Source organism: Planctomycetota bacterium, from assembly GCA_035384565.1.
Classification (GTDB): domain Bacteria; phylum Planctomycetota; class PUPC01; order DSUN01; family DSUN01; genus DAOOIT01.
The window spans coordinates 57,672-115,342 of record DAOOIT010000010.1 but is presented as its reverse complement, the minus strand read 5'-3'; the positions used below and the strand labels follow the sequence as shown (position 1 = coordinate 115,342).

The following is a 57,671-nucleotide window of genomic DNA, read 5'->3' as shown; positions in this document are numbered from 1 at the left end:
CGCATCTTCGAACCCTTCTTCACCACCAAGCCCGCGGGCCAGGGCACAGGCCTCGGCCTGGCCGTGGCGAAACGGATCGTGGACTTCCACAACGGCCGCATTGACGTGGAGAGCAAGCTAGGACTCGGCACCACTTTCACCGTCCAGTTCCCCGTGGGCTGACCTTCGGCGAGGCGGGCGCCGGCGCCCGCCGCCCCGGTTCGAGCCCACCCTCTGAGGCGAGCTCATGGCCAAACCCAAGCCCAGCATCCTGATCGTCGAGGACGACGAGAGCATGCAGGATTTCCTCACCACGTTCCTCGAGCAGGAGGGGTACGAGGTCCAGTGGGCCCCCCACGGCGGCATCGCCCGCCAGAGGCTCGACGCCCGACCGATTGATGTGGTGCTCACCGACATCCTGATGCCGGAGGTGGATGGGGTGGAGGTGCTCGACTACGTGAGGGCGCGCTACCCCGACACCGCCGTGATCGTCATGACCGGCCACTCCTCGGTGCGGCAGGCGGTGGACCTCATCCGGCGCGGCGCCGACGACTACTTCAAGAAGCCCTTCGACGTGGACGAGATGCTCCACGTCATCCGGCGCTCGATCGAGCACCGCCGGATGCAACGCGAGGCCCGTACCGCCGCGCCCCCGGCCGCGCCGGGCGGCGCCTCCCCGCGCGAACTGTTCCCCAACATCATCGGGCAGTCGAGCTCCATGCTGCCCATCTTCGACCTCATCCTCAAGGTCGCCGATACCCATTCCACCGTGCTCATCCAGGGCAGCAGCGGCACGGGCAAGGAACTGGTGGCCACGGCCATCCACGAGAAGAGCTCGCGGCGCAGCGGCCCGTTCATCCCCGTGCACTGCGGCGCCATCCCCGAGACCCTGCTCGAGAGCGAGCTCTTCGGCCACGAAAAGGGCTCGTTCACGGGGGCCATCGCCCGCAAGGAGGGCGTCTTCAAGCTCGCCGACCACGGCACGCTCTTCCTGGATGAAGTGAGCGAGATGAGCGTGCCGCTCCAGGTCAAGCTGCTGCGCGTGCTCGAGACAGGCTCTTTCCGCCGCGTGGGCGGCGTGGAGGACCTGCGGGTGGACGTCCGCGTCGTCGCCGCCACCAACCGCAACCTGAAGGACCTGGTGGACAAGAACCTCTTCCGCCACGACCTCTTCTACCGCCTGAACGTCTTCCCGATTTTCCTCCCGCCCTTGCGCGAGCGGGCCGCCGATATTCCCGTGCTGGTGCAGCACTTCCTCCAGAAGCTCGCCCGCTCGGGCAGGCCAAGCTGCACCGCGTCGCGTGAGGCCCTATCGCTCCTGTGCAGCTACGAGTGGCCCGGCAACGTGCGTGAGCTGGAGAACGTCATCGAACGGGCCGTCATCCTCTGCGGCGGAGGCGAAGTGCGGCCCGAGCATCTGCCGCAGGAACTCCTGCCCCGCAAGCCTGGCGCCGTTCCCCCGCCCGAGGCCACCGACCTGCCGTTCCGCGCCGCCAAGACGATCTTCGAGAAGCAGTACGTCCAGACCTTCCTGGCCCGCTACGAGGGCAACGTGGCCGCCGCGGCCAAGGCCGCGGGCATGTCCAGAGCCCACTTCTACGAACTGCTCAAGAAACATCACATTGACTTCGGCCGCCACCAGGATGACTGATCCGGGGTAGCGCCGCACGGGGAGCTCGACCGAGAGCGCAAGGGGCGGGAACTGTCTGAAATACTGGACATCGGTCCTAAATGGTTGAACTTGCATATCTGGTTGTGGCTTCATAACTTGCATATCACAATGGCCTGCCATGTTGATGAACGTGTACATTCCGCCAGGAACTGTTGACAATCATCATCATGCATCGTCCATTCAGGGGCAAGACGTAAGATACTGGGCTGTTGACAGTTATGGACCACCATGCGTAGCACGGCTCCATTTGCGGCAATGGCACTCTGTTTGCAGTGAACCACAACAGCGAGGGAGTTCGTTCCTGGCGCACCACCTTGTGTCTCCGGGACCGGAAGGCTATGCGTGAGATGGCCACCAAGCCGGTTGTCGCGTCCTCAGAGGGCGACGGACTTGCATCGGCCCCTGCCGCACCGGTGGCGGCCGGCTGTTCATCCTGCCAGGAACTGGACCGCCGCGCGTTACTGGCGAAGCTGCGGGTGCTCGAGGCGAGGGCGGGCGACGTCCGAGAGATGGAGGCCCACCTGCGCGAGCTGAGCCAGGAGCTGGATCTGCTGACCCGCGTGAGCGATGCCGCCCGCGTGTTCCACGCCGCCGCGGACCTTCGTGAGTTGCTCGATGCGGGCCTGGCCGAGTGCGTCAAGGGCTTGGAGGCCGAAAAAGGGTCCTTGCTTCTCCACGAACGGCAGGCCGCCGAGTTGGTCGTGGCCGGGGTGTACGGCGCCTGTCCGGCGGGCATCCAGGGGCAGCGGCTGCCGGTGGGCCAGGGGGTGGCCGGGCATGTGGCACTGCGCCGCGAGCCACTGCGGGTGGAGGACATCGCGCGCGACGGGCGATTCATCCCCCGGAAGTCGGCCCGCTACGCCACGGGGTCGTTCCTGTGCGTGCCGGTGCAGGTTGACGGGGCCCTCCTGGGCGTGCTGAGCGTGGCCGACCGCGGCGACCGCCGTCCGTTCTCCGAGCAGCATTTGCGGGTGGCGGTCGCCCTGGCCGATGAGTTGGCTATCGCGCTCCGACGCGTCGAGCAGGTGGAGGTCTGGCGCAGAGTGCAGCAGGAGTTGATCTCGAAGCTGGCTCACGAGCTTCGCAACCCGCTTGACGGGGCGCTGCGTTTCATTAACCTCACGCTGGCGGACCACAGCCCCGAGGAGTGCCGCCAGCGGTACCTGCTGGCCAGCAAACAGGGGCTCGAGCGGCTCAGCGGGATCGTGGATGGCCTGGTCGGCCTCTCGCACGGCGCTCGGGCTTCGGAGGCGCCGGCCCAGGTGAACGACCTCATACGCCAGGCGCTGGCGCTCCTGGAGGGCAAGGCCCACGAGCGCAGCGTTCGGGTGGAGCTCGATCTGGCCGACGGCATGCCGCCGGTGCCCGGGGGCATGGGCCTCTTCCAGGTGTTCACGAATCTGGTGTCGAACGCGCTCGACGCGATGGCCGCCGGCGGCGGCACCCTCTCGGTGACGTCGCGCTGGGTGGACGGCGCCGTGGTGGTCCGCGTGGCGGACACGGGGTGCGGCATGCCGCCGCAGGTGCTGGAGCGTCTGTTCACGCCGTTCTTCACCACCAAGCCGCCCGGCAAGGGGATGGGACTCGGGTTGGCCGTGTGCCGCGAGGTGGTGGACCGCTTGCGCGGCCGCATAGAGGTCGTCAGCAAACCCGGTCGCGGCACCGTGTTCACGGTGGCGGTGCCGTGCGGGACGATGTATCCGGGAGCCGCGAGGTTCTGAGGGCGACCCGCCGTCGGGTCCCGCCCGCTCGGTCAGGGGGTCCGCCGCTCGTAGGCACAGGCGGCGGCCGTGGGAATGGGGCGTGGAAGGGATCATGTCATGGCCGAAGGCAGCGTCCTGGTCGTGGACGATGATTTTCTGATCCGCGAGTCCGTCTCCGAGCTGCTCCGGCTCGAAGGCTACGACGTCCAGACGGCCCACAGCGGACACGACGCGTTGCGCTCGCTGGCGTCGCACACGTTCGACATCATCTTCACCGACATCAACATGCCCGAGATCAGCGGGTTCGACCTTCTGCGCGAGGTCAACCTGAAGTACCCGGAGACGCGCGTGGTGCTGATCACGGGCTTCGGCGAGGTGCAGACGGCGGTCCAGGCCATCAAGCAAGGCGCGTACGACTACGTGCAGAAGCCCGTGGCCGACGACGACATCAAGATGATCGCGCGGCGGGTGATGGAGCAGAAGCGCCTGACCGAGGAGAACCGCTACCTGCGCCAGCGGCTGGGCATGCGGCCGAAGTTCGCCAACTTCGTGGGGCAGGACCCCAAGATTCAGAAGATCTTCGAGATCATCGAGGCCATCGCCGACACGAAGACGACCGTGATGATCACGGGCGAGAGCGGCACGGGCAAGACGCTCATCGCGCGCGCCATCCACTACAACTCCTCGCGCCGCAACGGCCCCTTCGTCGAGGTGAGCTGCGGCGCCCTGCCCGAGACCCTGCTCGAGAGCGAGCTGTTCGGCCACGTGGAGGGCTCGTTCACCGGCGCCATCAGCGACAAGATCGGCAAGTTCGAGCTCGCCCACGGCGGCACCATCTTCCTCGACGAGATCAACACGGCCAGCCCCAGCCTCCAGGTCAAGCTCCTGCGCGCCATCCAGGAGCGCGAGTTCGAACGCGTCGGCGGCACCGAAACCGTGTCGCTCGACGTGCGCTTCATCCTCGCCACCAACTACGACCTGCGGCAGGAGGTCGAGGACGGCAATTTCCGCAAGGACCTCTTCTACCGCGTGAACGTGGTGCCGATTCACATGCCCCCGCTGCGCGAGCGGGTGGGCGACATTCCGCTGCTGGCCGAACACTTCCTGCGCCTCTACGCGCGCCAGAACCGCTGCTCGGTCACCGGCATCTCGCCCGAGGCGATGCTGCGGCTCAAGCAGTACCAGTGGCCGGGCAACGTGCGCGAGCTCGAGAACGCCCTGGAGGCCGCCGTGGTGCTCCGCAAGGAAGGGGAACTCGGCGTGGGCGACCTGCCGGCCACGATCACCGGCAAGGGCAGCCCCGAGCCGCTGCCCCTCAAGGAGGCCCTGTTGCGCGCGGAACGCGACATCATCGAGCACGCGCTGCGAATCCACAACTGGCGGCGGCAGCCCACGGCCGCCATGCTGGCCATTGACCGGACCACGCTGTTCAAGAAGATGCGTCTCCACGGCCTGGTGCGTGAGGACGCGGAGGAAGATAGCAGAACCCCCTAGGCACCCCGGCGCGGAATCCCGGCCCGGCCCGTCGGCCGAAGCCGGATGAAGGCAACGAGAGAGGAGACTGGTTCATGCGGCACAGCGTTTCGCTGTTTCTGGGTCGGCTCGCGGCGCTCTGCGCGGTGGCGGCGGCCGCCTGGGGGCCTCGGCCGGCCCTGGGCGAGGACGAGCGCGAGGACGCCAACCTGCGGCGCGGGCGCATCCTCTACAAGAGCGGCAAGTACAACGAGGCCATCGCCGAACTCAACATCGCCCTCCGCCGCAACCCGCGCAACGGAGAGGCCCACCTGTATCTCGGCAAGTCCCACGCCAGGATCTCCGAGTTCGACAAGGCCGTTGACGCGCTCCAGCAGGCCGTGCAGATCGTGCCCAACAGCGAAGACGCCCTGAGCGAGCTGAGCGGCTCCTACCTCGAGCTCGACCAGCGCGAGCGCGGCCGCGGCAACCTCGAGCAGGCCCGCGAATTCCTCGAGAAGGCCGAGAGCGCCGCCAAGACCCTCGAGCAGCGCCAGCCGAAGGCCAAGGAGAGCTTCGAGCTCCTCGCGCGCCTCGCCAAGCACAAGGCCGACGTCTACCGCGACAGCGGCGAGCCCGACAAAGAACGGGACATGTACGACCAGGTGCTCCTCTACTGCTCCAAGGTGCTGGAGATCGACCCCAACGACGTCTCGACGCGCCTCGACGAGATCCGCACCCTCTTCGGCCTGCGGCGCTTCAAGGACGCCGAGCGGCGCTGCAACGAGCTCCTGAAGATCAACCCCCAGCTCCACGAGCCCAAGCTCATCATCGCCGCCATCCGCCGGGCCGACGGCGACAACGAGGGAGCCGTCAAGGTCCTCACCGAGGTCCTCACCGAGAAGAAGACCCAGATCGAAGCCATGCTGCGCCGCGCCGAGATCTACCTGGACCTTCAGAAGTACGAAGAAGCCCTGGCCGACGCCAACGAGGCCATCCGCCTCACCAACAAGAACCCCTATGCCAACTTCATCCGCGGCTGCGTCTACATGCAGCTCAAGAAGCTCGACGCCGCGATCCAGGAGCTCCAGTTCGCCGCCAGCGGCATGCCCAAGCACCTGCCCTCGCACTTCTGGCTCGCCCGCTGCCTGCTGATGAAGGACCGCCTGCGCGACGCCATCGAGGAACTGAACACCGTGGTGAAGCTCGACGCCCGCTTCACCACCGCGCGCCTCGTGCTCGCCAGCGCCCACCTCCAGAACGGCTACCCCGACGGCGCCATCACCACTCTCGTGGACGCCCTGCACTTCGACTCCCGCAACATCGAGGTCTACCGCCTGCTCGGCATCGCCTACCTGCACAAGGGCGAGAACGAGCGCGCCGAGCAGCAGTTTGCCAAGATGCTCGACATTGACCCCGGCGCCGCCCGCGCCCACCAGGTGCTGGCCGGCATCAAGCTCGCCAAGGGCAAGGTGGACGAGGCCATTGACCACTGCCGCACCGCCCTCGAGGTCGAGCCGAAGAACGTGGACGTGCACTTCCTCCTCGGCCTCGCCTACATGCGCCGCGGCCGCTTCGACGGCGCCAAGGCCCAGTTCGAAAACGTCCTCAGCCTCCGCGAGAAGCACCCCGGCGCCCGCATGAACCTCGCCGCCGTGCACGTGCAGCTCCGCGAGCTCGACCTGGCCCAGGAGCAGCTCCAGCGCTGCATCGAGGAGGACCCCACCCAGACCAAGCCGCGCTACAGCCTGGCCAAGCTCTACCTCGCCCAGCGCAAGTTCGACAAGGCCGAGGCCGAGCTCACCCAGCTCCTCAAGAACGAATCCGAGCGCGCCAACGTGCACCTGGCCATGGCCGAGCTGCACCTGGCCAAGGGCGAGAAGGAGCGGGCCGTCGAGGCCGCCAAGGCGGCCCTCAGCCTCAACGCGAAGGCCCTCGACGCGCGCGTGTTCCTGGCCCGCCTCTACATTGCCGACCAGAACTGGGCGGGCGCCCTGGCCGAGTTCGAGACGGCGCTCAAGGAGGACCCCAAACTGGCCGCGGCCTACGAGGCCGCCATCATCCAGGTGTACCTGGGCCGCTACGAGGAGGCCGTGAAGCTCTTCGAGAAGGCCGTGCAGAACGACATCGCGCCGCCCTCGTCGCTCGCCGGCGCCGCGGCGGCGCTCCAGCTCCGCGGCGACCACCGCGCCGCCCTCGCCAGCATCTCCCAGGCCGACGCCCAGAAGCCCCAGGACCCGCTCATCGCCCTCCAGACCCTCAACATCTACCTCGGCCAGGGCGACGTGACCAACGCGCGCACCCTGCTGCGCCAGGCCACCTACCTGCCCGAGGTCATCCGCGACGCCTACGTGAGCTTCCTCGAGAACTTCGCCGAGGACAAGGCCCGCTCGCGCGCCGTGTCCGACGCGCTCACCCGCATCATCTTCTACGGCGCGCACGGCTGGCACGACCAGGCCGAGGAGAACTGCAACCTCCTCGTCAAGCTCGCCCCCGACAACACCTTCGCCTACACCGTGCTCGCCAACGTCTACCTGGCCACCGGCCGGCCCGAGAAGGAGATCGCCACCCTCCGCAAACTCGTCGACGTCGCGCAGAAGGACTATCGCCACCGCGTGCGCCTCGGCAAGCGTCTCATCGAGATCGGCCAGTTCCAGGAGGCGCGGAAGCAATTCGAGCTGGCGGCCGAGATCGACCCCAAGGCTGTCGAGCCCGTGCTCCAGCTCGGCGCCTATTTCCTGCGCACCACCCAGGTGGACCTCGCCACCCAGCAGGCCCATCGGGCGCTGAAGATCGAGGAGAACAACCCCCGCGCCCTGGCCCTCCTCGCCTCCTGCCAGCTCGCCGAGAAGAAGCTCGAGGAGGCCCGCGCCACCCTCTCCCGCATCGCCGAGAGCAAGGCCGTGCCCAAGGGCGACCTGCCCTACCTCCAGCTCGCCGAGCTCGACCTCCTCGACGGCAAGACCGACCGCGCCATCAGCCGCTACCGCGAGGCCGTGGCCGCCAGCCCCAAGAGCATCCCCGCCCACATGGGCCTCGGCGAGGCCCTCCGCCTCAAGGGCAACCTGCGCGAGGCCATCGAGCACTTCCGCGAGGCCCTCGCCATTGACGCCACCTACTCCCCCGCCCTCCTCGCCCTCTCGCGCGCCTACCGCGACACCAACCGCCTCGACCTCGCACTCGAATACTGCGAGCAGGCCGCCGAAGTCAACCCCTCCGACGTGGACGTGCGGTTCGAGATCGCGGCCATCCGCTTCATCCAGAAAAAGTACGACGAGGCCATCGCCGAATACACCCGCATGCTCAAGGACCGGCCCAACGACTACCGCGCCCGCATCGGCATCGCCCAGTCGCTCTTCGAGGCCGGCCAGCGCCAACCCGCCATTGACCAGCTCACCGACCTGATCAAGCAGTCGCCCGACCTCGCCCCCGCCCGCGCCTCGCTCATCGCCTTCTACAAGCGCCTGGGCGAGATTGACAAGGCCCAGGTCGAGCTCGAGATCCTTGTCCGCGCCGCCGGGCCCACCGCCCCCGGCGCTCTGGACCTCGCCGCCCTCTACGTGCACAAGGACAACCTCGACACCGCCCTCGACATCGCCGACCGCGCCCTCCAGGCCCGCGAGAACGACCTCATGTTCCTGGTCCTGCGCGGCACGGTCCTCCAGCTCAAGGGCCGCCTGATCGACGCCGTCGAAACCTTCCAAACGGCCCTGCGCCTCGCTCCCAAGAACGCGCGCCTCTCCTCGCTCTTCGCCAACGCCTGCCTGGCCGCCGGCAAGCCGGCCGAGGCCCGCAAAGCGCTCGACGAGGCGGAACTCGGCCCCGACGTCCAGGCCGCCTATCGCAAACTGGCCGACACCCTCTCGGCCGGCGGCGACGCCGCGCGCCTCACCGCCAACGCGCTCAACCAGGCCGCCCTCTACGCCGACGCCAACTGGCTCACCCTCGCGCGCGACGCCTACAACAGACTCCTCAAGGACCTGCCCAACAACCTCGCCGTCCTCCACCTCCTCGCCAGCATCTACGAGCGGATGGGCGACAGCCCCAAGTGCATCGAAACCTACCAGCGCATGGTCCAGGCCGCCCCCGACTACGAGCCCGCCCTCCTGCGCCTGGCCAGCCATCACATCCAGGGCAACAACCTCGAAGCCGCCGCCTCCATCTTCCGCACCCTCCTGAACAGAAAGCGCGACGACGTCGGCCTCCAGCTCAGCCTCGCCACCGTCCTCCAGCGCCAGAAGAAGGTCCCCGAAGCCATCGAGCTCTACAAGCGCATCCTCAAGCAGGACGGCAACAACCCCATCGCCCTCAACAACCTCGCCTGGCTCTACGCCGTGGAGACCAAGGACCTCAAGGCCGCCGAGGAGCTGGCCACCAAGGCCGCCAACCTCACCGACCTCGACAGCGCGGCCGGCGCCGCCATCCGCGACACCCTGGGCTGGGTCTTCTACATCACCGAGCGCTACGACAAGGCCCTCGAGCTCGCCCGCCAGGCCGCCGACGGCATGCCCGGCAGCGCCGAGGTGCACTACCACCTGGGCATGATCTACTTCAAGCGCAACCTGCGCGCCAGCGCCGCGCGCCATCTGCTCCTGGCGCTCCGCCTCGACCCCGACCTCCCCGAGAAGGCCGAGGTCGAGAAGATCCTCGAGCGCATCCGCCAGCGCCAGCCATAGGCCCCTGACCTCCGCCAGCCAGCCTCGCGCGGGTGCCAACCCGCGGGAGGTCATGCCCGCGCAAAAAAGTTGAGTGCTGGACTTGACACACTAGAAAAGCTGTGGTATACTAAACTCGTGGTCGGGCGCTGAATCGCTCATCGCCTGGCCAAAGGGTCAGCCGCGGACACGCTGGCCCAACGGCTGTCGGTAGACGGCCGCTGCACCCTCACCCTTCTCCGCAAGTCACGACATATCAGCGGATTACGGGCTGCCGGCACTCGGTAGCTTGGCTCGTAGTGCGGCCTTCAGGCCGTATGCATACGGGCGCAAACCCGCACCACGAGCGGGCGCCTTCACGCCGGCCCCGTCCGAAAGAAAATGCCTTCGGGGCCAAGCCTTGTAGCACCACCCCCTGCCAGCAAAGGAGAAAGAGGCATGCCCGAAACTGAGATCGTGGTGACGGTAAGCAGGCTCTGCCCGTTCAAGAAACGAGAATGCATCCGTGAGAGCTGCCGCCTGTGGAGCGGGCAGTTCGAGACCTGCGGCGTCGCCATCAACCACCTCGCCCTGGTGCAGGTGGCCGAGGCGTTGCGGGAAGTCGCCGGGTTCATGTCCCTCATCAGTAAGGAGTTGGGCTATGTCCGACACGAGGATTCAGGCCGTGATCGCGATGGGGCGGCAGGCGGCCCGGCCGCAGGCGCCGGAGACCCTCCGATTCCGCATCAACACGGGTCCGGAGCGGAGCCGCACGTCGCTGGTTGAGGTCGGCAGCGTCCCCACGGGCGACGTCCGCTGGCTCTGGCCCCACAAGTTCCCCATCGGCAAGCTATCGTTGCTCGTGGGCGACCCGGGCCGCGGCAAGAGCCTGCTCGCGCTCGACCTGGCGGCCCGCCTGTCGCTCGGCGCGCCCTGGCCCGACGGCCAGCCGAACCCGCTCCCCCCCTCCTCCACCCTCCTGCTCAGCGCGGAGGACGACGTGGCCGACACGGTCCGCCCGCGCCTCGAGGCCCTGGGGGCCGACGTGCGCCGCATCCGCTCCCTGCGGGGCCTTTTCGAGGGCGGCCTCCGCAAGGGCTTCCAGCTCCCCGGCGACCTGCCGACCCTCGAGCAGGCCGTCGAGGACACGCCCGACGTGCGCCTCGTCGTCCTTGACCCCCTCATGGCCTTCCTGGCCACGGGCACGGCCAACAGCAACTCCGCCTTGCGGGCGCTCCTGGCCACACTCCAGGAAATGGCCGAGCGCCTGGGCTTCGCCGTCCTGGCCCTCACGCACCTGACGAAGGCGAGCGGGGCGGCTCCGCTCTACCGGGCCATGGGCAGCCTCGCCCTCGTGGCGGCCAGCCGGGCCGTGTGGACCCTGTGGCCCGACCTCGACGAGCCGGATCGGACGTATTTCGTGCCCCTCAAGTGCAACCTCTCGCCCGCCTTGCACGCCCACGCCTACCGCATCGGCCCCAACCCCCTCAATCCCAAGCAGCCCGCCATCATCTGGGAGCCCGAGCCGATTCCCATGGCCCTGCTCGCCGCCAGCACGGCCAGCCCCGTGCCGCGCCAGCGCGACCAGCAGTGCGTCGGCTGGCTGCGGGCCGTGCTCAAGGACGGGCCGGTGCCCTCCGCCGACATCGAGGAAGCGGCGAGCAGGGAAGGCTACGGCCGCAACGTCCTCGCCCGGGCCAAGCGAATCCTGGGTGTCTTCCACGAACCCGCCGGCCTGCGGGGGAAGTGGCTGTGTCGGCTTCCCGACTGAGGGACGTGCCCCGGGGCCGGTTGCGCCTGCCCCCGGCCCCAGGGTACCAATACGCGATGGACAGTATGGACACGGTGGACACTGTGGACAGCGAGCAAGGCGCTCTGGCCCTTGCCCGTCCACCCAGTCCACCGTGTCCACCATATCCACTCTCCGCCTTCTCAGGCGGCCATTCCCGTTGCATGTGGAGGGAATCAACGCCCGGTTGACCACCGAGGAGATCGTCGAGAAGGTCCGCGAAGGCAGGGAACGCGGGCTGAGAACAACCCGACAGGCGCATGGCCGTTACGCAGGAAACAGGCAAGGTATCCTCTGAACCCCGGATCGGTTGAGGCCGAAGCGGGTCTGCATCCTGCGGACGAAGCGCGGGCGACCGACGACGCAGACGGGGGCGAGCGAGGCCGCCGGCCGCGCCGCTTCCTCGGCCACCGCCCGCGGGTCTTCATGCGGTGTCTGGCACGGATGGCGTGAAGATAAGCCCAAGAAGGCAAATAGGGAGTAGCCACGGCCGTCAGCCCGTGGCTACCACCTGCCGCCCGCCGTGCGGCGGGCTGAAATGCCCTTGGCACCTTAACTTCACGCCATTCGTGCCTGGCACCGCAGGCAGGCCCCCACCGCAGGCCCGCAGGCTGACCGTGACATCCTGGTCAGCATTAAGCGGGTATGTCAAGGCGGGGGCTGATCGGCCAGTGGCGCGGACCTCCCCCATGAACCGGGAAGTCTGGGAGACTCTGGGAGACTCTGGGATATTGTGGTGTGGTCCGGCGGCGTGCCCAACCTGTGGCGTATGTTTGCCCTAGCCCGGGTCGGGAGTGGGCGGGGCCGCCCGGCCGCTTCCCCGGACGGCTTGGCCGTGAGCGAGGCTTCTGGTAGAATCCGGGCATGCTGCGGGAAATCGTGGTCCGCGGGGCGCGGACCAATAACCTCCAGGCCATTGACGTGTCGATCCCCCACGGCCGGCTCACGGTGGTGACGGGGGTGTCGGGGTCCGGGAAGTCGTCGCTGGCGTTCGACACGCTGTACGCCGAGGGGCAGCGGCTGTACGTCGAGTCCATGTCGGCCTACGCGCGGCAGTTCCTGGAGCGGATGCCGCGGCCGCCGGTGGATTCGATCCGCGGGGTGCTGCCGAGCATTGCGCTGGAGCAGCGCAATCAGGTGACGAACCCGCGCTCGACGGTGGGCACGGCGACGGAGATCAATGATTTCCTCCGGCTGCTGTTCGCGAACGTCGGGCGCACGGTGTGTCCGGAGTGCGGCGTGGAGGCCGAGAAGCACAGCCCGCAGACGGCGGTGCGGTTCATCGAGGGTCTGGCGGAGGGCACGCGGTTTCTGGTGCTTGCGCCGATCGCGGTGGAGTCGGAGCGGCGGTTCGAGTTCCTGCGCGAGCATCTGGCGTCGGCGGGCTTTCATCGCGTCCTGCTGGATGGCGAGGTGGTGGACCTTGCGGGTTCTGAGATCGCAGGTGGCAAGCCGCAAGTGGGCAATTGCCTGGAGGTGGTGGTGGACCGTCTGGCGAAGAGCGCGGAGCGGATGGGCCGGGCGGCGGATTCAGTGGAGATGGCATTCCGTATCGGCTCGCGGGGCGCGGTGGTGTTGACGCTCGGCCCCGACGGACGGCCGGGGGAACGGCACCACTTCTTCGCGGGCCTGGTGTGCCGGTCGTGCGGGCGCGAGTTCCGCGAGCCGCAGCCCGAGATGTTCTCGTTCAACAGCGGCATCGGCGCGTGCCCGACCTGCGAGGGCTTCGGCAAGGAGGGGACGCTCGACCTCGGCAAGATCATCCCCGACCCCTCGAAGACGCTGGCCGGCTATGCCGTGGCGCTGTGGGCCACGCCCGTGCTCAAGATGATGACCGAGTGGATGCTCGAGTGTGCGGCGGAGGACGGCATCCCCACCGATGTGCCCTACCGCGACCTCACGGCGGAGCAGAAGCGTTGGGTCATCGAGGGGAAGCCGGGCGGCGGCGACGAGGATTTCTGCGGCATCCAGGGCTTCTTCCGCTGGCTGGAGGGCAGGAAGTACAAGATCCAGAACCGCATCCTCATCGCCCGCTACCGCCGCTACACGCCCTGCAAGACGTGCGGCGGGGCGCGGCTCAAGCCCGATGCACAGTGGGTGAAAGTGGGCGGGCGGTCGTTTCCGGAGCTTCTCGCCCTGCCGGTGCCCGAGTTGCATCGGTTCCTCGATGCGCTCGCCCTGACGCCTGCCGACGCCGAGGCGGCGCGCGGCCTGCTGCACGAGGTGCGCGGACGCCTCCAGTACCTGGAGGACGTGGGCCTGTCCTACCTCACGCTCAGCCGCGAGACGCGCACGCTGAGCGGCGGCGAGGCGCAGCGCATCGGCCTCGCCTCGGCCCTGGGCAGCGCCCTCACGAACACGCTCTATGTGCTGGACGAGCCGACCGTGGGCCTCCACGCCGCGGATACGCAGCGCCTGCTCGCCATCCTCCGGGCGCTGACGGGCAAGGGCAACACCGTGGTCTGCGTGGAGCACGAGCCCGAGGTGATCCTGGGCGCCGACCACGTGCTCGACCTCGGCCCCGGCGCCGGCGAGCACGGCGGGCGCGTGGTCTTCGAGGGCGCGCCCCAGGAGCTGCTCCGCCACGGCCGAGGCAACACCGCCGACTGCCTCCGCCAGCGCCGTGCCGCCGAATGGCCCTGCCGCGCGCGGAAGCCCAGGAGCTTCATCACCCTACGCGGCGCCGAGCAGCACAATCTCAAGAAGCTCGATGTCAGGATCCCCCTCGGCGTCCTCGCCTGCGTCACCGGCGTGTCGGGAGCCGGCAAGTCCACCCTCGTCAACGGCACCCTCTACGCCCACTGGCGGGCGGCGCGGGGCGAGACAGGCGTCGAGCCGGGCAAGTGCAGGAGCCTCCGCGGCCTCGAGCAGGTGAAGGACATGGTGCTGGTGGACCAGAGGCCGCTCGGCCGCTCGGCCCGCTCCAACGCCGTCACCTACACCAAGGCCTACGACGACATCCGCCGGGCCTTCGCGGCCACGCGTCGCGCCCGCACGCTCGGCATTACGGCGGCCCAGTTCTCGTTCAACGTGCCCGGCGGCCGCTGCGAGAGCTGCCAGGGCATGGGCACGCAGACGGTGGACATGCACTTCCTGGCCGACGTGACGGTGACCTGCGATGCCTGCGGCGGCAAGCGGTTCCAGAAGCGGGTGCTCGAGGTCACCGACCGCGGCCGCACCATTCTCGACGTCCTCGACATGACCATCGCCGAGGCCCTGGGGTTCTACGCGGACACGCCGCGCCTCGTCGCCAAGTTGCGCCCGCTGGCCGAGGTGGGCCTCGGCTATCTGCGTCTCGGCCAGAGCACGGCCACCCTCAGCGGCGGCGAACTCCAGCGCCTCAAACTCGCCGCTTACATCTCTGGGGCTTTCTCCTCTCACGGATCACGCATCACAAATCACACCCTTCTCATCCTCAACGAGCCAACCGTCGGCCTACACATGTCGGATGTTCAAGTCCTCATGTCCGTTCTTCAGCGCCTCGTGGACGGCGGGCATTCCGTCCTCATCGTCGAGCACAACCTCGACGTCATCGCCCAGGCCGACTGGGTGATTGACCTCGGCCCCGGCGGCGGGGAGGCCGGCGGCGAACTCGTTGCCGAAGGCCCGCCCGCTGCCATCGCGGCCTGCGAGCGCTCGGTGACGGGGCGATTCCTCCGAACGCGACTCCGAGAGCAGGAGCGGCAATGAACGCAATTCGAACCTGGGTAGACGAGCACACGGGCCGCACGGTGCGGCAGCTCACGGCGATGCCCGAGGGCGCCGCCGTGCCCTACTTCCGTATGCCCAAGCACCTGCCCGACGGCTGGATGCTGATCCACGCGCGCCACGAGGGCGGCCATCTCGCCGCGCTGCACCCCGACACGGCCGAACTGCGCCCCATCCGCATCGGCCCGCCCCTCGCCTATCTCAAGCATCTCCCCGCCAGCGGCAGGGCGTGGTTCACGTCGGGCCGCGAGGTATGGACGGCGTTTCTCCCCGATGGCGAGGCCGAGCGCCTCGCCCGCGTGCCCGACGACGCGCCCGGCTCCATCGCCGACATCACGTGCGACGGGCGAACCGTCATCCTCGTCGAGATCGTCGAGGAGGAGAAGCTCGCTCTGCCCATCGCCCAGGACGCCGAGTATTTCTGGCGCTTCTTCGCCCGCAAGCGCCACGGCCGCATCTGGGGGTGGAACGTGGCTTCAGGCGCCCTCACGAAGCTTGTCGAGACGACCGACGTGGGCTTCCAGCACATTGACACCTCGCCGGCCGACCCCACGCTCGTGCGCTATTGCCACGACATGTTCGAAGCCACGGGTCAGCGCATCTGGACCGTCCGCACCGTCCGCCCCGAGCCGCGCGCCATCCGCCCCCAGGCCTACGGCGAGATGATCACCCACGAGTTCTGGTGGGCCGACCCATCCCTCATCGGCTACACCTATCAGGACCGGCGCGACGACCCGACACTGCACGACCTGCCCTGGGCCGAGCTGGCACCCGAGGCCGTCGCCACCCGCCTCGGCATCGCCGACCTGGAGGGCCGCGAGGTCTACCTCTCCGAGCCGCTGAACTGCTACCACACCCACCTCTACGTCTCGCGCGACGGGCGCGCCGTGTGCGGCGAGGGCACGCTGGGCCACTCCTTCGCCTATGCGGCCCCGTTTTCGACCAGCGAGCCCCGCATCGAACTTCAGCCCCTCGCCACCATCCACACCCCTTATCTTCTCTTCCGCGGCCAGCAGGTGAACTGCGACTTCTCGGCCGACAGCCGCTGGCTGCTCTTCAACGACACCGTGGACGGCCGTCTCCAGGTGCTGGCGGCCGAGGTTGGGTGAGGGGAACGCCGGGCGTCAGTTGCAGCGCACGGGGCTGGCTCTGCGGGCGATCTCGAGCAGCCGCTCGCGTCCGGCCGGGCTGAGGCCCAGCTTGCCGATCTCCTCGCGCAGTTGCTCCATCGAGCCGTTGCCGCCCACGTAGCCGTTCACCCGCGCGGCCGCGGTCGAGTTCACGAACTCGGCGGCGCTGCCGAACATGGCGGCGAACTCGCTCAATAGCTCCTTCTGGCCCCGCAGGTAGTACTTCTGGTGGTAACTCTCCGCGAGGGTGAAGCCGGTGGCGGGGAGGATTTCCGTGACGATCCTCGCCTTGCGCCGGGCCTCTTCGCGCTCTTTCGAGGCCAGGGCCAGCCATCGCTGTTCGGCATTGTGCGTGAAGATCAACGACGCGTACTGGCGGCTGTACGCCCGGCGCGTCGGGTCATGGTTGGCCCAGAAGACGGCGAGAAGCTGCTCGTAGGTGATCTGCGCGGGGTCGTAGTCAATCTGGACGCTCTCGGTGTGGTCGCCGAGGTCCTCGTACGTCGGGTGAGCCTTGCGCCCGCCCGCGTAGCCCACGCGAGTGCGGACGACGCCCTTGAGACTCCCAAACTGGGAGTCGGGCCCCCAGAATCAGCCCAGAGCGAAGGTCGCCGTCTCCACCGCTCTGGGTGCGGCGGCATCAATGGGCGGGATGGTGCGCATGAGCGTTGCGGTGGCGGCCATCGTCGTCATCTCCCTGAAGCCGAGCCACGCGAGAGCGAGGCTGGGCGGCAGCATGAGTAACAGCAGGTTGCGGACGTGTCTGGCCATCGGTTGGCCCCTTTTGCGCCGCCCGTCGCCTCAGGTCATGGCCTCCTTTCTTATTGTACCCCGCTGCGCGCGCGAAGGCAATGCCATGGGGGGGTGCGGGTGTGGGCCGGAGTTGTGGGTAGGGTGATTGTCTCTGGAGCCTGAAGGGCTCGCATGGGATAGCCCAGGGCAACGCCCTGGGTTCAGCGGGCTCCACGGGTCCAGCCCTGAAGGGGCGAGATAGAAGCTCTCGATTCCGCCCTGTCAGGGCTGCCGCGGGGCGGTCTTGTTCCCAGGGCGTTGCCCTGGGCTATCCTATTTCGCTCCTTCGGAGCTCCCGCAGCCACCTACAATTCCGGTCCACACCCGAGGGGGCGCGACCCGGAATAGCAGGTGGCCCTGCTCCTGGGCAGCGGGTTCCGTGTGGCACAGCCGTCCTCGGCTGTGCTTGTGGGCGGGACGTCCCCGTCCCGCGGTCCGCGGCGTGGGGACACGCCGCCCACACTGTCCCCCACAGATAAGGGCGCTGGTGCCGTGCGGTCACCCACTTTCCCGGTTCGCGCCGATGGAGGACGGCGATGCGGGCCGGAATCGTAGGCAATTCCTGTTGGAGAAATCCCCGAAATGGGGGAAGGCCGGCCGCGAAGGCAGCCGCAAACGTCCCGCTTGCGGCTGCCTTCATCCGTTCGACAAGCGGGACGCTTGTCGCTACGAGAATCCGCAGCAGAAGCTGCCTACAGAGACAGCCCACACCCGAGGACGGCGAGGGTGAGGCGGGCGGCTACTTGATGTCCTTGAACATCCGCTCCAGGATCATCTTGATCTGCTCGGCCTTGGGGCCGTCGGGCGCGGCCTTGAGGGCGGCCTCGAGCAGTGCCTTGGCCTGGGCCTTGTCGCTCTTGCGGTAGAAGCACAACGACTTGACGAACAGGATGTCCTGCGCAGCCGAGCCGGTGTCGCCGTAGGTCTTGAGCGCGTCGTCGGCGAGCTGGATGGCCCCGTCGAGGTCCTTGCCCCGCGCCGCGGCCTCGATCCTGACGAGGGCCGACATGGCGCCGTACTTGTTCCGCAGCCCGGCCTTGTTGTCGGCATCGAGCTTCACGATCTCGGCCACCACGTCCTCGTAGTTGCCCATGACGAGCGAGGCGTCAATCGGGGCGAGCGCGGCGTCGAGCAGCTTGGCCTTCTCGACGCCCTCGGCGGCCTGGGCCTTGGCCAGGGCCTCATCGCGCTGGACGCGGATCTTGCGGAGCGCCACGAGGTGCTGCATGTACTTCTCGGCGCCGCCCTCCTGGTAGCCCGTGCGGGCATAGGGCCTGCCCGCCGCGTCGGCCAGCACGATGGTCGGGTAGCCGCTGATGCGGAACTTCGCCTGCCATTCGGCGTTCTGCTTCTTCGTCGCCTCGGAGAGCGGCCGCTCCCTGGGGAAGTCGAGTTTGAGGAGCACGAAGCTCTTCGGGGCGGCGGCCGTGAACGCCTCCTGGCTGAAGACCTCCTTGTCCAGCCGCATGCACCAGCCGCACCAGTCGGAGCCGGTGAAGTCGATGAGCAGGTCCTTGCCGTCCTTGGCCGCGGCCGCCATCGCGTCGGCGGCGTTCTCGGTCCAGGCCGCCTCCTCGCCGGCGAAGGCCGGCAGGGCCGTCAGGGCCGCCAGAACGCACGCCAGCGACGCACGTTTCGACATGAGGTCTTCCTCTCAGAGAAGAAAGGCAGGTGCCGCCCAGATCGCTGCTCAGTCCATAGGGTACACGGTCGGGCGCGGCGTGTCAACTCGCGCGAACCCCTTGAAGACATGACCGCCTTGTGGTATAAGAAAGGTTGTCAGGAGCGTTGCCCGCCCAGGAGACCTGCGATGGCCAGCCGCGACTATGAATCGCTCATCCTCGGCCGCCTCCAGGGGCTTCCGCCGAAGAGCCTTGCCGAGATTGCGGACTTCGTGGACTTCGTGCGCGCGCGTTCGCAACGAGGGCGCCGCTTAGGCCGCGCGCTAGGCAAGCTGAACCGCGAGCAGGAAGCCCACCTGGAGGAGGAGTTCGCGGGCTATGACCAGCTCTACCCCCGCGAATGAATTCGTCGCCGACACCATGGCCCTCGTGCTCCGCCTCGAGAGGCGGCGCATGGGCGAACGCGGCAAGGCCGCCTTCGAGGCCCTCGAAGCCGGCTCTGCCACCATCCACGTGCCCGGCATCGTCCTCGCCGAGATTCTCTACCTATCCGAACGGGGCCGTATCAGCGCTACGGTGGAGCAGGTGACCGACTACATGCGCCGCAACGCCAGATGCAGGGAGGCACCGCTGAATCTCGCTGTCATCCAGGCCGCGGGCAGCATCACGGACATCCCCGAGCTTCACGACCGCCTCATCGCCGCCACCGGTCGCCTGCTGGGCCTCGACATCATCACGGTAGACCCGGCCATCGAGAACTCCGAGTTCGTCGGCACCCTCTGGTGAAGCCTGGAGATCTGGTAAGACGGCCCCAGGCTGCCCGCGGGGCGGGCGAGACGTGAGGGATTCGTCGGACCCGTCCGACCGCATGTCCCCCGGGTCCCGCCTCACTTGACTCCGAACCTCTCCGCCAGCGCGTACTTGGCGTCCACCCCGATCGCGTCGTTGAGTTGGGCGAAGGGCATGAGGCTGGCCTCGGCGCCCAGGGTCGTGCCGTCGCTGCGGAGCTTGGCGTAGATGGCCTCGATGGCCTTGGCCGCTGCGAAGAGCGCGGCGAGCGGATAGACGATGAGCTGGAAGCCCAGCGCGGCCAGGCGCTCGCGGGGCAGAATGGGCGTCCTGCCGCCCTCAAGCATGTTCGCCACGTTGGGCGCGGGCGCGCGCCGGCCGATCTCGGCGAGCTGCTCCTCGCTGAGCGGCGCCTCGATGAAGCTGGCGTCGGCCCCCGCCTCGCGGGCCGCGGTCACGCGGGCCACCGCCTCGTCCATCCCGAGCACGGCCAAGGCGTCCGTGCGGGCCACGATGAAGAAGTCGCGGCCCGCCCGCGCATCGGCCGCCGCGCGAATCTTGTGGACGTATTCGTCGCGCTCGATGACCCGCTTGCCGCGCATGTGGCCGCACTTCTTGGGCCACTGCTGGTCCTCGAGGAAGCACCCGGCCGCGCCCGCGGCGATCAGCTCGGTCACCGTGCGGTGCACGTTCAGCGGGTTCCCGTAGCCCGTATCGGCGTCCACGATGATCGGGATGCCGACGCTGCCGCAGATGCGGCGGGCGCGCTCGACGATTTCGGTCTGCGTCAGCAGCCCCAGATCGGGCTCGCCGATGGCCGTCGCCGCCACGCAGTAGCCCGAGATGAACGCCATCGGGAATCCGGCCCGCTCCACCAGCTTCGCGGAAAGCGTGTCGTAGACCCCAGGGAACGCGATCGAGCCGACCTCGTCCAGGACACGATGAATGCGCGTGGTGCCCATAACGGCCTCCTTCCGCCACCGATTCTACGCGCCGGCCGGCGGCGTGCAAGCTTGACGGGGCGGCGGGAAGCGGCTACCATTGCGACGGCCCTCAGGAAAGGAGCATCTCATGCGCGCCACCGGTCTGACTCGTCTGACCCGTCTGACAGGTCTGATAGGCATTCTCTCCGCCCTTCCGGCCCTCGCCGCCGAGCCGCCGGCCTTCGTGTGGCTCGAGGGCGAGGCGCCGACCAAGGTGAGCGGCCTCAAGCCGAACATGGCCGGCTGGGGACGCAAGGAGTTCCTCTCTGAAGAGAAATGGCTCCACATCAGCATGGACCCCGCCGCGGTGGAGAAGGACCTCCCGGCCGAGGGCGGCCTGCTCGAATACGCCTTCGCGGCGCCCAAGGACGCGGCCTACGAGGTCTGGACCCGCATCGGCTTCGAGTTCGTGCGCTCGCCGTTCGAGTGGCGGATTGACGGCGGCGACTGGGCGACCGCGAAGCCGACCGACCTGACGACGGATTGCATGGAGATCGACTTCTGGTGCGAGGTGGCCTGGCTCAAGGTGGGCGAGAAGCAACTGGCCAGGGGCGACCACAAGCTGGAGATTCGTCTGCCAAGGACGAAGGATGACAAGGGGAAGACCGCCCGCATCCTGTTCGCGCTCGACGCCATCTGCCTCACGGCGGGCGAGTTCTCGCCCAATTCGCATTTCAAGCCTGGCGAAGAGAGCAACACCGCACAAGACCAGGAGGCGGCGAAAACCGTCTTCGACCTGCCCGAACCCAAGGCTCCTGACGCCCGCTCGTCCGTGGCGCTCAAGGGCCTCTGGCAGGTCTGCCGCCACGACGAGCAACTGCCCAAGGAGGTGGCCGCGCCCATCGCCGATCTCCCCAAGACACCCCACTGGAAAGCCATCGAGGTGCCGGGCGACAAGAACACGCTCCGCCCCGACTTGCTGTTCGCCCACCGCCTGTGGTATCGCACCCGCATCCGCGTGCCCGATTCGCTCGCGGGGCGCTCGTTTTTCGTCGTCTTCCCCGAGAATAACCTGAACACCACGGTCCTCGTCAACGGCGTGCTGTGCGGGTTCGACAAGAATCCCTTCGCCCGCGTGCAGATTGACGTGACGAAGGGCATGAAGCCGGGCGTCAATGAGCTATGGGTCGGCATCCGCGACGCCTGGTACGGCCGCTCGACCAATCCCAACGACCCGATGAAGCTCCGAAAGACCTTCAACATCCCGCTGAGCTTCTTCCACCAGGGCTTCCAGGACCTGGCCTACCCGATCTGGAACCACGCGCAGTCGGGCATCCTGGTCACGCCCGAGCTCGTCGCGGCCGGACCGGCCTATGCCAGCGACGTCTTCTGCAAGCCGTCGGTCGCGAAGAAAGAGCTGGCCCTCGAAGTGACCGTGAACAACCCGACGGGCAAAGAGCTGACCGGCGAGGTCGTCTGCCAGGCGGTGAACGCAAAGACGGGCGAGGCCGAGAAGAGCTTCGCCCCCAAGCCCTTCACCCTCGCCCCCGGCGCCTCGCAAACGCTCGCTATCGCCGAGCCGTGGGCCAACCCCAAGCTCTGGTGGCCCGACGAACCCAACCTCTATCTGCTCAGGACGTCCGTGTCTGTCCGTGGCAAGTCCGTGGATGTCAGCGACACTCGCTTCGGCTTCCGCGAGTGGGGCTGGCAGGGGCGCGACTTCACCCTCAACGGCATCCCGTGGCACCTGTGGTGCGACTGCTTCACGGCCGGCACGAAGGAGCAGTGGCTGGAGTTCTACCGCAAGACGAACCAGCGGATGATGCGCTTCTGGGGCACCCGCTGGCAGGGCATGCCCCACCGCGAGGCCCTCGACTTCTTCGACGAGAACGGCGTCGTCGTCCGCCGCTCTGGCATCCTCGACGGCGAGGCCATCGGCTACTTCGCCATCGAGCGCGACCCCGACCTCAAGAAGCTCTACAACTCCGAAATCAAGATGCAACTGATGGAGAACTGGCGCGACCAGGTGGTCGCACAGGTCAAGGGCGAACGCAACCACCCCTCCGTGATGATCTGGTCCATCGAGAACGAGTGGCTCTACATCAACTGCATCAACCTCCACGGCGGGCACATGGACGAGTTCGAGCGCGAGGTGAAGCGTGTGGCCGACGCCGTGATGGCCGCCGACCCGACGCGCCCCGTAATGAACGACGGCGGCGGCGCGCACAAGAACAACCAGATGCCCGTCGCCGGCGACCACTACGTCACCGGCCCCTACCACGAGTACCCCGCCCTCGCCTACGACGCCAACACCAAGGGCGGCGGCCGCGGCCGCTGGGAATGGGACCTCAAGCGCCCGCGCTTCATCGGCGAGGATTTTTTCATCACGGGCAACAACCCCGAGTTCGCCTACTTCGGCGGCGAAGAGGCATTCCAGGGCAAGATTGCCACGCGGCCAGCCGCCAGCCTCATGGCCCGCATGCTCATGGAAGGCTACCGCTGGTCCAACCAGTGCGCCTGGCACTTCTGGATGGGCCAGAACGACGCCCCAGGCCAATACGCCTCCTATCCCCCGCGCGCCGTCTTCTGCCGACAGTGGGACTGGACCTTCGGCTCGGGGCAGAAGGTCAAGCGCACCTTCGGCATCTTCAACGACACGCGCTTCGACGACCCCATCTCGTTCACCTGGGCGCTCGCCCTCGACGGCAAGAATATCGCGGGCAAGACCACGGAGCACAAGCTCGCCGCCGGCACCTGCGAGAAGTTCGACGTCGAGATTGACATGCCCGCCGTCACCGCGCGGCAGGAAGGCGAGCTGACGCTGTCGCTCTCGGTGAAGGGCCAGGAGGTATTCAAGGACACCAAGGCGGTCTCCGTGCTCGGCAAGCCCGCGGCCGTGGCCAGGCTCGACGCGAAGAACCTGCTCGTCTTCGACCCGCAGGGCGGCACGGCAGCGTTCCTGAAGGCGAATGGCGTCGCCTTCACGCCGCTCGCCGACCTCAAGGCATTGCCTGAGACAGGCAAGGTGCTGCTGCTCGGCAAGGACGCCCTCGACGCGGCCGAGAGCACCTCCAGCCGCCTCGCCGCCTGGGCGCTCGGCGGCCGGCGCCTCATCGCGCTCGAGCAGAAGAACCCCCTCAAGTTCCAGGCCCTCCCGTGCGAAATGGAGGCCCAGACGAACCGGGGCACCACCGCCTTCGCCGAAGACCTAAACCACCCCGCCCTCCGCGGCCTCGCCCAGAAGGACTTCTTCACCTGGGGCGGCGATGAGCTGGTCTACCGCGACGCCTACGCCAAGCCCACACGGGGCGCCAAGTCGCTCATCCAGTGCCACACGCTCCTTCAGAGCACGGGCCTGGCCGAAGTGCCCGTGGGCGAGGGGCTGATGCTGCTGTGCCAGCTCCTCGTCGGCGAGAAGCTGGCCGACAACGCCGTCGCGCAACTCCTGCTCGTCAACTTACTCGACTACGCGGCGACGTACAAGCTCGAGTTCCGCCAGGTCGTCGCCTGCGCGACCGACCCCACGCTCGCCAAGACCCTCGACGAAATCGGCCTCCAGCACGTCAAGGCCAGCACCCCGCTCGAGGCCCTCGGCGGCGCGGCCAGGGTCGCCATCGTCTCCGCCTCCCCCGCCCACCTGAAGGCCCTCGCCGACAACGCGGCCAAGGTCAAGGCATTTACCGATGCCGGCGGCTGGCTCCTCCTCCACGGCCTCACGCCCGAGGGCCTGGCCGACTACAACAAGCTCGTCGGCTTCGACCACATGATCCGCCCCTTCCGCCGCGAGCGGGTCGGCCTGACCCCCGTCCGCAACCCCCTCATGGCCGGCCTCACCCTCAACGACATCGTGATGTACTCCTCCGAGCGCATCTTCCCCTGGACCCAGGGCAACTACGTCGCCAACGACACCTTCTCCTTCGTCGTGGACTACGAGGACGTGGCCCCCTTCGCCAAGTTCGAAGACCAGTACGACTCCGAGCACCCCGACCGCAATCCCTCGAACCTCGTCAACGGCATGGTCTCAGCCGACGCCTGGAAGTACATCGTCAACCGCCAGGCCCCCGCGGCCGGCCCCCTCGACTTCCCCCTCGCCTTCCCCAAGGAGGTCGAGCTGGTCGAGCTGGAGTGGATCGGCAACACCTTCTACTGGCCGGTGACCAAAGTGCAACTTGTCCCCGACGGCGCGGACGCCAGGGCCGCCACATTCGTCACCCAGCCCACAAACGAGCCTCAAACCTTCCCCATTGACCCGCCGCTCAGGGGCAGGAACATCACCCTCCGCCTCGCCGAATGGCTCAAGCTGCCCGACAAACAGGCCGTCACCGGCCTCGACAACATCCGTCTCAAGGCCAAGCGCCCCCCAGAGTTCTACAAAGCCGTCAAGCCCATGCTCAACATCGGAGCCATGATGGAATACCCGCGCGGCAGCGGCGGCATCGTCCTGTGCAACCTCCTCCTCAAGGACCGCGAGGACGTGCCGGCCAACTACGCTAAGAAGCGCAACATCCTCACCACGCTGCTCCGCAACCTCAAGGCCCCCTTCGCCGGCGGAAAGGCCATCATCGCGGGCGCCAACCTGCACTACACGCCCATTGATCTCTCCAAGCACGCCAACCAGTTCACCGGCGAGCAGGGCTGCTTCGGCGACAAGCGTCTCACCCTCAAAGACCTCCCGACCGGCCGCCAGGTCCTCGCCGGCGTGCCCTACGACATCTTCGAGTTCCGCACCTCGCCCGTCCCCACCATCCTCATGCTCGGCGGCCGCGGCATCCCGGGCAACCTCAAGGAAGAGATTCGCGGCGTGCCCATCGGCCGCAAGGCCGACGCCCTCTTCTTCCTCATGGCCGCCCGACTCGACCAGCGGATGAACCCCAACGACATCAAGCAGAAGAAGCGCTACGAAATGGCCCGCTACGTCGTCACCTACGCCGACGGCAAGACCGAAGAGATTCCCCTCATCGCCGAGATGGACCTCGACGACTACCGCCAGAAAGAGCCGAAAGCCATTCCCGGCGCCCAAATTGCCTGGGTGAAGCCGTACGACGGCACCGACCTCTCCGCCGTCCTCTACAGCAAGCAGTGGAACAACCCGCGTCCGGACGTCGAGATCAAGAGCCTCGACCTCCTCTACGGCCCCGACCGCCGCGGCGTGCCTGCTCTCATCGCCCTCACCGCGGCGACGGGGAGGTGAATCTCCGACACGAAGGTGCTGTTCCAGAGAGGCGGTTGGGATGTGAACTTCCCCCTTCGCCAGGGGTACGGATTGCGCCTCGAACCGACCCGCGAGTCCCCCCTCCCGAACGTTCCAATGCGTTCGGGAGGGTATTCCCGGCGCTCGCCCTTCCCGTTACCCTTCCGAAGGCATTGGAACCTTCGGGAGGGAGAACTCTGGAGCACACGCAGGCCGGAAGGAGGCATGGCGACGACTCCGCACAGCCTTCTGTCGGGGGCTGGGAATCGCTCCAGAGTTGGGCGCGAGAGCGTCCGGACCCCCGCCCCCACGCGGAGCGTAGGGGCGAGCATGATTTCCGACTTCTTTCCTCGTGCCTACGCTCTGCGTGGGGACGGGTTTCTTGGCCGCTCCGCGGCCTCTTCGTCTTCGGCCGGTGGGGTCAGATCTGCATTCTACACTTTGGCGGGACCGGCAGTGGGCATGCGCCGTAAGAGTCTACAATGTGGATCTGGCTCCATCCTTGAGTCGGCCATCGGCCTGCGGGGCGCGGGCGGGGGCCCCGCGCCCCGGGCCGGTGTCACTGGCCGTAGGCGGTAACTTTGAACTTGCCGAAAATGCCGAGCACAAGGGTGACGTGGTAGTCGGCGTACTCGACGGTGGTCAGGCCCCCGTTGGCGGCGGCCTCGCGAATGCCCGCCTCGCCCCACGAGAAGGACAGCCCCGTGAGGATCGGCTCGCGGAAGAACGTGGTTTCGGCGGAGCCCTGCTTGGCGCACACAGGGGTGCGGTGGAAGTTGGTGGTCAATGGCGCCGAGAGCTCTGTCATCAGCAGGCCCGTCGGCGGCCTCACCGGCGTGCGGTAGGACGCGCAGCCCACCAGGCCGAACGCCAGCGCGCAAAGCACTGCGGTCAGCAGATGTGGTTTCATGAGAGTCTCCTCAGCTCGCGCGCGGAGGCTCAGTCGCCATAGACGACGGTCGTGTACTTGGTGTAGAGCCCCAGGACGCTGAGGAACCTGTAGTCTGCGTGGTTGATCGTGGTGATCTGGCCGTTGCGCGCGGCCGCCTGGATGCTGGCGTCGCCGGTCGCGATGAGGAAGAGGATCGAGGACGAGCTCGCCTCGCCACGCTTCGTCCCGAGCTGCGTCTTGTCGCAGTCAATATCCAGCGGCGCCGAGTAGTCGGTGAACCCGATGCCCTGCGGCGGCACCACGGGCGCCTGCCCCATCCCCGCGCAGCCCGCCAACAGCGCCGAGAACACTAGCACCGCCGCAGCGCCGACCAATGCCCTCATGCTCAGCCCCCTTCTCCTCTCGCGGGATGCAACGCCCGGCCGCCCGCCCACCGGGCCGAAGCCGGCGGCCTCCCCCTCCGACGGCGGCGAGAACGCCGTGCGGCGGAGGCCAGTCCTTGCACGTTCCTGAATGATAGCACGCGGCCGGGCGATGTCAAGCGCTTCTGCCCGCGCGGGGCGAGCCGGCGAAGCACGCGATCGGACGGCACACGCGCCGCCCTCTGTGGGGGGCTTGTGGGCGGCTGTGCTACCGGGAACCCGCCGCACACGGGTAGGGACCCCCTGCTATTCCGAATCGCACCCGAGCTTTGACCGCCCTCTCCCGCCATGCTATCGTGTGGGGGTGGCTTCGACCCGAGGTCCCCCGAGGAGATTGGCGATGGCGCACCGTGTGGCGATGGCGGCACTGCTGGCGTTGGCAATGTGCCTTGCGGCAATGGGTTGCGCGATGCGGAGTCCTGCAACGCCGCAGGCGCTTCAGGCCACGGGCCAGGCGGCGCCGGCGGACGGGGCCAGCGGCTATCACGCCATCGCCTTCTACCTGCCCAATCGGCTGGTTGACGTGCTCGACGTCGTGTCGTTCGGCATCGGACTGCCGTGGCCGCCGCACCTGTTTCCCGCGAGCGCGCACGTGAACGCCCACGTCACCCGCGCGTTCCAGCTCGGCGCCGGCCACACGCACGGCGTGTTCATCGGCAAGGATTACCGGCGGCGCTTCACCTGGATGTTCGAGCACAATGAGTTCTCGGTCGGGCCGCTCACCGTGGCGGGGCTCACGTATCGGCACACGGGCGCCGAGGGCGAGGCGGCCGCGAGCCTCGAACGCGCGGGCATGCTGCTGCCCGGCGACGAGCCGTTCGCGCAGGGGCTGATGGACTACTGGGCGGTCGGGGCCAACGTAGGCCTGCTCGTGGCCGCGGCCAAGGTCGAGGTGCACCTGGGCGAACTGCTCGATGCGCTGGCCGGGTTCCTGCTCTTCGACCCAGCGGGCGACGACCTGTAGGCCGGCCGCCGCTATCGCTCGATCTTCACACGCAACTTGGCCTTCGAGAGGCGCAATCCCTCCACGGTGACGAGGCCCCACCGGTCGGCCGTCGCGGTGCCCGACTGAAGCGGCCCGCCCTCCTCCAGCGAAGCCGCGCTCCACTTGAACACATCGCCCGGCTTGGCCCGGAACTTCTGGCAGCGGCGGGGGGTGAGGTCGGTGGTGCATTCGGGGTAGGGGCAGTCGCCGCGCAGCGACAGGGTGATCTCCCAGCGGGCGGGCTCGTCCACGAGGGTCTCGGGCTCCCAGAGCTGGTAGAGGTTGATGCCGCCGCCCTTCTCGGCGTCGGCGTGGTCGCCGTCGCCCGGGCTGTGGTCGAGCGAGCAGCGGCCGAAGGCGGGCAGGCTCTGGTGCAGGCGAATGCGGGGCATGAGTTCGCGCAGCGGCCCGATGGGGCCGGGGCCGTTGCTCGACCAGTTGGCGGCGAAAGCGCGCTTGGTCGAGGCCATGGCGTGGATCATTTCGGGCCAGGGCATGAAGCCGAAGTCGCCGATCGTGTGGGCCGGGTAGGCCCCGTAGGCCGGCCAGCAGAGCCAGTACGGCAACTCGGCCGTGGGATTCTCACGTACCCACTTGGCCAGGTTCATGTACTCCCACTGGTCAATCCCGAGCCAGTTCTTCGAACCCTTGGGATACGGTCCCCACTTCCAGCCGTGCTGCTGAGGCACCTTGCCGATAGCCAGGTTGCAGTGGCCGTTGGACATGACGGCGGAGAAGACGTCGCCGTGGCGCAGCGCCCAGCCGGCGAATTGGCCCCAGATGCTCACGCGCTCGGGGTCCACGAGGAGGTCGGGGCTTGCGACCGCCCACGCGGCGGCGGCGAGCACGCGGCGCTGAGGGTAGTTGTGCACCACGCCGTCGTCGTAGCCGCGCAGGGTGCCGATGCACTCGTGGAAGCCTTGCCACAGGCCGCCTTCGCTCAGGGCGATGCCGAGCGCGCCCAGCACGTGGCGGCGGGCGCCGTGCCAGCCGGGGCTGGCCGACTCGGTGGCCGACCCGCCGTAGGTGCCGAGGTTGAGCATGAGAGGCAGCCGGGTCTCGGGGCCGGGCTTGGGCAGGTCGCGCCAGCGGACAATGTAGGTCTCGGACACCTCGGGCACGTTGGCGTAAGGCGGCTCGATCCAGGAGTTGTACACATCTATGTCACATGCCTTTGCATCCTTGGGGTCCGCCTGCACGGTGCGCTGGTAGACGATGGCTGGGAACGTCGCGGGCCGCTCTTCGATCGGCTCCTTGAGGCCGGCAATCTCTGCCACAGCCTCGCGTCCGTCCACCGACGCCGTGACGGCGTAGTAGTGCTTCCCTGGCTTTGTCGCGGTGAAGACGGCGAGGCCCGTGGCCCGCGGCAACGGTTCGGCGTTGCTCACGATGCGGTAGCGGGTCATCACGTGGTTCAGGGCCAGATTGTAGCCGGGGCGAAGGGGCGAGTTCTTCGTTGGCGTGCCCTGATTGGGGTGTTCGGTGTTGCGGATCGCCTTGAGGTTCCAGCACGACACGACCTCGGGCACCTCGCGCGCGAGTTCGGCCTGCCCGAGACTGGCCACGGTGATGGGCTGGGCGTGGCGATAGACCCGGTAGACGAGCCGCCGCTTTGCGCGGGCGTCGAGCACCGCCTTGTCGAAGTCGGCGAAGGCCGGCGCGTCGTCGCCCACCACGTCCTCGATCTCTCGCCAGGTCACAAAGGTCTGGCCCGACTGGTGGAGGGCCCTCACGTCGGTGACCGGCCTGATCGGGTCCTCGCCTTCGCCCAGGCGGCTCACCTCGAGCGACGCCTTTGAGAAGTCCACGCCGCCGCTCTCAGCGATCTTCAGACCCTGGTTGCACTTGGCATCGGCGACCCAGGCCTGCGCGGCGGCTGTCGCATCGAAACTCACGTAGTCCGGCGGCAGGAGCTTGAGCGGTGGCTCGTTCCCCACGCCGATCGGCACAACCCTCACCGCCACGCCCGTCCTGTGCCCGCGCTGGGGCACGCGCAGGATGGCCCGCAGCACCCTCGTCTCCTGCCCGAGCGGCGCGAGATCGAAGCGGAGGACGTCGCCAGTAACCTTGCCCTGGAGAGGGGTTGTGATGAAACTCTGGGCGCCGATGGCGCAGGCCGCGAGAAGCCATAGGCCGAGAAGGGTGCGTCTCACAGGTCACCTCCCTTCTCCGCGGCGCGGCGGACGACCAGGCGGCCCGGCTCGCCGAACGTGAATCCCTCCAGCAGGATATGGCCGTTCTCATCCACTGTGGCCTCTCCCTGAACCGTCTTGCGCGGCTCGCGGGGGTCGGGAGCCGTCCAGAGCAGCCTCTCCCCCGGTGGCGGGCGGAACTTCCGCGTGTTCCGAACCGCTACGTCGCAGGTGACCCTGCCGGCATAGGCCACTCGGTTCGCACAGTAAGTCGTTATTTCTAAACGGTTTGGCTCGTCCACCACCGCCTCGGAATCCCACCGTGGGCGCGTGTTGAGACGCCCTCCGCCGCTGTAGCCGCGCTGGCCGGTGTCGAAATGCTTTGGAAAGAAGTCAGGGTTCGGCCCGCGGTCCTTCGGGTTGCAAGCGAGCAACGGACGGTCCGACCTCGGCTCGAAGGGGTGCTCGCCCTCCTCGATGCCGACCGGGAGGTGAAGATGAGCCGAGCTTCCCCAGAAGAACTCCGCCATAAAGGCATTATGGGTTTGGAGATATGCCTTCATGAGGTCGCTCTCCTGCTTCCAGGTCAAGTGCTGGCTTCCGGCCCCAAGTGAGAGGAAGGGCATCGTCGTCTTCCGCCCGTTCGCGAGCACGTAGGCCACGAGATCCAACTCCTCCCAGATGGGCTTGCCGCTCTCGGCCTCGAGCTTCCATTCGGCCTTGCCCCAGACGGCATCCATCTCGGACCTCAGCGTCTTGCGCTTGCCATAAAGCTCGTATTCATAAGGAGTTAACTGCGGATTCGGATCGGGTGAGTCCTCCGCCATCACGTAGGCGATGCGCCCCGGCCGGCGGAGGCCATATTGCAGGGCCGCCGTCCCGCCCCACGGCCCGCTCCCGCCACAGGAGACGCGCCCCGCATCGGCCCCGAACGCCCTGAGCGCCCAGGCGAGCATGCCATCCACACGTAGCCCGAAGTACTGGCGGATTAGGCCGTTACGAAACGGCTTGAGCGTGCCGAGGGCCTCGTGGTAGCCGTAGCCGAACGATCTCCACGGGGCGTCGTGCGGGGACAGCAACACCGTGTCTTGCCGATGGGGCCACGGGGGTTTGAGCCAGCGCTGGGTGGCGTCGTGGAAGAAGATGCTCAGCCGCTTCTCCTTGGCATTACTATAGTTACGCGGGACAAAGACGCCCCAGTTGGCGCACTGCCCCGGCAGGTTCGCCAAGGGCGGCGCGACCCATTGCACGTAGTGGCGACGCTCGCCCGGGTAGTCGAAGAACACCGTGACGTCGGGCCTGCCCTGAAGCACCGGTTCGCCGGTCCCAACCGTCTCCTCCACGGGCCCGGAGCAGGCAACCTGCGCCCCCGATGCCTCGCCATTGACAACGCAAAGCACCGCGTACCAAGCCTTTCCAGCCGCGGCTGGATGATGGACGAAGAGACCCGTCCGCGGCGGCAGCGGCTCGCCGTCCTGGATGCACAGCCGCTGGATCGGCACCTGGCCCATCTCGGGCATGTCCGGATGGTACTTCGAGAAGTAGTCCTGGCGGGCCAACTGCTTCGCGAAGTCCATGTCATCTATCGCTTTACGGCGATGTAGCGCGATGAGCTGGTCCACCGAGCGGGCCAGGACGTTGTAGCCCGACATCGGCGGCACATCCGCCAGCCACTCGGCTTGCGGCAGCGAGGCGGTCGTGATCGGCTCCGTGTAGCGGAAGACGCGGTAGCGGACCTCGCGCTCCTCGTCCATCGCGTCCAGCCGCTTCCTGAGGTCGGCCCAGGTTGGCGCGGGGTCGAGCGACCGGTCGTCAGCTTCTTCGAAGACGATGAAGGTCTGCCCGGCCTTGTGCGCGTGCGCAGTCACTTTCCGCCACGACTGTTCACTTTTCGCCACGCCCTCCACGGTGAGATCGAGGTGCGCGGCAGCCAGGTTGCCCTTCGGGAACGACTTCACCAGGAACCCGCCGTTGGGCTGGCCCGCGGCCCAGGCGCGCACGGCCTCCGTCGCATCGAAGCGATCGAACCAGGGCGGGCGGAGCGTCAGCGCCCTCGCCTGCTCGGTGCCGGCGAGGGCCACCACTTCGACGGGCGCGAGGGCATCCTCCTCTCTCCCAGTAATCTCGCCCGACCGCGGGATGAAGAGGTCGGCGCGGTGGACTCTCGCCCCCTTCGGCACCTCGAAGCGCAGAACGCCCGCCGGCGACCCGGCCGCCGGCGCGAGCCGCCGGAACGCCACCGCCGCCTCCGTCGCGCCCCAGACCATCCACACGGCCAGCAGGCAGCCAGTCGCAGGTTTCATGGCAGGTTCCCCCTCAGCGGCGCCGGCCCACGGTCGCGGACGCGCCCGAGCCCAGATCAAGGAGCCGCCCCAGCATTGTGCGGGCCGGGCGCCTGGCCGGATTCTACGCCTTGCTTCCCGGTTTTTCAAGGCCGACAGGATTTCGGGGGCTCCCCAACTAAGGAGGCGTTTCTCGACAGGCGGGACGCTTGTCGCTACACCGGAAAGCGCAAGCTGATTCGCGGCCGGAGTAGTAAGAGAACGAAACCAGGGCATGTCAGGGGGGAGCTATTGATTCCCAGCCGAAAAGCCTATAATGGCCCCCCGGAGAGTCGAGGAGAGAACAGGAGCCAATCCCGATGAAGATGTTTGCGGCACTGGTCGCCCTCTTCGCCGCGGCGCCCGGCCCGGCCGTCGAGGCCCCTTGTCCCGAGCCAAAGCCGGCCTTCGACCACGCGGCGATTGACCGCACGCTGAAGGAGCCGCGCTACGGCTCGCTGAAGCCGGCCTATCGCTTCCTGGCCCTCGGCCCCGAGGGAAAGACGATCGTGGCGCTCGTGGCCGACGAATCGAAGGGCCTCGGCTCAGGCGTGGACCGTATCTATGTTGACCTGAATGCGAACCGCGACCTCACGGAGCCGGACGAGTGTTTCGTCCTCGACAAGCCCAGCCCGATGAGGGAGGTGAAGGGGCAGCCCCTCGTCACCTTCCACGTCACGGCCTGGGGCGGCGGCCTGGTGAAGGAGCGGAAGCTCGACGTGCCCGACCCCGCACTCGACTACTCCCTCGCCGTCGTCAGCTCGTTCCTCGAGCTCACCGCGGCGGCCAAGGACGGCTCGTGGCGGGTCAAGCTCTCGTGCTCCGACGCCACGGTGCCCTGGGGCACACTCAAACGCGAGGCGCCCGTTTTCCGCGTCGGCGGCAGGGAATTCTCGCTCCGCAACGAGGACTTCGTCGTCACCCTCCAGGGCGGCCGCAAGGCCAGCGGGAACGGCGTCGGGGCCACGCTGCGCCCCGGGGCGAGGATCGAACTGGACGGCGCGGTGCCCTTCTTCGCCGGCTCCTCGCCCTCGGTCGTGTTCGCCCAGGGCCACTGCTGGGTCTCGGGCGGCGTCCGCGGTGTCCGCGGCTGGCTCGAGACGCCCGGCGAGGCCGACGCGCCGCACATCACCCCCGTCGTCTTCCGCGACTACTGAGGGGGCTGCAAGAGGAGCAGTTCGCTCCTCACCAAGTTCCATCGCCCCGGGCCGTCGCACGTCGTCATCGCACTCGACGCCGGCCCGGCCCTCGGCACGTTCGTCAAACGGATGCCGTTCACTTTCGAGAACCCCGACTTCGGCAAGCCCGTGCCCGAGCTGCCCGCCACCGCCGAGCTCCGCAAGCAGCACCCGCAGGCCACCGTCGTCGAGCTGTGGCAGGGCGCGCCGCTCCCGCAACTGGGCATCGCCTCCTACGACGGCGCACGCGACGTCTATTTCGGCGACGGCCGCCCGGAGAAGAGCTTCGGCGGCTCGTGCACCAACAGCGGCACTGACCTCTCCTACGGCGACGACCTCCGCTACCAGCTCCACCTCGGCGGCGAGGGGCGGCGGACCCTCGTCGCCTTCGACCTCTCCATGCTCCCCCGCGACACCCGGCTCGCCAAGGCTCTCCTCGCGCTCAACGTCGAGGAACTCGACCGCAAGGCCGACCGCAACTACCGCGTCGTCGCCCTCAAGCGGCGCTGGAGCGAAGCCGTCGTCGGCGTCATGGGCGGCCTCAACGCCACCAACAGCCCCAATCCCCTCGGCGGCCGCAAACTCTACCCCGTCGGCGACACCGAGAACTGGGAGCAGCCTCTCTACGCCGGCCCCTCCGACCGCCAGCCCGAGCCCGTTGACTTGATCACCATCGAGAAGACCGGCTGGTTCGCCCTCGACCTCACCGCCCCCGCCCGCAAGTGGCTCAGCGGCGAGTGGCCCAATTGCGGCATCGCCATCGAGCCCGTCGCCGGAAACTGGGTGATGGGCAAGCACGACGTGCGGATGACCGCCTCCGACCACCCCGTGGACCCCGCGCTTCGCCCCCGCCTGGTCCTCGTCCTCGACGGCGCTCCCCAGCCCGCCCCGCATCAGGTGAGGGAGCAGAGCGCCGACCTCACGGCGGCTTTCCGGCAGGCGAGGGAGAGCGGGCGGATGATCCTCTGCCACGTCCTCGCCGCCAGCTCCCTCACCAGCCGCCGGTTCGAGGCCATGCTTAGCGCCACCCCCGCCATCTCCGAGCTTGCGCGGCGCGACTTCCTCGAGGTCCACCTCGACGCCGAGAGGCCCGAGCACGCCCCCTTCCTCAAAGCCCACGGCGTCCGCCGCTTCCCCACCACCCTGTTCGTCTCGCCCCGCGACCCTGACGGCCAGCACCTTGCGCTCATCGAGCCCTTCGACTACGATGCTCCGGCGGGCCTTCTCCGCAGCGCTTACGAGTTCGAGCAGCTCTACTCCCGCGCCCTGCGCGATGCCGTCAACCACATCCGCCGCTGAGCAAAGAGCAGGCAATAGACTTGACCGCCGATTGCGCGGATGGGAAAGACAGACCAGGAGAGAGCAGTGGACAAGGGTTTATTGCACGAGGAGCTGACCGAGGGCATAATCGGCTCGGCGATGGCGGTGCTCAATGAACCGAAGCCCGGCCTCGGCGAGAAACCCTACGAGAATGCTCTCGCCATCGAGTTGCGCTGCCGCGAGCATCGGGGTGACCAGCAGAAGCAGTCCCCTGTCTGCTATCGGGGCGAGTTTGCCGGCACCCTGGTCCCCGACATGATCGCGGACGATCTGGTCGTTGTTGCCCCCAGAGCAGTAACCGCGTAACCCGCGGTCGAACACCTTCGGCCGTTCTTCGTCGTCCCTGAAAGGAGTGGGCCAATGAAGCGTGCACAGTTCTCTCGCCGGCGGTTTCTGGCGGCCTCGGCCACGGCTGTGGCAGGTCCGTGGTTCATCCGGTCTTCTGCCTTCGGGGCCAACGACCGCCTCGGCATGGGCTTCATCGGCCTGGGCGGACGCGGCAGCGGCATCCTGCGCTCGTTCGTGCGGGAGGGTGTCTCCGAGGCCATCGCCGTGTGCGACCCCTGGCGCGACCGGGCCGAACGGATGAGCCAGTCCCTCCCCAGCAAGCCCTACCCGACCACCGACTTCCGCGACGTGGTCTCGCGCGACGACGTGGATGCCGTGACGATCGCCAGCCCCGACCACTGGCACGTGCTCCAGTCCATCGCGGCCTTCAAGAACGGCAAGGATGTCTACTGCGAGAAGCCGCTCTCCGTGACCATTCGCGAGGGGCGGGCGCTGGCCGATGCGGCCCGCCGTTACGCCCGCGTATTCCAGCACGGCACGCATCAACGCTCCTATCACGGCTTCCGCCACGTGTGCGAGCTGGCCATCAACGGCTACCTCGGCCAGGTGCACACCATCCGCGTGTGCGAGCGCGGCGGGCACCAGAGCGGCAACCGCGCGCCCGCGCCGCCGCCGCCCCAGCTTGACCACGAGATGTGGCTCGGCCCCGCCCCCTGGTCGCCCTTCATGGGCCAGAGCGTCGGCGGCGGCGGCTGGCAGTTCCGCTCCGACTACACGGCGGGCTGGATCTCCGGCTGCGGAGTCCACCCCCTCGACATCGCCCAGTGGGGCAACGGCACCGACCGCACCGGCCCGCTCGAAATCGAGGGCACCGGCACCTTCCCCACCGACGGCTACAACGACACGGCGATTGACTGGAACGTCACGTTCCGCTACGCCAACGGCGTGAAGCTGATCTTCACCAGCACCCACAACGACGTGAACTCGCCCGAGGTCGGCGCCCGCTTCGAGGGCACCGAGGGTTGGGCCATGGCCCAGGGCAACGCCGCCTCGTACCTCGCCCAGCCCGAATCGCTCCTCAAGGTGCAGTTCAAGGCCAGCGACGTCCGCCTCACCGAATCCCGCGACCACTCGGGCAACTTCCTGGACTGCGTGCGCACCCGCCACGAGACCGTGGCCCCGGCCGAAGTGGCCCACCGCTCCACCAGCCTGTGCCTCCTGGCCGATATCGCGTTGCGACTGAAGCGCCCGCTCAAGTGGGACCCCGACAAGGAGCAGTTCGCGGGCGACCCCGAGGCCAACCGCTGCCTCTCGCGGGCCATGCGCGAGCCGTGGAGGCTGTGAGGCAGGGGGCATGGGTCGAGTGGCAACTGCGGCTTGCACGGCAGTATCTCAGTGATACAATGAAAGACAGACAGCGTGGGCAACGAGTCCTTCCGGAGAGACCTCAAATGGCCGCCACGGCAGAGCAGTTCCTTGTAGATGCCAAGGGCAGGAGGACGGGCGTCGTCCTCCCGCTGAAGCGGTACGCGGCGCTGATGGAGGACCTCCACGACCTGGCCATCGTCGCGGAGCGGAGAGACGAGGAACCCATCAGTCTCGAAGAAATGAAGCGGCGGCTGAGGAAGGATGGCCTCCTTTAGAGTCATTCTCAAGCCCTCCGTTCACAAGGACCTCCGCCGTCTCCCCCAGGCCGTGGTCCGCCGCGTCATGGCCCGCATCGAGGCACTCGGCGACGATCCCCTTCCCCGTGGGTCCCTCAAGCTCTCAGGTTCCCAGCACCTGCATCGGCTGCGCGTGGGTGACTACAGGGTCATCTACGGCTTCGACAGCTCGGCCGGCGAGGTCGTCGTCCATCACGTGCGCCCACGCAGCGATGCGTACTGGGACCTCTGATGCTGCCACGGTCTCGTGCCCAACAACTCCACCACTGAGGAGACATACCATGGACTTCGATACGGCCTGGGGGTACCTCCGCAAGCACACACCGTTGAGCCTGGTGACATCGGGCGGCACGCCGTTCAGGGTTGACGTCTCGGACGCCTCCATCGCGTACAAGTCCGATAGGGACCAGAGGCGCACACAAAGTAAGGATAACTTCGAGCTCTACTTCCGCATCTGGTTCGGTCGGGGCCGCCGAGACCGAGGCTCCTTCCCCAACTTTGGCACGGACCGGTCTCCCTCAGCGCGCTTCCGTTACTTCTCTTCTGTCTTCCGTCATCTCGAGACCTTGTCCCTGTAGGCAGAACCCACAGTGTCGCATCCCGCCATTCCCGCCCACTGGCGCTGGTTCGCCGAGGCGCGCTTCGGGATGTTCATTCACTGGGGGCCGTATGCGGTCTATGGCCGCGGCGAGCAAGTGCTGTTCCGCGAACATCTCGCCCAGCGCGAGTACGCGAGGGCGGCGTGCCGCTGGAAGCCCGACCGCTTCGACGCCTCCGAATGGGCCGCGGTGGCGAAGGATGCGGGGATGCGCTATGCCGTCCTCACCACCCGCCATCACGACGGCTTCTGCCTGTGGGACTCCGCGTTCACGGACTATTCGTCGGCCGCGCAGGCGCCGAAGCGCGACTTCGTGCGCGAGTACGTCGAGGCGTTCCGCGCCGCGGGCCTCCGCGTGGGCCTCTACTACTCGCTGGCCGACTGGCGCGTGCCCGCTTACTGGGAAGGCCCGGCCCACGACCCCGAGGGCTGGACGGCGTTCCGCGAATACGTGCACAACCAGGTCCGCGAGCTGTTGACGAACTACGGGCGGATTGACGTGATGTGGTTCGACGGCGCCTGGCCCCACGATCAGCGCGCCTGGGGCAGCGAGGGCCTCGTGAGGATGATCCGCCAGCTCCAGCCCGGCATTCTGATCAACAACCGACTCGGCGTGGCCCCACCCGATGCCGCGCCCTCCGCCGATGGCGGCCTGGGGGCGGGCGAATCGCGCCTCCTTGGTGACTTCGGCACGCCCGAGCACCACATCACCGCCGACCCGAGCCGCCTGTGGGAGAGCTGCCAGGTGAGCACGTGGCGCCTGTGGGGTTACGCGATCGGCGAGCGCTGGCGGCCGGCCGACCTGTTGCTCGACATGCTCGTCGAGGCCGCGAGCAAGGGCGGGAACCTGCTGCTGAACGTGGGGCCCAAGCCCGACGGCCAGCTTCCGCTCGAATTCGTCGAGCGGGCGCGCGCCATCGGCGAGTGGCTGCGCGTCCACGGCGAGTGCATCTACGGCTCCGAGGCGGGCGAGGTCTGCGAGTTCATCACCTATGGCCGCCAGACGCGCAAGGGCAACAACCTGTACCTCGTCATCCGCTTCTGGGATGGGCGGCCGACCCTCGCCCTCGGCGGCCTGGCGACGCGGGTGCTGCGCGCGACGCTGCTCACGACGGGCCAGCCGCTCGATTTCACGCAGACCGCCGACCACGTGACGCTCCGTGGCCTGCCCGCGGAGCCCCCGACGCGGCTCTTTCCAGTGATCAAGCTTGAATGCGACGGCCCGCCGAAGCCCTGCGCCTGGGCCGCCGACCGGCTCTGGTGTGGCGACCCGCGCCGCATGACCTGCTGGGCCGCGGCGCGAGGCAGAACGGCGCAGGCCGATGGGGATTCGGCGGGGCGCACCTGAGGAAGGCACTGCAAACAGTGATGGTGGTGCGTTCTCGCCATAGGAGAGGGTGTACGCGTGCGGATAGAGGAATTGCATAGTTGTTCAAGTATGCAATTCCTCTGCGCGGCAGGAGGGCCCGGGACGGGGGGCACCGCGCCGAGCTCTCTGGTCGCCAGGCGAATCGGGGCATGGACAAGGAGAGGTGACAGTCGCTACGACCGTCCCGACGGGTTCCTGCGGCAGGCGACGAGGATGGCGGGGGTGTGGCGGCGGAGGAGGCGCGTCGTCACGTGCAGGTAGCCGAACAGCGGGAACAGATACCGCACGGCACCGAGCCATTCGACCACCCGAAAGTGCTTCGCCGCCCACCCGAGCCAGCGGCGGCGAGGCCACTTGCGCACGTGGGTGGGGTCGCGGTCGAGGGCGCGGATGATGGGGCCGCTGAGGCCGTCGTAGACGGGCACCACGAAGAGAAAGGCGCCGCCAGGCGCAAGCTGCCCGGTCACTGCCGCGGCCACGGCATCGAGGTCGGCCACGTGCTCCAGCACGTCGAAAGCCGTCACTACGCCGAACGCGCCGGGGAACACCCCGCGGTCGGTGGCGCTGGCGACCTTGAACGCCCCGCGCGGATGCCGCTGGGCGGCCTGGGCGATGGCATGATCGCTGATGTCGGAGCCACAGATCTCCCACGAGGGGTCGAGGGTGGCCAGGAAATCGCCGAAACCGCAGCCGAGGTCGTGGATGCGCCGCGGGGTGCCCGCCGCCGTGTGCCGCTCGACCATGCGGGCATAAAACCGCAGCTTGCGCGGCGGGTTCTGCCGCGCGTATTCGCGGTAGTATGTCCGATAGTAGTCAGCGTCGAAGGGAGAGGTGGTCATGTGCAGAGGACCTTGTGGGGACCCTGGAGGGGATGATTGGATGGGTGGATGGGGGGATGAAGGAGAGAAGCCGGCTCTCTCTGACATCCATCCACTCCTCCATGTATCCTCCTCCGCTATCGCCCCAGGCGTCTTCGCAGGGCCAGCCACAGGGTGCGCACGATGGTCCGGCCGACGCGCAGCTTGCTGGCGCCGCCCTTGAGGTCGTAGCGCAGGATCAGCGGCACCTCGCCGAAGATCACGCCCATCGTGCGCAACTTGAGCAGAATATCCACCATGCACTGGAAGCCGTCCTCGCTCACGAGTCCGCGGCCCATCTTGGCCACGGCGTCCTTGAGCACGCGGCCGCGATAGCCGCGGTAGCCGCACGTGTAATCGCGCACGCCGTGGGTGGGGAACACGACGCGCATCATCAGGCTCGCGGCATAGCTGAGGAACCGGCGGTGCAGCGGCACGCCGCGCACGTAGGAGCCGGCGCGGTAGCGCGAGGCGATGACCACCTCGTTGCCCTCCGTGATGCGCTGCACGATGCTGTGGATGAGGCCGGGCGTGTGCGTGTTGTCGGCGTCCATGGCCACCACGATATCGTCGTCGGCGGCCATTTCGGCGGCGGCCATGAGGCCATCGCGGATGGTCGCGCCGAGCCCCTGGTTGCGCTCGTGGCGGAGAACCCTGACCGGCATGTGCCGAGCGTGGTCCTCAGCCACGCGGGCCGTCGCGTCGCGGCTGCCGTCGTCCACCACGATCACCGCGTAGTCCTCGCCATCCTCGAACATCGCCTGGTCAATGCGCTCGAGCAGCGCGCCGAGGTTCGCCTCCTCGTTGTAGGCGGGCAGGACGACGAGGATCTTCCTCCGAGGACGTCGCCAGGGAGGAGAGGCCGTGGCGCTCATGTCGGGTTTCTCTCCACAGGGGGATGCATGGAGGAATGGATGATTGGATGAATGAGGGCAACGAACGCCCTCTTGCCTCTTTCTCATTCATCCATCCACCCATCCACTCAACCTCTCATCTTCTCAAGGACCCCCACTATGCGCCTCGCCGCCTGGCCGTCGCCGTAGGGGCTGACGGCGAACTGGCGGCGGGCGTACTCGGCCTCGTCGGTGAGCAGCAGGCTCACGCGGTCCACGATGGCCTCGAACGAGGTACCGACCAGCTCGGCGGCGCCTGCTTCGACTGCCTCGGGGCGCTCGGTGGTCTCGCGCGTCACGAGGACGGGCTTGCCCAACGAAGGGGCCTCCTCCTGCACGCCGCCCGAGTCGGTGAGGATGAGCGTCGCGCGCTGCATGAGCCACACGAATTCAGGATAGGCGGCCGGCTCGGTGAGGTGGACGTTTGGGCGGCCCGACAGCATCTGCCTCACCGGCACCAGCACATGGGGGTTCAGGTGCACGGGATAGAGGAAGGCCACGTCGGGGAATCGCTTGGCGAGGGTGGCGATCGCCTGGCAGACAGCCTGGAGGCCCGGCCCGAAGTTCTCGCGGCGGTGGCCCGTGACGAGCACCAGGCGGCGCGAGCCGAGCGCGGCGTGCCTGCGCTCCCAGTGCTCCGAACGGGCGCGCTCGCGTTCGACGGTCCACAGCAGTGCGTCAATCACCGTGTTTCCCGTCACGTGCACAGCGGCGGGCGGCACGCCCTCGGCGAGGAGGGCATCGGCCGCGCGGCGCGTGGGGGCGAAGTGCACGGCGGCGGAGAGGCCGACGATGCGGCGGTTGAGCTCCTCGGGCCAGGGCGCGCGCAGATTGCCGGTGCGGAGGCCGGCTTCCACGTGCGCCAGCGGCACCGAGCGGTAGAAGGCGGCGAGGGAGGCGGCCATCACGGTCGTCGTGTCGCCCTGCACCACCAGGCAGTCGGGCTTCAGCTCGGCGAGCAAGGCGTCAATGGCCGGCAGCGAGGCGCTCGTCAGCTCGGCCAGCGACTGGCCGGGGCGCATCACGTCGAGCTGGCGGTCGGGTCGGAGGCCGAAGTACTCGACCACGGGCTCGAGCAGCTCGCGGTGCTGGCCGGCGTCGCACACGATGGGGTCAATGGCCTCGGGCCGTCGGCGGCACTCGAGCACCACCGGGGCCATCTTGATCGCCTCGGGCCGCGTGCCGAAAAGAAGCAACGGACGCAACTTGCTCATGCCACGAAGAATACTCGGTTTGCCGCCGCCTGTCCAGCGCGAGAGTTCTTGAACAGGGGTCTGGGGAGGAACTGTCTTTCAAGAAGTTCCTTCCCAGTTCCTTCAATGCATCGGCTGTGGGCCGCGTTCGGCGACGGCGAGGATGTGGGGGTCGGGGATGCGAATGTCGGGGTCCAGCTCCGTTGCGCGTCGGAAGGCCTTGGTGCCTTCCTCGATGGCGTGGCGGCGGGCCGCCTCGTTGGGCGTTACGGCCGACCAGAGGGCGAAGCCGAGGTTGAAATGGTAGTCGGCCTGGCTGGGGTCGCGTGCGATGGCGGCGCGGAAGGCGTCGGCCGCGCGGGCGAACCAGGCGCCGGCCGCCTCGGGGCCCCGGGCGCTGGTGGTCCAGGCCGCGATGCGCAGGTACAGGCAGCCCTGGTTGTAGGGGGCGTCGCCGCTCTTCGGGCTGGCCAGGGCCGCCTGGCGGAAGTGTTCGCCCGCGCGCTCCCAGATCGCCGTGAGCTCGTCAGCGCGGCTGTGGGCGGCGAGGTCGCACAGCAGACGGCCGGCCTCCAGGTGCAACGCCGCATCGCCGGGGCGCGTGGCCAGCTTGTCCTCGACGGCCTTCACTTTCGCGCGGGCATCGGCGGCGGCTTGCTCGCGTTCGCGCTCGAACTCCACGAGCACGCTGTCTTTGACCTTGTAGACCTCGATGCCCGGCCCCTCGCGCCAACGGCTGGGGAGGAAGCGGACCAGTCGCTCACCGAGAGCGACGAGCCGTGCGTGGGCCTCGGAGCGGCGTTGCGCAGCCTCGGGCGTCAGGTGCACCGTCGCCGCCGCCGTGTCGCTGAGGACGAAGTGGGTGATGCCGTGCCGCTTCAGATAGCCGCGGTCCACCTTGTCGTAGAAGCCGAACCCGGCGTCTATGACGGGCAGCGAGTCCTCGGCGGTGGACTCCAGGCTGTCGTAGTCGCGGAGGATATAGCCCGGCGGCTTCAGCAGGTTCCTCTCCAGCCAGGCCCTCGCGAGCTGCCGCGTGCCGGGCTGCCAGAGGCGAACGATCTCCTCCGCGCTCCGCAGCGCGGAGGGCACAAGGCACAGGACGAGCAGCGCGCCCCCCGCCCATCGCCGCCACGCGCCGATCCGGGCAACTGGCGCCGCCGCGAGCACCGCCATCGCGGGCACCAGCGGCAGCAGGTAGAACGGCTGCTGCACCGCCCACAGCGACAGCATCGCCACCGTGGCCACGACGACTGAGCCGACGACGGCCAGGGCCGCCCATTGCCTCTCGCGCCGCCACACCACGGCGCCTATCACGGCGAGCACCATGACCGCCGGCGTCACCCAGCTCAGCGCCTGGTCCCACAACTGCACCAGCGCCGGCGCCTGGGGCAACGCCTCGGGGTTCGGCGGGCGGGCGATGAGAATGCGGTAGCCCTCCCCCACGCTGCCGAGCTTGAGGAGCGTGTAGGGCGACGTGACAGCAAAGGCCACGATGCTGCACGCCGCGGCAACCCACAGGTGCGGGTCCGCCAGCCGCCTCCACCACGCCCGGCTGCTGGGAGCGGCCAGATGGGCGACGAACACCGGCGCGGCAGCCACGATGCCGCTGTACTTCGACGCCACGGCCAGGCCCACCGCCACGCCGGCCCACACGTAGAGCCGCCGCTGGGGCGCCTCGGCCAGGCGCCATGCCAGCAGGGTGGCCAGCGCCACGAACATCGCCGACATGATATCGGGCTTGGCGACGTGCGAGAACTGCACGTGCAGCGGCGCGACGGCCAGGATGAGCGCCGCGGCGAGCGCGCCGCCCACGGGCAGGATGCGGCGGGCGAGGCGATACACCAGCCACACGGCCAGCACGCCCGTCGCCGCGCTCACGAGCCGCCCGGCCACGTAGGGCACCCACTTGCGGTCCACGGAATCGGGGACGACGAGCGACACCAGGGGATAGGTTGCCGCGATCGAGTAGCGGTAAAGGCCGGGATGCACGTAGGGCGCGCCGGGGTCCAGCGTGCCCTCGGCCCACATGCCCACGGCCGACTGCACGAAGTCCCACTCGTCCACGTGGAAGAAGCGCGGGTTCGACAGCCCGAGGGGCACCACGCGGAGCAGGGCAGCCAGGAGGAGGACAGCGTAGAGAGCGATCGGGGCTTGACGATTGCGGATTGCGGATTTCAGAGCAGCCATCGCGGCCCTCGTCCCCAAGCCACTCCCAGCCGCCTTTCGCTCTCCATGCAGCCCACGTCACTCGGCGATCCGGCAGGCCGCCACGTCGTCGAAGCCCAGGCCGCGCAGGCGGAGGCTCAGGGTCTTCTCCTCGCGGGCGTCGAGGGCGCCGACCTCGAGGGTCTCGCGTGCGACGACCTCGCGGCGGCGGTTGAGCACCTCGACCGCGAGAGTGGGCAGCTCATCGGTGTCGCGGGTGCTGCGGAGCGTGATGTGCAGGCTGGTGCCCCAGATCTCCTCGACTTTCTGGCCGCCGGTGACGCGCACGTTGCGGACGGGCAACCGCCCGGTCACCTGGAGACGCATCGAGCGGTGCTTCGCCTGGCGGGCCGCCTTGAGGAACGCCTCGGCTGCGCCACAGGGGATGGCCAGGGCCATGCCGCTGCCCACAGATGGCTTCACCACCGCCACGGTCACGGCCACCACGTTCCCCGCGGCGTCCACCACGGGCCCGCCGCTGTTGCCGGGGTTCACGGCCGCGTCGAGCTGTACCTGGCGGAGCGTGCCGGTGTCGTCGTCGTGGCGCAGCGCCGAGATGGTGCCTGTGGTCAGGGTGACCTCGAGGCCCGGCTTGGCGCCGAACGGGAAGCCGGCCACCCACACCGGCTGGGTGAGTTGGAGCGAGCGTTCGGTGGCGAACCGCAGCATGTGGACGGACGGCTGGTCGGTGCGCAGCAGGGCGAGGTCGAGGTCCTCATCGCCCGCGACCACATCGGCGTTGGCGAGCTTGCGCGTCTTCGGGTCGGCGCCCATCACCAGCGTCACCTTGGCCCCGCCTTCGGCGGCGTTCTTGATGACGTGGTAGTTGGTGAGCACCTCGTTGCGGCCCACGAAGAAGCCCGAGCCGGCGCTCCCCTCTCGGCCCTCGATGGCCTGGATGAGCACGCAGGCCGCCGCCACGCGGTCCACCGTGCTCTTCGGCAGCGCCCCTGCCTGCGCCGCCGGAGCCAATGCGAACAGGATAGCCATCAAGTGCACGGGTCTCACCAGCGCGCTCCAGAATTGTCCTCTCCCCTGCATCATACCTCCGCCCCAGGGGGATTTCAAACCCTCATCTTTGCCCACATGTCAGGGCCCGTAGCCCGCGAACGCGGGCGACCGGGCCGTAGCCCAGGGCGACCCTCAAATGCCCCCTCGGGGGCTAAAGCAGGTTCTCGAGAACATGCGGGCAAGGGTAAGCCCCGTGGGAGAGGGAGCAGGTGGGCATGTTCGGGGCAGGCCCTTATGTGATGGTGATGGGGGTCTGGTGGATGGCGTTGTTGCCGGCCTTGGGGAAGGGGCGCGGCATGGGCTGAGCAGCGCCATTGGCGTCAATCGTGCGGCAGCGCAACTGATAGCGCCCGGCGGCGAGGCCGGGCGCCAGCGCGGCCCAGTGGACGATGGTGTAGCGGAGCGGCCAGGTGCGCGGCTTGCCCGTGGCCGGGTCGAACTGGAGGGGGATGGGCGGCAGCTTGCCGTCGGGCAGGCCCCCGCCCCAATCGCTGGGCGGCGGCAGCACCTCGGCGTCGCGCCAGTCGCACTGGGTGAAGTACGGGTCGTCGGGTCGCGGAGGAGCGCCCTCCGGCTCGATGGCGTATTGCACCTGGCGGAGGCCCGACATGCCCACCTGGGCCATGCCCACGAGAGGCAACGGCTCGCCCGCCTTGGCCTCCTTCGGCACGTGGAGGAAGCGGGCGGCCGTCTTCATCGGGCTCTCCACGTCATTGTTCCAGAGCGCGTAGGTGTCGTTCGCCTGGAAGCTATTCGACAAGACGACGTGGGTAAGCCACTTGGCCGACTTGTTGCCGTAGGCCCCGGGCACGATGAGGCGCACCGGCCCACCGTTCCTCGGCGCGAGCCATTGGTCGTTGAGCTTGTAGCACAGGATGGCCGGCAGCTCGCCGGGCGGGTCCTCCAGCACGCGGCCGATGGGGAGGGAGACGATGAACCGCTGCTTCGGGTCGCCGTTGTCGTAACCCCAGTAGATGACGCGGCGGACGTTGCCCGTGGGCTTGGCCAGCCAGAGTACGTCGCGGAGCGGCACGCCCTCCCACAGCCCCATGCCGAGGGGATCGGGGATGTTCGTGCAGGTGAGGACATGCAGGAATCGGACGGCGTGCTTCCCGGCGAGCGCCATCAGCCCCTTCCAGGTCAGCGCCGTCCCGCGCTCCTTCGACAGCGGGTTTGCCACCTGGCTGTTGCTCTGCGGGTCGGGCACGACCTCCAACTGCCAGGTCTCGGGGTCGAGGCCGGCCTCGCGGCGCTTCTCGGGCGAGAGCTGGGGGAGGGGCGGCTTCTCGCGGTTGAACTCGCGGAAGGCTTCGGGGCGGGTCAGATAGGCCAGCTTCGCCTTCGCCTCTTCGAGCCGTGCGGCGGCCTCGGCCGCCTGGGCGGCCGTGGTGGCCGCGCCGAGGCCCAGCGTGCCCGCCACGCCGAGCTTCAGCAAGCCACGTCGGCTCAGCCGGTCCCACTCATCCGCCGTGTTCGTCTGTTCCGCCATCGGCGATCCTTTACTCATCGGCCCCGGGGAGGTTGGCGAGGAATTCCTCGTTGGTCTTGGCCCTGCGCATCGCGGAGACAAGGTGGGTGATCACCTCGGCCGGCTGGCGGTCGGCCAGCACGCGGCGCAGGCGGCGGACCATCTTCATCTCGAAGGGCGTGTACAGCTCCTCCTCGCGGCGGGTGCCGCTGGCGCTGACGTTGATGGCGGGGAAGATGCGCAGCTCGGCCAGCTTGCGGTCGAGCACGATCTCCGAGTTGCCGGTGCCCTTGAATTCCTCGAAGATCAAATTGTCCATGCGGCTGCCGGTGTCCACCAGGGCCGTGGCGAGCACGGTGACGGAGCCGCCGCCCTCGATGTTGCGGGCCATGCCGAAGAAGCGGCGGGGAATCTGCATGGCCGAGGCGTCGAGGCCGCCGGTCATGGTGCGCCCCGAGCCGCCGCCCTCCACGTTGAAGGCCCGGGCCATGCGGGTGATCGAGTCGCACAGCACCATGACGTCGTGCCCGCACTCCAGCTCGCAGCGGATGTGGTTGAGGGCGAGGCTTACCAGGGTGACGTGGTCGGCGTACGACTGGTCCATGTTGGAGGCCCAGACCTCGGCCTTGGTCGTGCGGCGGAAGGTGGTGACCTCCTCGGGCCGCTCGTCCACCAGCAGGGCAATCACCCGGGCGCTGGGCTCCTCGTCCAGCACGGCATTGGCCAGGTCCTCGAGGATCGTGGTCTTGCCGGCCTTGGGCGGGCTCACGATCAGCCCACGCGTCCCCTTGCCGATCGGGCAGAAGAGGTCCATGATCCGCATCGTCATTTTCGTGGATCGCCCGATGTGGTAGCGTTTGTTCGGCGCGATGCTCACCAGCCGGTCGAAGGGCGTGCGCCGGGCAAACTGGTCGGGGCTCAGGCCGCATACGGAGCGCACGTCGTGCATGACGCGCGCCGCGTGATGGTTCGACTGCACCGTGCCCTCGAGCCGGGCGCCGTCCACCAGGCCGTACTCGCGGATGAGCCCCCGCGGCACCGACGCGATCGCTCCGTGGGACCGGAACATGTGCTCGGGGTCCACCAGCAAGCCGTTGCCGTCCCTGCGCATCGTCAACACGCCACGCACAAGCTCGGGCATCGAACGGAAACTCCTGTCCTTGGGATCGCCGGCAAGGCGCTGCCCTGCCCGCGGCGGAGGCCGCAACGAATGGAGCCGGGCCACTCTCGGCCGAATCGTGGAGAGACGGATGACTTGGTGCTCTGGCCGCGGGCAAGGCCTGCCATGCGGCGCGGCGTACCGTCGGGAAGCCGGACCACGCTCTTCTTAGGCTACACAACCCGTGCCGCCCTGTCAAGCGCGAGTGACAGAGCGAGGGTGGGCCGGAATCGTAGGTGGTTTCTGGGTTTTCAGGGTTTCGCGATCCTGGCGTGACTGGCCCGGTGCAGGGCGTGGGCATGCCAGCTCCTGGCGGACCGGGCGGTTCCCCGGGAGGGCGCCGCCGAGCGGCTGGCGGGCGCAGCCTGCCCATGCTGTATCAACCCTGTGAGGCGAGGAGTGATACAGCATGGGTAGATGGGCGAGAATGAGCGATTCTCGCGGCTCCGGCCATATTCGCTCATCTGCGCGATGAGCAAGTATGGGAGCGGGACTGGCCGGAGGGCGTAAGGCAGTGGGGCATAGAGGGTTATGGGATGGCCTCCGCGGGCGCCGCGGCGCCCGTCGCACGCTCCCCAATGGCGGCCGCGTCGGGATCGCCAAACCCTGATGAGCCTGGTTTCTGATGCGAGAATCCCCGGAACAGGTGAAGGCCCCGCTGCAAAGTAACCGCGAGCGTCCCGCTTGCGGTTCTCTTCATCGGTTCGACAAGCGGGACGCTTGTCGCTACGAGAGCCCGCAGTAGAAGCCCTCTACAGAAATGGCTCACACCCCGGCGGGGCGCGGGCGAGGGGGGCATTTGACTTCCCGGCGGCCATGGCCGATACTCTCCCCCGGCCCCAGCGTGGGGCTTCACGAACACGGCTGAAGGACGCGCGGACATGGGCTCAGAGCTGATCAGCATCGGGCTGTCGGTGATGGATTATCTCTTCCTGTGCGACGATCTGTCGCGTGGGCGGTTCGTCGGCGCGAGCGACCACCTGGTGCAGGGCGGCGGGCTGGCGGCCACCGCGGCCGTGGCCATGGCGCGCCTGGGCGGCCGCGTGGAGATGTGGAGCCGCGTGGGCGATGATCTCCAGGGGCGCTTCATCCTCGAGCAATTCCAGGCCGAAGGCGTGGACACCAGCCAGGTGCGCGTGTGCCGCGGCGGGCGCAGCCCGGCTTGCGCGGTGACCGTGGACCGCCGCGATGGCGAGCGCTACTTCACCTACTTCGCCGGCCGCGGCCTGGACCCCTCGCCCGAGGGCCTCGACTTGGGCCGCATCGCCCACGCGAAGGCGGTGCTGGTGGACTGTTGTTGGCCCGAGGCCCAGATTGCCGCCGCCCGGCACGCGCGCGCGTGCGGCGTGCCCGTGTGCGCCGACGTGGGCGGCGTGGGCCATCGCATCCCGGAGCTGCTGCGCCACGTGGACTACCCGATCTACTCGCAGGAGTGCGCCCGCCGGCACGGCGGCACGGGTTCGCTCGAGGGCGACCTGCGCCGCCTGGCCGAACTGGGCGGCATCGCGCCCATGGTCACCCTCGGCGCCGATGGCTGCGCCTGGCTCGAGGGGGGCGAGGTGCGCCGCTTGCCGGCCTTCCGGGTCGAAGTGGTGGACACCACGGGCTGCGGCGACGTGTTCCACGGGGCCTTCACCTTCGGCCTGGCGCGCGGCTGGGACGTCGCGCGCACGGCGCGCTTCGCCTCAGCCACGGCCGCCCTGAAGTGCCGCGCCCTCGGCGGCCGCACGGGGATCCCCACTTACGACGAGGTCGCCGCCTTCCTCCAGCAGCACGGCTGAGCAGGGGAGCCGGGCGGTCCGGTTGCGCGAGCCGCCGCCAATCGGTACACTAGAGGCCGGAACAAGCGGGGGGCCCGACCAGAGGCATCGTAGGAACCGCGAGGGATGGAGTTCAACACCGCCGGAAGTTTCGAGTGTGTGCGCTGCGGCGCAGTGTGCACGGCATCCAGTGTGGGCGACCTGCTGATCGCGGAGTGCCCGGCGGGCGACCAGCGCTACGTGCTCACTCTGCACGCGCCGGGCGACCTGGCGACCGAGGCCGCGGACGACCCGCTGATCGGCAAGACGCTCGGCCCCTGCCGCCTCGTGGCGCGCGCGGGCTTCGAGGGCGGCCTGCCGCTCTACCACGCCCTCGACACCGCGCTCAACCAGCCGCGCTCCGTCCGCATCCTGGCCGGCCCTGCCGCCCAGAACGCCGCGCAGTTCCAGGCCTTCGTGCGCGCGGGCAAACTGGCCGCGGCCGCCCGCGACTCCGCCCTGGCCAACGTCACCTACCTGGCCCGCTACCAGGGCAGCCCATTCACCGTGTCTCCTGCGCTCGAGGGCCAGACCTTCGACCAGGCCGTTTCGGGGGCCGTGCGCATGCAGGCGAGCGAGGCGGTGCGCCTCGTCCGCCGCCTGGCCCGGGCCGTGGCCGCGCTCCACGCGCGGCAGATCGTGCACCGCAACATCGGGCCGGATTCGGTCTTCATCCTCCCCAACGGGGAACCGATGCTGCGGAACTTCGCCTTCGCGGTCGGGCCGGATTCGCCGGCGGCCCCCCGCGAGGTGGTGGGCCAACCGGGGTTCCTCGCCCCTGAGCAGATCGCGGGCCGTGCGCTGGACGGCCGGGCCGACCTCTACGCGCTCGGGGCGCTGCTGTATCTGGCCGTGGTGGGCCGCCCGCCCTTCGCGGGCGCCGGCCCCTCTCAGGTCCTGCGAGCCCAGCTCGAGGGACCCGCCGCCGCCCGCCAGGCTATCGCCACCGCGGCGCCGGAGTTGGCGGACCTGGTCACGCGCCTGTTGTCGGCGACGCCCGAGGCGAGGCCCGAGAGCGCCGAAGCTCTGATGGACGCCTTGACGCCCGGCGCCCCCCTGCCCGCCAGCGCCGCCACCCTGGCGGCACCCGCCATCGGCTTCGAGGAGAGCAAGCTCACTCTCGCCCCAAGCCCGCCGAAGCCCGAGCGCCCCGCCGTCGAGCCGAAGCTCTCGCTCAGCTCTCCCGGCCCGGAGTTTAAGCTCGCCGAGCCGGAGCCGCCCGTGGTGCCGCCCGCGGCGGCGCCGAAGATCGCCAAGAGCGAGCCGCGCAAGCGCGACGAGGGCGACATCCTCGCCCTCGCCGCCGACGAGCCGACCGAGGAGGAGCGCCTGCGGATGCTCCCGTCGCTGGAGCTCGGCCCGCGCCGCGCGCCGGCGCCCGCCAGGTCCCCGCGAGCGCCCAAACCGGCGGCGCCGGCGGCCGCGCCGGTGATCGCGCCCGCGCCCAGCCCAGCCCTTCCCGGCCCGGGGCTCGACGAGCTGGCGCTCCAGGTGGACCACAAGGCCGATGAGGGCCCGGTAGGGGGGGTGGACATCCGCCCGCCCGAACCCGAGCCGGAGCGTCGCCTCTCGCCCCGCACCCTCGTGATGGGCGGCGTGGCGGCTCTGCTGCTCGTGGGCTTTATCCTCAGCCGTTTCGTCTCCTGCGGCTCCGGCCCAGGGGCGGACACCGCGGGCGCCGGAGGGAGAGCCGGCGCCCGAGGCGGCCCGCGCAAGGCGCTCACCGAGGCCGAGAAGGCGGCCGCCGCGGTCGCCAACGAGTTCGCCCGGCTCGAAGCCTTCGCCAAGAGCAATGCCAAGGACCCCGACACCGTCATCAAGCAGTGCGACCTCTTCCTCGAGAAGCACGGCTCCGCCGAGCAGGCGGCCGCGGCCAAGGCGCTCCGCGAAGCCGCCCAGGCCACCGCCCGCGAGATGAGCGCCGAAGCCGACAGCCGCGCCCTTCAGGCGAGCCTCCGCGAAGCCGGCAAGAAGTCGGCCGACAAGCTCCTCGAGATGGAGGCGTTCCTCAAGAAACACGCGGGCACCAAGGCCGCCGCGGCGGTCGAGAAGCTGCGCGAGACGGAGCTCCGAGCGCGCGAGAAGGCGGCGGAAGCGGCCCTGCGCACCGAGAGAGCCAAGATCGAGAAGGACCTCAAAGGGGGCGCCTACGGGCTTGCCATCGCCGCCCTGACCCGCTTGGCTGAGGCGTACGAGGGCACCAAGTCGGGCGCCGCTGCCGGCACCGAGGCCGGGGAACTCCGTCAGAAGCTCGCCGAGGACTTCAAGGAGAAGAAGGCGGCTCTCGAGGACCTTGCTAAACGCATGGCGTTCGCTGAAGCGCTGGCGCAGCTCGACGAGCCGCTGAAGAAATGGCAGGACGAGGACCTGCGGCGCGAGGCCACCGCGCTTGCCGCCGCCCTGCGGGAGCAGCGCGACAAGACGGTCGAGAGCTACGGCACATTCCTCGCCAAGTTCGACGCCCTGGTCACCGCCTGGCAACTGGACGAGGCCCTCGCGACGGCCAATGCCGCGGCCGCCCAGGCCGTGTCGCCCGCGCACCGCGAACTGCTCCAGGCCAAGGCGGGCGAGGTGGCCGTGATGCAGCGCGCCCTGGAGCGAATCATCGCGGGCGCCAAGGCCGAAGCCGCCAAGGCCGCACAGGGTGACGGGAAGATCTGGCTCCAGCGGACCACCGGCGCCCGCCTGCGAGCCGTCATCACAGACCCCTCTGCGACGGGTCTCGAGGCCGACATGCCCGGGTTCAAGGGCCACCTCGCTTGGGCCGATCTCCACGCCGACCAGTGGACGGCCTTCGCGCGCAGCGCGCCGGGCGACCCCACCGCCGCCGACCACCACGCCCTGGGCCTGGCGGCCCTCTACGCCGGCGAGCCCGACACGGCATTTGCCGAGTTCACCAAGGCGGTGGAGCTCGACGCCGGGGCGCTCGACGCCATCCTGCCCAGCCTGCGCCACCACGCACAGGGCTTCCGCTATCTGGCGGCGGGCCGCTTTCCCCTTGGCCCGCGCAAGGAGCCTCAGGCGCTCGACGGCTTCCTGCTCGGCCGCGCGGAGGTGACGAACGCCGAGTATGCCTTCTTCGCCCGCGTGACGAAGGCGGAGTTGCCCTCGGAATTGAAGGTCGCCGAGGCGCGCGCGGACCTCCCCGTGGGCGGCCTCACCTGGCAGGAGGCCGATGCCTACGCCCGCTGGCTCGACATGCGGCTGCCCACCGATGTCGAGTGGGAACGCGCGGTGCGAGGCTCCGACGGACGGCTCTATCCCTGGGGCGACGCTTTCGACGCGAGCCGCGCCAACCTGCTCCGTCCAGCCGCCAAAGGTCCCGCGGCCCCCGCGCCCCTGGTGCCGGCGCACCGCCACCTGTCGCGGCGCGACGACTCGCCTTTCTTCCATCTCGTGGGCAACGTGCGCGAGTGGACGGCGACGCCGGTGCTCGACCCGAAGGGCGCGGCCACCGCGTACCTGGTCGTGGGGGGTTCGGCGGCGGACCGTGAGGCGGCGGCCGCGGCCACGGCGCGCGCTCAGGGCAAGATCAACGCCCGCGACCCCTACACCGGCTTCCGCCTGGCCTGGCCCCGATGAGAGAGGGGCGAGGCGCGAAGGCGAAGCAACCTGGCCAGGGCGTGGCGGCCCACCAGGCCGCCTCTCTCTGCCAATTGCTGGGGCTCAGACCGTCTTCAGCAGTTCTGCCAGGTGCTGCATGCGCTTGGCCACCGGCACGTGCCGCGGGCATTTCTCGGTGCACTTGCCGCAGGCCTTGCACGCCGCAACGTTCAGCTTCCCGTCGCTCCGCAGCCGCTCGAGTTGCTCGTCGCCCGCCGGCAGGCCGAAGATCTGGCTGAGCTGGTAGGTGCCCATGAGCTTGTAGATCGGCAGCTCGAAGGGGCAGGCGTTGTCGCAGTAGCGGCACCCGGTGCACAAGGCCTCCCCCTTGCTGAAGTCCTGGAACGCCCGCACGAAGCGCTCGCACTGGCCGGGCGTGAGCCCCGCGGTGCCGCTGGCGATGGCTGCGTTTTCCTCGAGGTGGGCGAGTTCGTTCATGCCGCTGAGCACGGTGGAGATGGCGGGGTTGCTGAAGAGGAAGCGGAAGGCGATCTCCTGCACGGGCATGCGGCGGAGCTCGACGAGCGCGTCGTCGAAGGCGCTGGAGTGGCCCACCAGGATGCCGCCGTAGAGCGGGCCCATGATGGCCACGCCCACGTTGTGGTCATGGGCGTAGCTGATCGCCTCCTCGACGTAGCGGTTGGTGAAGTTGTAGTAGACGGTCACGAAGCGGAAGTCGGGCACGCGGCCGAGCCACTGGATGATCTCGTCGGGCCCGCCGTGGCTGGTGAAGCCGAGGTGACGCACGAGGCCCTGCTCGCGCGCCTCGCGCAGGGCGATGAGCGGGCTGTCCTTGCCGCTGCACGCCGCCTCGAAGTGCGCCGCCTGGCTCATGTCCCAGAACTGGTAGAAGTCGAAGTAGCTCACGCCTGCGCGCCGGAGCGAGGTCTCGATGCACTGCCACATCTGGTCGCGGGTGTGGATGCCGAGGCAGCGGTCCACGCGGGCCTCGCCCTTGCGGGGCTGGGCCTTGGCCGAGATCACAAGCTTGGAGCGGTCGAGGCCCTGGATCGCGGCGCCCACCCAGGCCTCGGCGTTGTCGTCGCCGCTCTTGTAGGAGTAGGCGGCCCCGATGTCAATGTAGTTCAGCCCCCGCTTGACCGCCTGGCGGATCATTTCGACGGCGTTGTCGCGCCCCTTGAACCGCATGGTCCCGATGCCCAGCAGCGAGACGCGGACGCCGGTGTTCCCCACTGGCCGATACTGCATGAACGCCTCCTGGTTTGCTGCCGCTCCCACCGTCGGTCGCGGCGCGCCACATTCTACCGACTAGGCCCCCGCAAGGCAAGCGGGGCGCGCCCTTGACAACGGGCGCCAGCCGGCTATAGTGGCGGGGCGTCCCAGGAGTCCACTCGGGAGGGGAAAGGAGCGCGAATGAGAGTGTTGCTCGTCGGCGGCTCGGGCTTTGTCGGCGCCATGTCCACCCCCTATCTCAAGCAGGAGCATGCGCTGCGTATCTTCGACCTCGCGCCCCCGAGGGACGCGACGCTCGAGTACTTCGCCGGCTCAGTGGCCGACGCGGCGGCGGTGCGCCGCGCCCTCGAGGGCATGGAGGGGGTGGTGTACATGACGATGGGGCGGTCCGCCGATGGGAAGTACGACTGCCGCGACATTGACGTGAACTACGACATCCACGTGAAGCATCTGCACCGCGTGCTGCACGCGGCGGCGGAGGCCGGGATCAAGCGGGCCGTCTACACCAGCTCGATGTCGGTCTATGCGCACCGCCCCCACGGCTTCCCCGAGGGCGACGACACGCCGCCCGACGCACCGGATGTGTACGGCTTCACCAAGCGCCTCGGCGAGATCGTGTGCGAGCACTTCGCGCGCGTGCACGGGATGGCCATCGTCTCGTTGCGGCTGAACGGCCCGATGCCGCTCGAGGACTGGCTGGCCGCGGCCCGCGCGGGGCACGTGGTGACGCAGACGGCGGCGCCGGACGTGGCCCGGTCCATCTCGCTGGCGCTCACGGCGCCGGTCACCGGGGCTCACGCCGTCAACATCGCGGGAGATTACCTGGGCAAGCGGGTGCGCTGCACCCGCGCGAAGGAACTGCTCGGCTGGGAGCCGCTGACGCGGCCGCCGGCCTGATCACGCCGGCATGGCGAACTCGCAGACCTTGGGCTTCACCAGGCGCTCGAAGTCCGCATAGGCCAGCTTCACCAGCTCCTTGTGCGTCCCCGCATTGAAGGCGATCGAGCGATCCTCGGCCAGGCTGGCCTCCGCGTAGACCGGCAGCCCGTAGAGGTTGCCGAACGGCGGCATCGCGCCCACCTCGCAGCCGGGGAACAGATCGCTGAAATCGCGCTCGCTCGCCAGCTCGGCCTTGCCGGCGCCGGCGGCCTCGCGCAGCCGAGCGAAGTCCACCCCGCGGCTCGCCGGCAACACGGCCATGGCGATCCTGCCGTCGAGCTTCACGATCACCGTCTTCGCCAGCTCCTTGCCCGGGATGTGCGCCGAAGCGGCGATCTCCTGCGCGGTGAACGCGGGAGAGTGGCTGACCGAGAGGTACTTCACACCGTGGCTGTCGAGGAAGTCTTTCAGCTTGCGCAGAGGCATTGCGTCCCTCCTTTGCTGGCGAGGCTGCAACCGGCCCTTCACCCTCTCAGTGTATTATACCCTGCGCACTCCGTCATGCAACCGCTTTGTCATGGCGTCGCGTACCTGAGAACAGCAGCATCATGCCAACCACGGCCAGCCCCGCGAGGCCCGCGCCGATGCCGAAGGCCCGCGCCGGCCCCAAGACCTGCCAGAAAACACCGAACACCAGGCTCGCGGGGAATGCCGCCAGCCCGATCGCGCCGTGGTAGAGCCCATAGGCCGTGCCGCGATGTTCGCTGGCCACGAAATCGGCCACCAGCGCCTTCTCGGCCCCCTCGGTCAGGCCGTAATAGACGCCGTAGACGGCGATCAGTGCCCAGTACTGCCACGCCTCGGCCACGAAGGCCATGCCCAGATACACCAGCGCATAGATCGCCCAGCCGGCCACGATCACGGGCCGCCGCCCCAGGCGGTCCGACAGCACGCCGCCCGGCACGCTGAACACCATCTTCGAGAGGTGCAGCGCCACCCATACCCCGATGAGCGGGAGCAGGCCAAAACCGAACTTCGTGCGCCCGTAGAAGACCAGGAACAGATCCGAGCTGTTTCCCAGCGCGAAAAGGGTCACCACGCCCACGAAGGCATAGAAGCGGCCAGGCAGGTGCCGCCACGCGCCGCGGGGGCCGGCGTGCTTCGCGGCCGCCGGCGTCGGCGCGACCTCGCGCACCCGGCCCACCAGCGACACCATGGCCGCGATGCCCGGGAGGAGGGCGAACGCGAACAGCCAGCGCAGCGCGCGCATCTCCTCGGGCGTCGCACGCTCGGTCGTGCCCTTCCAAAGCCCATAGCCCAGGAAGCCATAGAGGATGGCAATGGCGGCGATCGGCCCCAGGATGGCGCCCGTGTGGTCCATCGCCCGATGGAAGCTGAAGGCCAGGCCCCGGTGCTCCTTCGGCACCGAGTCGCTGATCAGCGCGTCGCGCGGCGACGTGCGGATGCCCTTGCCCACGCGGTCGAGAAACCGCAACGTGACGACGTGCCAGCCCGCGAAGCACACCGCCATCAGCGGCCGCACCGCCGACGAGACGCCGTAGCCCAGCACGGCCAGGGCCTTGCGCTTGCCCAGCGCGTCGCTGAGGCGCCCCGAGAAGATCTTCAGCAGGCTCGCCGTCGTCTCCGCCAGCCCCTCCATCACGCCCACATAGAGCGCCACTGCGCCCGCCGGCACGAGGCCCGAGAAGAACACCGGCAGCAGCGGGTAGATCATCTCGCTGGAGAAGTCCGTGAACAGACTCACGAGGCCCATCATCAGCACGTTGCCGCGCACCGCGCCCTTCCAGCCGGAGGATCGCGCGGACTCATCGCCTGGATTCACCATGCTGGTCTTCCCTCAAGTGAAGTTGGATGCTCGGGGACCCGTGCCGCGCCATTGATGCGTGTCATTCCGAGCTTGTCGAGGAACCTCTCAGGGGCCTGACGCGGCAACAAGGGATTGCTGCGATCTACGGCAGCAAGCCCCTGAAAAATCGTTCGACAAGCTCATGATGACACCCTCGTATGGCCCATGTCGAGAACCAAGATGCCTCCCGTTGCCTCGGCCAGAATCGCCGGCTCGCCGGTCACGCGGCGGAAGCCGCCCGCCCGGGCGCGGGCCTCATAGCCGAAGCCGTTGTGCCGATAGGCGACGGCGTCGGGCGCCACGCCCACAATCGGCGGCGTCTTCGCCGGGCTCCACGACACCTCGAGCGCCCAGGGCACCGAGACCCCGCGAGCGCGGAAGCTTAGCATGGCGTCCTCGCACAAGATTTCAAGCGCGCCTCCGCCGTCCAGCGGCCATCGAACGAGCAGGCTGGCTGAATCGGCCTCGGTCACCGACGGCTCGCCGCCGTGCAGCGGACGGCCGGTGTGGGCATGGACGGGCCGCATGCCCGCGAGGGCCTCCGCCGTGCTCCAGTTGAACCCGTCGAGCACGGGCAGCGTGTCATAGGCCCACCAGTGCGTCGTCACCGGCTCGGTCAGATACCGCTCCGCATAGCGTTCGTCGAAAAGGTGAATGTCGCGCACGCGGAACTCGCCGCCCTGCCAGAAGAGATTGGTGCGATAGAAGCGGCTGTTGTACCAGACGCTCTTGCGGCCGAGGCCCCGCCAGTCCCTCAGCGCCACGACCGCCGTGGCGGGAGTGGCCTCGAACTGCGAGCGGAACCAGCAGGCGGACTCCTCGAGCGTCTCGACCCGCAGTTCGCCGCCTCGCATCATCTCAGCGCAAAGCGCAAGCTGATCGGTCAACCCGTCGCGCATCCTGGGCCAGCCGAACGAGTTCTCCTGCCCCACCTGCGCGTAGGCCAACGCGAGGCAAGGGGCACGGAAGTTCACGTCGAAGAACCAT

40 protein-coding genes and 1 pseudogene (2 of these 41 cut by a window edge) are annotated in these 57,671 nt (G+C 68.7%); 22 read left to right on the top strand and 19 right to left on the bottom strand.

What is annotated here, in order from left to right:
• From PLE19_05845 to PLE19_05810, 8 genes are all read left to right on the top strand, one after another.
• On the top strand, positions 1–162 hold the 3' portion of the coding sequence (locus tag PLE19_05845; protein ID HPD14450.1) for an ATP-binding protein. 1,812 nt of this gene lie to the left of the window's left edge; the window shows 162 of its 1,974 coding nt (coding positions 1,813–1,974); the start codon falls outside the window, past its left edge; its stop codon occupies positions 160–162.
• A gap of 64 nt (positions 163–226) precedes the next feature.
• Complete coding sequence (locus PLE19_05840; protein ID HPD14449.1) at positions 227–1,630, top strand: sigma-54 dependent transcriptional regulator; 1,404 nt, start codon at positions 227–229, stop codon at positions 1,628–1,630.
• Positions 1,631–1,998: 368 nt separating this feature from the next.
• On the top strand, positions 1,999–3,372 hold the full coding sequence (locus tag PLE19_05835; GenBank protein ID HPD14448.1) for a GAF domain-containing sensor histidine kinase: 1,374 nt from the start codon (positions 1,999–2,001) through the stop codon (positions 3,370–3,372).
• Positions 3,373–3,471: 99 nt separating this feature from the next.
• A complete protein-coding gene (locus PLE19_05830) occupies positions 3,472–4,848 on the top strand; it encodes a sigma-54 dependent transcriptional regulator (protein ID HPD14447.1) in 1,377 nt (458 codons plus the stop codon).
• A gap of 74 nt (positions 4,849–4,922) precedes the next feature.
• Positions 4,923–9,482, top strand: coding sequence for a tetratricopeptide repeat protein (locus PLE19_05825; protein HPD14446.1), 4,560 nt, complete (start codon positions 4,923–4,925; stop codon positions 9,480–9,482).
• A gap of 619 nt (positions 9,483–10,101) precedes the next feature.
• On the top strand, positions 10,102–11,211 hold the full coding sequence (locus PLE19_05820; GenBank protein HPD14445.1) for an AAA family ATPase: 1,110 nt from the start codon (positions 10,102–10,104) through the stop codon (positions 11,209–11,211).
• Between the two features lie 882 nt (positions 11,212–12,093).
• Complete coding sequence (uvrA, locus tag PLE19_05815) at positions 12,094–14,919, top strand: excinuclease ABC subunit UvrA (GenBank protein ID HPD14444.1); 2,826 nt, start codon at positions 12,094–12,096, stop codon at positions 14,917–14,919.
• Entirely contained in the window at positions 14,916–16,046 is a 1,131-nt protein-coding gene (locus PLE19_05810; protein ID HPD14443.1) for a hypothetical protein, read from the top strand. The genes uvrA and PLE19_05810 overlap by 4 nt, the downstream gene beginning before the upstream one ends.
• A gap of 15 nt (positions 16,047–16,061) precedes the next feature.
• On the opposite strand, the pseudogene PLE19_05805 reads toward PLE19_05810, so the two are convergent.
• The 3 genes and pseudogenes from PLE19_05805 to PLE19_05795 all read right to left on the bottom strand — a co-directional run bounded on the left by PLE19_05805 (position 16,062) and on the right by PLE19_05795 (position 18,501).
• Positions 16,062–16,643: pseudogene (locus PLE19_05805) on the bottom strand (peptide-methionine (S)-S-oxide reductase).
• 15 nt (positions 16,644–16,658) lie between these two features.
• On the bottom strand, positions 16,659–16,838 hold the full coding sequence (locus PLE19_05800) for a hypothetical protein (protein HPD14442.1): 180 nt from the start codon (positions 16,836–16,838) through the stop codon (positions 16,659–16,661).
• Between the two features lie 760 nt (positions 16,839–17,598).
• Positions 17,599–18,501: a thioredoxin family protein gene (locus PLE19_05795; protein HPD14441.1), complete on the bottom strand. Its 903-nt coding sequence runs from the start codon at positions 18,499–18,501 to the stop codon at positions 17,599–17,601.
• A gap of 168 nt (positions 18,502–18,669) precedes the next feature.
• On the opposite strand from PLE19_05795, the gene PLE19_05790 reads away from it, so the two are divergent.
• Positions 18,670–18,885, top strand: coding sequence for a hypothetical protein (locus tag PLE19_05790; GenBank protein ID HPD14440.1), 216 nt, complete (start codon positions 18,670–18,672; stop codon positions 18,883–18,885).
• Positions 18,860–19,267 (top strand): PIN domain-containing protein, encoded by a 408-nt coding sequence (locus PLE19_05785; protein HPD14439.1) that lies wholly within the window; start codon positions 18,860–18,862, stop codon positions 19,265–19,267. Before PLE19_05790 ends, PLE19_05785 begins: the two co-directional genes overlap by 26 nt.
• A 101-nt stretch (positions 19,268–19,368) precedes the next feature.
• Here PLE19_05785 and PLE19_05780 read toward each other — a convergent pair whose 3' ends face one another.
• Positions 19,369–20,232 (bottom strand): oxaloacetate decarboxylase, encoded by an 864-nt coding sequence (locus tag PLE19_05780; protein HPD14438.1) that lies wholly within the window; start codon positions 20,230–20,232, stop codon positions 19,369–19,371.
• 109 nt (positions 20,233–20,341) lie between these two features.
• Here PLE19_05780 and PLE19_05775 point away from each other — a divergent pair, with 109 nt between their 5' ends.
• On the top strand, positions 20,342–25,384 hold the full coding sequence (locus PLE19_05775) for a glycoside hydrolase family 2 TIM barrel-domain containing protein (protein ID HPD14437.1): 5,043 nt from the start codon (positions 20,342–20,344) through the stop codon (positions 25,382–25,384).
• 559 nt (positions 25,385–25,943) lie between these two features.
• Here PLE19_05775 and PLE19_05770 read toward each other — a convergent pair.
• The gene (locus PLE19_05770) at positions 25,944–26,294 is read right to left on the bottom strand and encodes a TRL domain-containing protein (GenBank protein HPD14436.1); all 351 of its coding nucleotides are present in this window, start codon (positions 26,292–26,294) and stop codon (positions 25,944–25,946) included.
• A 29-nt stretch (positions 26,295–26,323) separates the two neighbouring features.
• Positions 26,324–26,659 (bottom strand): TRL-like family protein, encoded by a 336-nt coding sequence (locus PLE19_05765; protein HPD14435.1) that lies wholly within the window; start codon positions 26,657–26,659, stop codon positions 26,324–26,326.
• Positions 26,660–27,038: 379 nt separating this feature from the next.
• Between PLE19_05765 and PLE19_05760 the strand changes: the two genes are divergently transcribed.
• Positions 27,039–27,662 (top strand): hypothetical protein, encoded by a 624-nt coding sequence (locus PLE19_05760; protein HPD14434.1) that lies wholly within the window; start codon positions 27,039–27,041, stop codon positions 27,660–27,662.
• 11 nt (positions 27,663–27,673) lie between these two features.
• Here the strand turns inward: PLE19_05760 and PLE19_05755 are convergent, their stop codons facing one another.
• Both PLE19_05755 and PLE19_05750 read right to left on the bottom strand, forming a co-directional pair.
• Entirely contained in the window at positions 27,674–29,836 is a 2,163-nt protein-coding gene (locus tag PLE19_05755; GenBank protein ID HPD14433.1) for a hypothetical protein, read from the bottom strand.
• Positions 29,833–32,118 (bottom strand): hypothetical protein, encoded by a 2,286-nt coding sequence (locus tag PLE19_05750; protein HPD14432.1) that lies wholly within the window; start codon positions 32,116–32,118, stop codon positions 29,833–29,835. Before PLE19_05750 ends, PLE19_05755 begins: the two co-directional genes overlap by 4 nt.
• A 338-nt stretch (positions 32,119–32,456) precedes the next feature.
• On the opposite strand from PLE19_05750, the gene PLE19_05745 reads away from it, so the two are divergent.
• The 7 genes from PLE19_05745 (at position 32,457) to PLE19_05715 (ending at position 38,532) form a co-directional block, all read left to right on the top strand.
• Positions 32,457–33,293 (top strand): hypothetical protein, encoded by an 837-nt coding sequence (locus PLE19_05745; protein HPD14431.1) that lies wholly within the window; start codon positions 32,457–32,459, stop codon positions 33,291–33,293.
• Positions 33,294–33,404: 111 nt separating this feature from the next.
• Complete coding sequence (locus tag PLE19_05740; GenBank protein ID HPD14430.1) at positions 33,405–34,613, top strand: DNRLRE domain-containing protein; 1,209 nt, start codon at positions 33,405–33,407, stop codon at positions 34,611–34,613.
• 66 nt (positions 34,614–34,679) lie between these two features.
• The gene (locus tag PLE19_05735; protein HPD14429.1) at positions 34,680–34,940 is read left to right on the top strand and encodes a GxxExxY protein; all 261 of its coding nucleotides are present in this window, start codon (positions 34,680–34,682) and stop codon (positions 34,938–34,940) included.
• A 54-nt stretch (positions 34,941–34,994) separates the two neighbouring features.
• Complete coding sequence (locus PLE19_05730) at positions 34,995–36,266, top strand: Gfo/Idh/MocA family oxidoreductase (protein HPD14428.1); 1,272 nt, start codon at positions 34,995–34,997, stop codon at positions 36,264–36,266.
• Between the two features lie 107 nt (positions 36,267–36,373).
• On the top strand, positions 36,374–36,565 hold the full coding sequence (locus PLE19_05725; protein HPD14427.1) for a hypothetical protein: 192 nt from the start codon (positions 36,374–36,376) through the stop codon (positions 36,563–36,565).
• The gene (locus PLE19_05720) at positions 36,552–36,818 is read left to right on the top strand and encodes a type II toxin-antitoxin system RelE/ParE family toxin (GenBank protein ID HPD14426.1); all 267 of its coding nucleotides are present in this window, start codon (positions 36,552–36,554) and stop codon (positions 36,816–36,818) included. The genes PLE19_05725 and PLE19_05720 overlap by 14 nt, the downstream gene beginning before the upstream one ends.
• A gap of 358 nt (positions 36,819–37,176) precedes the next feature.
• Positions 37,177–38,532 (top strand): alpha-L-fucosidase, encoded by a 1,356-nt coding sequence (locus PLE19_05715; protein HPD14425.1) that lies wholly within the window; start codon positions 37,177–37,179, stop codon positions 38,530–38,532.
• 194 nt (positions 38,533–38,726) lie between these two features.
• Here PLE19_05715 and PLE19_05710 read toward each other — a convergent pair whose 3' ends face one another.
• The 7 genes from PLE19_05710 to rho form a co-directional block, all read right to left on the bottom strand.
• Positions 38,727–39,392, bottom strand: a complete 666-nt coding sequence (locus PLE19_05710) for a methyltransferase (GenBank protein HPD14424.1) — start codon at positions 39,390–39,392, stop codon at positions 38,727–38,729.
• A 116-nt stretch (positions 39,393–39,508) separates the two neighbouring features.
• Positions 39,509–40,285, bottom strand: coding sequence for a glycosyltransferase family 2 protein (locus PLE19_05705; GenBank protein ID HPD14423.1), 777 nt, complete (start codon positions 40,283–40,285; stop codon positions 39,509–39,511).
• A 107-nt stretch (positions 40,286–40,392) separates the two neighbouring features.
• Entirely contained in the window at positions 40,393–41,517 is a 1,125-nt protein-coding gene (gene wecB, locus PLE19_05700; protein ID HPD14422.1) for a UDP-N-acetylglucosamine 2-epimerase (non-hydrolyzing), read from the bottom strand.
• Between the two features lie 102 nt (positions 41,518–41,619).
• Positions 41,620–43,686 carry a glycosyltransferase family 39 protein gene (locus tag PLE19_05695; protein ID HPD14421.1) on the bottom strand — a complete coding sequence of 689 codons (2,067 nt, stop codon included), beginning with the start codon at positions 43,684–43,686 and terminating at the stop codon, positions 41,620–41,622.
• 57 nt (positions 43,687–43,743) lie between these two features.
• Positions 43,744–44,712, bottom strand: a complete 969-nt coding sequence (locus PLE19_05690; protein HPD14420.1) for a serine protease — start codon at positions 44,710–44,712, stop codon at positions 43,744–43,746.
• 235 nt (positions 44,713–44,947) lie between these two features.
• Entirely contained in the window at positions 44,948–46,204 is a 1,257-nt protein-coding gene (locus PLE19_05685; GenBank protein HPD14419.1) for a molybdopterin-dependent oxidoreductase, read from the bottom strand.
• Between the two features lie 10 nt (positions 46,205–46,214).
• Entirely contained in the window at positions 46,215–47,324 is a 1,110-nt protein-coding gene (gene rho, locus PLE19_05680) for a transcription termination factor Rho (protein ID HPD14418.1), read from the bottom strand.
• 899 nt (positions 47,325–48,223) lie between these two features.
• Between rho and PLE19_05675 the strand changes: the two genes are divergently transcribed.
• A complete protein-coding gene (locus PLE19_05675; GenBank protein ID HPD14417.1) occupies positions 48,224–49,123 on the top strand; it encodes a PfkB family carbohydrate kinase in 900 nt (299 codons plus the stop codon).
• A gap of 105 nt (positions 49,124–49,228) precedes the next feature.
• Positions 49,229–52,723, top strand: coding sequence for an SUMF1/EgtB/PvdO family nonheme iron enzyme (locus PLE19_05670; GenBank protein ID HPD14416.1), 3,495 nt, complete (start codon positions 49,229–49,231; stop codon positions 52,721–52,723).
• Between the two features lie 84 nt (positions 52,724–52,807).
• Here the strand turns inward: PLE19_05670 and PLE19_05665 are convergent, their stop codons facing one another.
• A complete protein-coding gene (locus tag PLE19_05665; GenBank protein HPD14415.1) occupies positions 52,808–53,953 on the bottom strand; it encodes an aldo/keto reductase in 1,146 nt (381 codons plus the stop codon).
• Between the two features lie 165 nt (positions 53,954–54,118).
• Here PLE19_05665 and PLE19_05660 point away from each other — a divergent pair, with 165 nt between their 5' ends.
• Entirely contained in the window at positions 54,119–54,835 is a 717-nt protein-coding gene (locus tag PLE19_05660; GenBank protein HPD14414.1) for an NAD(P)-dependent oxidoreductase, read from the top strand.
• Here PLE19_05660 and PLE19_05655 read toward each other — a convergent pair whose 3' ends face one another.
• The 3 genes from PLE19_05655 to PLE19_05645 all read right to left on the bottom strand — a co-directional run.
• Positions 54,836–55,303, bottom strand: coding sequence for a YbaK/EbsC family protein (locus PLE19_05655; GenBank protein HPD14413.1), 468 nt, complete (start codon positions 55,301–55,303; stop codon positions 54,836–54,838).
• A 73-nt stretch (positions 55,304–55,376) separates the two neighbouring features.
• On the bottom strand, positions 55,377–56,663 hold the full coding sequence (locus PLE19_05650) for an MFS transporter (protein HPD14412.1): 1,287 nt from the start codon (positions 56,661–56,663) through the stop codon (positions 55,377–55,379).
• Positions 56,664–56,824: 161 nt separating this feature from the next.
• Positions 56,825–57,671, bottom strand: the 3' portion of a protein-coding gene (locus PLE19_05645; protein HPD14411.1) for a hypothetical protein. It continues 728 nt past the right edge of the window; 847 of the gene's 1,575 nt are visible here — the last part of the coding sequence; its start codon lies off the right edge, out of view; it ends in the stop codon at positions 56,825–56,827.

Excerpts from the sequence above, each read along its gene's own strand:
- PLE19_05730 (HPD14428.1), top strand. The coding sequence starts at position 34,995 with ATGAAGCGTGCACAGTTCTCTCGCCGGCGGTTTCTGGCGGCCTCGGCC.
- PLE19_05710 (HPD14424.1), bottom strand. The coding sequence starts at position 39,392 with ATGACCACCTCTCCCTTCGACGCTGACTACTATCGGACATACTACCGC.
- rho (HPD14418.1), bottom strand. The coding sequence starts at position 47,324 with ATGCCCGAGCTTGTGCGTGGCGTGTTGACGATGCGCAGGGACGGCAAC.
- PLE19_05725 (HPD14427.1), top strand. The coding sequence starts at position 36,374 with ATGGCCGCCACGGCAGAGCAGTTCCTTGTAGATGCCAAGGGCAGGAGG.
- PLE19_05790 (HPD14440.1), top strand. The coding sequence starts at position 18,670 with ATGGCCAGCCGCGACTATGAATCGCTCATCCTCGGCCGCCTCCAGGGG.
- PLE19_05800 (HPD14442.1), bottom strand. The coding sequence starts at position 16,838 with ATGGCCAGACACGTCCGCAACCTGCTGTTACTCATGCTGCCGCCCAGC.
- PLE19_05775 (HPD14437.1), top strand. The coding sequence starts at position 20,342 with ATGCGCGCCACCGGTCTGACTCGTCTGACCCGTCTGACAGGTCTGATA.
- PLE19_05810 (HPD14443.1), top strand. The coding sequence starts at position 14,916 with ATGAACGCAATTCGAACCTGGGTAGACGAGCACACGGGCCGCACGGTG.
- PLE19_05770 (HPD14436.1), bottom strand. The coding sequence starts at position 26,294 with ATGAAACCACATCTGCTGACCGCAGTGCTTTGCGCGCTGGCGTTCGGC.
- PLE19_05760 (HPD14434.1), top strand. The coding sequence starts at position 27,039 with ATGGCGCACCGTGTGGCGATGGCGGCACTGCTGGCGTTGGCAATGTGC.
- PLE19_05695 (HPD14421.1), bottom strand. The coding sequence starts at position 43,686 with ATGGCTGCTCTGAAATCCGCAATCCGCAATCGTCAAGCCCCGATCGCT.
- PLE19_05750 (HPD14432.1), bottom strand. The coding sequence starts at position 32,118 with ATGAAACCTGCGACTGGCTGCCTGCTGGCCGTGTGGATGGTCTGGGGC.
- PLE19_05745 (HPD14431.1), top strand. The coding sequence starts at position 32,457 with ATGAAGATGTTTGCGGCACTGGTCGCCCTCTTCGCCGCGGCGCCCGGC.
- PLE19_05685 (HPD14419.1), bottom strand. The coding sequence starts at position 46,204 with ATGGCGGAACAGACGAACACGGCGGATGAGTGGGACCGGCTGAGCCGA.
- PLE19_05720 (HPD14426.1), top strand. The coding sequence starts at position 36,552 with ATGGCCTCCTTTAGAGTCATTCTCAAGCCCTCCGTTCACAAGGACCTC.
- uvrA (HPD14444.1), top strand. The coding sequence starts at position 12,094 with ATGCTGCGGGAAATCGTGGTCCGCGGGGCGCGGACCAATAACCTCCAG.
- PLE19_05840 (HPD14449.1), top strand. The coding sequence starts at position 227 with ATGGCCAAACCCAAGCCCAGCATCCTGATCGTCGAGGACGACGAGAGC.
- PLE19_05825 (HPD14446.1), top strand. The coding sequence starts at position 4,923 with ATGCGGCACAGCGTTTCGCTGTTTCTGGGTCGGCTCGCGGCGCTCTGC.
- PLE19_05655 (HPD14413.1), bottom strand. The coding sequence starts at position 55,303 with ATGCCTCTGCGCAAGCTGAAAGACTTCCTCGACAGCCACGGTGTGAAG.
- PLE19_05705 (HPD14423.1), bottom strand. The coding sequence starts at position 40,285 with ATGAGCGCCACGGCCTCTCCTCCCTGGCGACGTCCTCGGAGGAAGATC.
- wecB (HPD14422.1), bottom strand. The coding sequence starts at position 41,517 with ATGAGCAAGTTGCGTCCGTTGCTTCTTTTCGGCACGCGGCCCGAGGCG.
- PLE19_05670 (HPD14416.1), top strand. The coding sequence starts at position 49,229 with ATGGAGTTCAACACCGCCGGAAGTTTCGAGTGTGTGCGCTGCGGCGCA.
- PLE19_05675 (HPD14417.1), top strand. The coding sequence starts at position 48,224 with ATGGGCTCAGAGCTGATCAGCATCGGGCTGTCGGTGATGGATTATCTC.
- PLE19_05795 (HPD14441.1), bottom strand. The coding sequence starts at position 18,501 with ATGTCGAAACGTGCGTCGCTGGCGTGCGTTCTGGCGGCCCTGACGGCC.
- PLE19_05820 (HPD14445.1), top strand. The coding sequence starts at position 10,102 with ATGTCCGACACGAGGATTCAGGCCGTGATCGCGATGGGGCGGCAGGCG.
- PLE19_05660 (HPD14414.1), top strand. The coding sequence starts at position 54,119 with ATGAGAGTGTTGCTCGTCGGCGGCTCGGGCTTTGTCGGCGCCATGTCC.
- PLE19_05780 (HPD14438.1), bottom strand. The coding sequence starts at position 20,232 with ATGGGCACCACGCGCATTCATCGTGTCCTGGACGAGGTCGGCTCGATC.
- PLE19_05830 (HPD14447.1), top strand. The coding sequence starts at position 3,472 with ATGGCCGAAGGCAGCGTCCTGGTCGTGGACGATGATTTTCTGATCCGC.
- PLE19_05785 (HPD14439.1), top strand. The coding sequence starts at position 18,860 with ATGACCAGCTCTACCCCCGCGAATGAATTCGTCGCCGACACCATGGCC.
- PLE19_05650 (HPD14412.1), bottom strand. The coding sequence starts at position 56,663 with ATGGTGAATCCAGGCGATGAGTCCGCGCGATCCTCCGGCTGGAAGGGC.
- PLE19_05665 (HPD14415.1), bottom strand. The coding sequence starts at position 53,953 with ATGCAGTATCGGCCAGTGGGGAACACCGGCGTCCGCGTCTCGCTGCTG.
- PLE19_05740 (HPD14430.1), top strand. The coding sequence starts at position 33,405 with ATGCCGTTCACTTTCGAGAACCCCGACTTCGGCAAGCCCGTGCCCGAG.
- PLE19_05835 (HPD14448.1), top strand. The coding sequence starts at position 1,999 with ATGGCCACCAAGCCGGTTGTCGCGTCCTCAGAGGGCGACGGACTTGCA.
- PLE19_05765 (HPD14435.1), bottom strand. The coding sequence starts at position 26,659 with ATGAGGGCATTGGTCGGCGCTGCGGCGGTGCTAGTGTTCTCGGCGCTG.